Source organism: Pseudarcicella hirudinis (assembly GCF_900115665.1).
In the GTDB taxonomy this organism is placed as follows: Bacteria; Bacteroidota; Bacteroidia; order Cytophagales; family Spirosomataceae; genus Pseudarcicella; species Pseudarcicella hirudinis.
The window spans coordinates 115,343-173,013 of the sequence record NZ_FOXH01000012.1; the positions used below are offsets into that span (position 1 = coordinate 115,343).

Below are 57,671 nucleotides of genomic sequence, written 5' to 3' on the forward strand. Positions count from 1 at the left end.
GAAGGTGAAAAAACAGTACGTTTCCATCATATCCATTTAGAGGAAGATGCAGGAAAAATGCTTCATTTAGATGGAGAAAGTGATTCCCTTGTTGATTATAACCGTGCAGGAACTCCTCTTGTGGAAATGGTTACAGAACCCGAAATTAAATCGGCAGAAGAAGCATTTCAATTCATGACTGAAGTCAGAAAACTGGTTCGATATTTAGGAATCTGTGATGGAAATATGGAGGAAGGCTCACTTCGTTGTGATGTTAACGTTTCCGTTATGCCGGTTGGCAGTAAAGTTTTCGGCACAAAAGTTGAGATAAAAAATATGAACTCTATCCGGAATGTTTATCGCGCCATAGAGTTTGAAATTCCGCGTCAGATTGAAATGGTAGAACGTGGAGAAGCAATTATTCAGGAAACTCGTTCTTTCGATGCCAATACCGGAAAAACCCATGGCATGAGAGAAAAGGAATCTATGAATGATTACCGGTATTTTCCGGAACCGGACCTTACACCATTGATTATTTCAGAAGATTGGCTTTCCGCTGTAAAAACTCAGATGCCAGCATTGCCATGGGAGCTTTTTGAGAAATTCACCAGGGAATATCATCTGCCTGAATATGATGCCGGTGTATTGACAGACAGTCGTGAAATTGCTGAATATTTTGAAGCAACCTGTTCTTTTACAAATAATTACAAAGCCGTTTCCAACTGGATTATGGGGACAGTAAAGTCATATCTTAATGAGAATAATCTTGAGATTTCAGACTTTAGCGTTTCGCCGGAAAGACTGGCTCAGCTGATTATTCTGGTAGATGAAGATAAGGTAAGCAATTCGACGGCAGCTCAGAAAATATTTCCGGAACTACTGAAAGACTCAGTCAAAACACCTCTGCAAATTGCCGAGACTAACAATTTGATTCAGCAAAGCAATACAGATTCTCTTCAATCGTTAATTGATGAGGTTCTTGCAGCAAATCAACCAAAAGTCAAGGAATATAAGCAAGGCAAAAAAGGGCTTTTAGGAATGTTCATGGGTGAAATCATGAAAAAATCTAAGGGTTCTGCCGATCCTAAAGTTACCACGGCGTTATTGCAAAAAACATTGGATTCTCTTTAGTATATCTGGCTTAAAAACCAAACATTCGTTCCCAAAAAGAAAAACATATCCATGAATAAAATTATTTTGAGCATCTCGCTTGCTGTTGTAAGTCTTTGCTCATGCGCGCAAACCAATGAGGGACAAGAAGCGGTTATTACTGGTAAAGTTTCGAATATTGTACCTGACCGAAAAGTTTATCTTCAGCTTATCAATGGAAGAGGAACGCCAATTACAATAGATTCATCGGATGTGAAAGAGGATCATTCTTTTACTTTCAAAGAAAAAGTGGTCAAAGGTGGTGGCTTTTACATTCTGAACTTCTTCAACATGGAATTATCTCAAAAATTGCTTGTGATTCTTGAAGGCGGAGAGAAAGTAAATATCATTGCTGACGGGATGGATACTCCGGCCAAAAAAGGAGCATATCAAATCACCAGTCCTAATTCCAAAAACGTAGAATACTTCAACAAACTGGTCAGATTAAACCAGGATTTACAAGTTAAGGTGGAAGGCTGGAACAAGCAAATGGCAACTGCTCAGGCCAAAAAGGACCAGACAACTATTCAGAAAATACAGAATGACTTTCAGGTTGCTCAACAGGCAACGGTTGATAAAGTAAAAGCATTATTCCCTGAAATGGGAACAAATCTGGTAGCATTATGGGCTACTAATTTTCTTAACCCTGAAACAGATCTTGAAACCCTGAAAGAGGTTGCTGGAAGGTTTAAGAAGGATAAACCTGATAATCCTAATGCCAAACCGTTCATTGAAAACCTGAAAAGGCTTCAAGGGGTAAATGTAGGTTCGGAAGCACCGGAAATTGCCTTGAAAACACCGGAAGATAAAGTGTTGAATCTGTCTTCATTAAGAGGAAAATATGTCCTGATCGATTTCTGGGCATCATGGTGTGGTCCTTGCAGAAGAGAAAATCCGAACGTTGTCAGAATGTACAACAAATTTAAAGACAAAGGTTTTGAGATATATGGCGTAAGTCTGGATCAGGATAAAGATGCCTGGATAAATGCCATTAAAAAGGATGGTTTAGTCTGGCAGCATGTTTCAGATTTACAATTCTGGAATTCTGCGGCAGCAGTAGCCTACGGGGTTCAGGGTATTCCTGCAACGTTTCTTCTTGACAAAAATGGTAATGTTATTGCCAAATCATTACGGGGAGAAGAACTGGAAAGAAAGCTGGAAGAAGTTCTGAAATAAAAATCATATTGACTTTTTAGTCAGAGGAGAAGCAATAAATGTGCTTTTTCTCTGACTTTTTCATTTTTATAATAGGTTCATATTTCGGGAATTGAGCAAATTTTATCAAAGCATTAATGTTTTTATCGTATTTTTGTTTGGTAAAAAAACAATTTCTTAAAATTATTCATCAGTATGAAAATCGCAATCGTTGGATGTGGGAATATGGGAATGGCTTTTGCCAACTCATTCATTCAGTACAATTTAGTTAAGAAAGAAGACTTATTGCTTATCGAGAAGAATGCAGAACGTGGTGAAGCACTTCAAAATACAAAGTCCGGTGTTGTAGTTGATACTATTTCCCCCAAAATCGGCGAATATGATTTGATAATTTTATCTGTTAAACCCCAGGATTTTACTTCCGTTCATCAGGAACTTCGGGAGGTAATCAGACCAAATCAATTGGTTTTAAGTATTATGGCGGGGATTTCCATTCAAAAAATACAGGAAGTCCTGAATCATCCTTTGGTTATCAGAGCAATGCCAAATACGCCTGCTTTGTTAGGAATGGGGATGACGGCATTTTCTGCCGCTCCGGAAGTTGAAATTCAGAATTTGAGAAAGGTTGAAAACTTAATCAATTCAACAGGAAGAGCCGTTTTTCTGGAAGAAGAAAGCCTTTTGGATGCAGTTACAGCATTAAGCGGAAGCGGTCCTGCCTACTTTTTCTATCTGGTAAAAGCTATGATAGAAGCCGGCAAGCAAATGGGCTTTGAAGATTCAATGGCTGCTTTACTGGTAAAACAAACGATGTTAGGTTCTTTCCATCTGATTAATAATGCAGATAAAAGCCTGGATGAGCTGATCAAGGCAGTTGCTTCAAAAGGAGGAACAACCGAAGCTGCTCTTAAACGATTTGAAGAAGGAAACCTGGCAGAACACCTTCAGGCAGGTATTCATGCCGCACAAAAAAGAGCAACAGAATTGTCAAAATAAGCGTAATTTGACTCTTTTCAAGAAATATTATTATAATACTTTCCCCGAAAAGCTCACAGATTTGTGGGCTTTTTTCATTTTACCAGCTGAAAATCAGCTTTTTTGAATCATTAATTGTATAATAGCGTTGTTAAATTACATCTTCATAAAATGTCAGATGTAATCAGCAAATATTTCACAATTCTAAGAACGACTCAAATTTTTTTGTATCTTTCTGGAAAATAAGCAATTACCACTTTTGAAGCCATTTTTGCTGAATACTATCCAATAAAGCTAAATTGTTCCCCAATACTTTGAGCATCATAATTCAACAATTTGATTATCAATTCTCTGCAACTCTCTAAACTTTCTTGGTGTACCAAATTCAAAAGTGTTTATTAATTTAAATTATAGAATGTCTAAAAAAATCAAATCAACCAAAGAAGAACGTTTTCTCCTCAACCTAAAAGAAGAAATTATTGCCTTTTTTGATATTAACGAAGACCGGGCCTTATCTGTAAATCAGGTTCACAAAGGCTTTGCTGTACGAGATCGTAAAACCAAAGAACTTTTCTCAGAATTAGTAGAAGAACTCCATGCTGAAGGACGTTTAATCCGAAATTCAGATGGTAACTATATTATTGATAATCAAACTTTATTTGTAACAGGAAAGGTAGATCACGTAAATGCACGATTTGCCTTTGTGGTAGTTGGTAATGAGGTTCCGGATATTTGGGTTAATACAAAAGATCTTAACGGCGCAATAGATGGTGATACCGTAAAAGTACTGGCAAGAAGTACTGCCCGTAAAAAGAAATCTGAAAGACCTGAAGGAGAAGTAGTAGAAATTATTGAACGCCGTTCAGACGAAATTGTAGGAACAATTGAAGTACTGCCGAACTTTGCTTTTGTCAATCCTGATTCTAAAAAAATCTTTCAGGATATATTTATTGCCAAAGACTACATTAAGGATGCAAAAAATGGCGATAAAGTCATTGTAAAAGTAACCCAGTGGGCTGAAAACGAAAGAAAAGCAGAAGGAAGAATCATTGAAGTTCTTGGAAAAGCAGGAGAGAATAATACTGAAATGCATGCTATTCTGGCAGAATTCGGCTTACCAATCCATTTCCCGGAAGTAGTAGAAAAAGAAGCGGAACGTATTTCTGAAAAGATTACGAAGGAAGAAATTGATAAAAGAAGAGATTTCCGGAAGGTTACGACTTTCACAATTGACCCAATTGATGCCAAAGATTTCGATGATGCTATCAGCTTTCAATATCTCGAAAACGGGAACTACGAAATCGGTGTTCACATCGCGGATGTTTCACATTACGTAACAGAAAATACCCTGCTTGAACAGGAAGCATACAAACGGGCTACCTCTGTTTATCTTGTTGACAGAGTTGTTCCCATGTTACCGGAAAAGCTTTCCAACGGACTTTGTTCACTTCGTCCTCATGAGGATAAACTTACTTTCTCTGCCGTTTTTGAGGTTTCTCCGGAAGCCAAAGTGGTAAAAGAATGGTTTGGAAGAACCGTCATACATTCCGATAAACGTTTCAGCTACGAAGAAGCTCAGGAGGTAATGGACGGCACGTATCAGCTACCCGTTGAGGAATCTGTTATTGAAGAAGAACCTGTAAAAAAAGGCAAGAAAAAGAAGAAAGATGTTGTTTCCGGCAACATTTTCAAAGGAGAATTGCTTATTCTGAATAGTCTTGCTCATAAATTAAGAGATGAAAGATTCAGAAAAGGAGCCGTAAATTTTGAAACCGTAGAAGTAAGATTTGTTCTTGATGAAAATGGCAAGCCTTTATCAGTTTATCCGAAAATCAGAAAAGATGCCCACAAGCTTATTGAGGAGTTTATGTTGCTTGCCAATAAAAAAGTAGCTGAATTCGTGCATAATCTTCGCAAGAAAGAACCGGTAAATGTGATGGTTTATCGGATCCATGAGGCACCGGATCCTGAGAAACTTAAAACTTTCTCTTCTTTTGCGAAAAAATTCGGGTACAATGTTGACATTGACAAAGAAGGCGTAAGTTCTTCATTAAACCATTTAATGGATGATGTGGAAGGTAAGCCTGAGCAAAATATCCTGCAAAGCCTTGCTGTAAGAACGATGTCCAAGGCTCGATACAGCACAGACCCGATTGGCCACTTCGGACTTTCTTTTCCGTTTTATTCACATTTTACCAGCCCGATCCGTCGGTATCCGGATGTAATGGCGCATCGTCTTTTACAACATTACCTGGATGGCGGAGAACCCGTTGAAAAAGGGCCCTGGGAAATTCGCTGCAAGCATAGCTCAGAAATGGAAAAACTAGCCAGCGAAGCAGAAAGAGCCTCAATCAAATACAAACAGGTAGAATTTATGAGCCTGATGGAAGAAAAAGTCTTCGACGGCATCATTACCGGAGTTACAGAATTTGGCTTCTTTGTAGAAATTACTGAAACTGCCTGTGAAGGTTTAGTAAGAATGGTTGACCTGAAGGATGATTTCTATGACCTTGATAAAGACAATTTTAGAATTGTCGGACAAAGAAACGGGCGTGTTTTCACTTTTGGAGATCCTGTTCAGGTAAAAGTAAAAGAATGTAATCTGGCCAGAAGAAGTATGGATCTGGAATTGATAGGTATGACCGGAAAAAAAGGCAGAGGAAGCAGCGGAGAAAGAAGCCGTTCTAAATCCAAAGTAATTCCAAGAGGAAAAAGACGGGAAAACAGCATGAGAGGTAAAAACAAGAGAAAATAAAAAGAGGCAGTTCTTCAGGAACTGCCTCTTCTCGTTTATTTCAATACCACGTCGCTGGCTTCCAGCAAATTTCGGGTTGTTATTTCTGAAAATGATTCTTCTGGCTTTTCAGTAAGGTGGATTGTTCTTACACCAGCCTTTTTCCCGGCTTTAATATCTCTGTGGGCATCTCCGATCATCCATGACTGCTGTTTATCAATACGGTATTTTGCAATCGCTTTCTCAATCATGAGAGAATCCGGTTTTCGGGTAAGTGATGCTGTAGTGAATTTTTCGTGATGGGGAGAAAAATATATATCATCCAAAAGATTCCCGCATTGTTCCTGGAAATAATTATGGCATTTTATTACATCCTCCCTTGTATAGATTCCTTTTGCAATTCCTGACTGGTTTGTAATAACGATAAGAAGATAACCGGCTGATTTTAACCTTCTTAATGCTTCAACCGTTCCATCAGGAATGATCAGATCTTCAATTCTGTAAACGTAATCAACACGATCTACATTTAACACCCCGTCTCTATCCAAAAAAATGCACTTATTCATATTCCAATTACTATTAAATCGCAGTATCTTTTTAGGTGTGCCTGAAGCTTGACAACAAAGTAAACTGCTTGTGGTTGAAACTTCTGCCCGATTTATAAATATAACTATATCTACATTTATTTGAACAAAATAAATGTATTTTTTAAATAATCAACAACTTTTGGGATTAAATCTTTGCGATATTTTCAGAAAAATTGCGAGGGGCAAAATTATTACTTAAATCTTATACTAAAAAACACAAGATTTCAACATTTCTGCTTTCTCTGTTAAATTTTGTTAACCCCGGAAAGATAAATATACAAAAACGTCCAAATCGCTTTAAAACAGAAAACGTTTTTAAAGAAGTTTATCTTTAAAAACGTTTTTCAGGAATTTTATTATCAATGAGCGATTATTTATTTAGAATAATCTGTCCCAAGGAATACGACTCAATATCAGAACCAAACCTAAGCCATAGAAAATCACCGCATTCTTATGTTTTGAGGCAGATGAAATGCCTTTTTTATTCTTAGAATGGCCGATAGTTACTAAAATTACTGCCAGCACATTCACAAGGATATGCTCAACTGCATAAAAGCGTAAAGATGAGTTTTTCATGGCAGCGCCAAAATCCTGAAAAGCACTTTGGGTAATAGGACTTAAAAACACATATAAAATCAAACCAATCAGTAATTGGGTATGGCATGAAATCATGAAGAATAATCCAACCTTACGATCTCCTTCTACAAATTTTGATTTTGAGGACAGACCTATGAGGCCTTTAACAATAGCAACAAGTGCAAGAATAAGAACCACCCAACGCAGGTATGAATGGACTGTCAAGAAAATATTATACATATGTTTTCAAATTGATTTTTTAAAAATTGCTTTTTCGAAAGTGTTCTGTCAGATTATTTTTTCAAATATACAACACTTCATTTAGTTTAGTGTTTTCTGGTTAAATTTCTATTCTGAAAAACACTATTCAACACTCATCATTATTCAAAAAACGGTATTTTCAGGATAAAATCAAGTTGAAACAACTTTCATACTTTCCGGGAAAAGAAGAGAAAAGACGTTGAAAAAGAGACAAATACAGTTAAATCAAAGACAATATTATTCCATTGCCTCTAAATAACGAGTATTTAGGGCTAAAACGGACTTAGTCATGAAGGGATTTCAAAAGAGGTTTCTCAAATTTCGGCATCAGCCACTTCAAAAGATCAGATATTCAGGAAATCGGGTATTTAAATGCTATACGCTGAGCATGACAGGAAATTTTCAGAGATTTGATCCTGTCACGTCAATGATAACATAACGAATTCCGGGCTGGAATACCCGGATTTTTACTTAAAGCTTTCTTCTTTTTACTTTGTTAATATATCCTACGGCAAAAACTCTGTAATTGTCCAGGATAGTCCGGGTAGCCTGATGCAATGTCTTTTCATCAATGGCATGTTTATTTGCCAGACCAGAGGCATAACCCATCCATATCGGGCGATTGGTTTCATTTTCAATAAATTGAATCAGTAGCGTTCCTCTTTTCAGACGGATTCTGTCCAGTTCTTCATTAAATTCCTCTTTCCCGAACCCTCTGAAAGTTCTTCTTAATACCGACAGATTTACTTCATTGGGGAAAAGTGCATAGAAAACAATAATCTGGGGCTTGTCGGCGAGATTGGCATAACCTCTTAATTTCATCTGGCTGCTGATCTCACTGATTACCGGTTCATAACTCAATATGGAGTCTGATTCTATACAGGTAAAAGAATCATATTTTACCTCGTCTTCATCATTAGCTTTATGGTAGGCCGAACCTACGAGGTAATTTTGACGGGAGCAGGAAATAAACCCGAGAATAGCCGCTAAAAAGAGTAATTGTTGGACACGCTTCATGACTTTACATTTTGAGTGAATTGATTTGCTTAATTGATAATTTCATCAAATTTTAAGGAAGGCTCAATCAAATATGTAATTCTTCAGGTTTAGAGTAATTTTTAAGATTTCAAAGTACTGTTTTCTCAATACATAAGAGCTAACACCCGGGCAGATTCTTATATAACTATCTGAAAGCGTGTTTGTTTTATGAATGTAAACATTTTTAATGAATTTTATTTCAAGAATTTAAGTTATCAGTGTAAGGTTCCAGTAAACGGTATTTTAAACTGTATTTTTTCCTTGAAAACGGTAAACAAACACTGGTTTCAGGTGAATCCGGAACTTATTGAACACTTAATTTTCAAAAAATGAATAATAAACCCACCATTTCAGTAGATGTCATTTCAGATGTGGTTTGTCCCTGGTGCTATATTGGAAAAAGAAGGCTTGAAAGCGCTCTTGAAAGTTTGAAAGAAGAACATCATATTGAAGTAACTTACCACCCCTTTCAGTTAGATCCTTCAGTCCCGATTGAAGGTTATGATTTTCAGGAATATATGGAAAACCGTTTCGGTGCCGGTTTTGCACAAAAGTCCAAACAAGTTGAACAGGTTGCCGAAAGCGTAGGATTGGATTTCAATTTCGAAGACCTGCCAAAATCAATTAATACATTCAACCTTCATCGTTTTATACAAATCTCAGGAGAGGAAGGAATTCAGGCGGAAGTGAAAGAAGCACTGATGGATGCTTATTTTGTGAAAAGAATTGATTTGACCAATCCTGAAAATATTGTCAATCTTTTTGGACAATTCGGTTGGTCATCTGAAAAAACTTTAGAAATTCTTCATTCCGACCGGGGTGCTGATGCGGTAAAAGAAGAAATTAATTACTATAAACAAATGGGCGTTAACAGCGTTCCCTTCTATGTAATTAACAATAAATACGGCATTGCAGGAGCTCAGCCGGCAGAGGCGTTTATTCAAACTATTACAAAAGTTGCCCGGGAAATGAATATTGAAGTCGCCGCAGGAGATAGCTGCGATATTGATGGAGAAAATTGTTAATCTATATTGTGACCCGTTTCCCGCAAAAAATCCCGGAATTGGCTCAAATTGTCAATTCCGGGATTTTTATATTTATCCGGGTTAATTTATTTGAGAACAGCTTTAATCACCACTGGCTGATGATCTGAAGGATAGCGTTGTTCTCTGGAATCAGTTAATACCCCATATTTCAATACTTCAATTTGTTTACTTACAAAAATATAATCTATCCGGTTTTTCATGGCAGCATCAAATTTGAAATCGTTGAATGTGCCAACCGGACCATATGGAGCTGCTTTCGTCACCTTATATGAGTCATTTAAAAGCATTTGCATTTTCAGAATCTGCTCTGTTTCCGGGGTTGAATTAAAATCTCCCGTGCAGATAACCGGAGCATTTTTCACAATTGCTTTAATCTTTTCTACCATCAGTATTCCTGATTGTCTTCTTGCTTCTACACCCTGATGATCAAAATGTACATTGAAAAAGTAAAAATCTTTCTTCGTTTTCAGGTCTTTGAATTTCCCCCACGAGCAAATTCTATTACAGCATTTAGCATCCCAGCCCAAAGATGGTTTTTCAGGCGTTTCACTTAACCAGAAGTTTCCGGATTCAAGTAGTTTAAATCTGTCTTTTTTGTAAAAAATAGCTGAATGTTCTCCTGCTTCTTTTCCATCATCTCTTCCTGCTCCAAAAAATGCAAATTCATTCAACTCGCTAATATCTTTCAGCTGGCCGATCAATCCTTCCTGTGTTCCGAAAATATCAAACTCATGGAAACGAATAAGGTCTTTTACATTTTCTTTTCTGTTTGGCCAGGCATTCAGGCCATCTCCAGGGTTATTATAACGAAGATTGTATGTGGCCACACAAATCGGATTATTTGTCTGAGAAAACGTTTCCTGCGTCATAAATAAGCAAAGAATTACAAAAAGTATATTTTTCATGTGAAGATTGTTTTATTGAAAATCAGGCCCCAAGATAAAATTTTATTTCTATCCGCAAATCCTGTTAAAACCTGAAAAGGTAAAATCAGCAATAAACATAATTTTATCTATATCCTGAGTTAATCTGAAATCCGTTTCCGGAGACCTATTGCACGCTCTTATTAAGTCTTTTATAAATTTATGAGCGCTTTTAACAAATTTTAACCATCAAAAGGCATTCGGTCCTGAGTGTACTTTAATTTATTCGTAGCTTTGTACCTGATTACAGAAAGGCTTTTCTTTTCGAATGACCAATTGTAAGCATTATCATATAAGAAGTATCCAATGAAAATTCTTGATTTATATATTCTTAAAAAGTTTTTAAAAACATATTTCTTCGCCGTAATGATTATCGTTTTAATTGTAGTGGTGATTGATTACACAGAGAAAATTGATGATTTTATCAGCAAAAAAGCCCCTACGCGGGAAATTATTTTCGATTATTATCTCAATTTCATACCCTATTGGGCCAATTATATCAGCCCTCTGATGGTATTCATTGCCACTGTATTCTTTACGGCAAATATGGCCGCCAGAACCGAAATCATTGCTATTCTGAGCACAGGCGTAAGCTTTACAAGATTGATGGTTCCATATTTGATAGGTTCTTCGCTTGTTGCCTTAATGACCTTTTTCATGATCGGATGGATTATCCCCAATGCGAATAAAGTGAGGGTGCCGTTTGAGAATAAATACATTACCAACAATTTCTACTATGACCGCAGGGATGTTCATATCAAAATCGCTCCTAAAATTTATGCCTATATGGAGAGTTACGATAATAACAGCCGGACGGGTTACAGGTTTACAATTGAAAAGTTTGACAAAAACCGATTACTGCAAAAACTGATTTCTGATCGGATCACATGGGATTCTACAGCTAAAAAATGGACAATCCATGATTACAGAATCAGAACATTGGACGGGAGCAGAGAGGCCTTAACCTTCGGAACAAAGATTGACACTACGCTAAATCTAAAACCTAAAGACTTCGAGACCAAACACTTACTGCATGAAACATTTACTTTCACAGAACTGGAAGCCTATATCTCGTTGCTAAAAAGCAGGGGATCCGATGGCATAGAAGTCTATCTGATTGAAAAATACCAGCGATTTGCCAATCCTTTTTCCATCATTATTTTAACAATAATCGGTCTGATTGTTTCAGCCAGAAAATCAAGAGGAGGGGTCGGTTTTCAAATTGCCTTAGGTTTCGTTTTAGCCTTTATCTATATCCTCTTCTTTATGATGAGTAAGGGAATGGCTGAATCCGGAGGCTTAAATCCGCTTCTAGCCGTCTGGTTACCGAATCTTGTCTTCAGTTTTGTAGGACTGATTCTTTACTACACTATTCCAAGGTAATACGAAAAGCAGGGTTCATTTCAGGAATTAAAGCATTCCTCTGGCCTTGATCTCCAGGTATTTATTGACGGTATTTACCGTTAATTTCTGAGGGGGCGTTAACAAGGCCTGAATACCAAATTGTCCTAATTCCTTGACAATCTGCTGTTTCTCATAAAAATACTTTTCAGCAATTGTTTTAAGATAAACCTCTTCTGTTGTAACAGATGGCTTATTTAATAAGGCTCTTAGCTCTGTATTTTCAAAGAAAACAATAATCAGCAAATGATCTTTGGCCAGTTTTCTAAAATATGGTAACTGACGACGCATAGAAGAAACGGTTTCAAAATTGGTAAAAAGAACCAATAAACTTCGCTGACGAATCAGCTTTTTGGTATTGACATAAAGCGCTTCGTAGTCTGTCTCCTGATAGCGGGTTCTTTGCTTATACAGAATTTCAAGAATCTTAGTCAATTGCCCTGGTCTTTTTTCTGCCTGAACAGTTTGCCCCACTTTATCGGAAAAAGTCATCAAACCTGCCTTATCTTGTTTATAAAGGGCGATATTACTTAAAACCAAAGAGGCATTAATAGCATAATCCAGCAAAGAAAGTCCCTCAAAAGGCATCTTCATAACCCGTCCTTTGTCGATGAGACAATAAATAGCCTGAGATTTTTCTTCCTGAAAGGCATTTACCATTAATTCATTATTTCTGGCTGTTGCCTGCCAGTTAATTTTCCTGATATCATCTCCCTGAACATACTGGCGAATCTGTTCAAACTCCTGGCTATTGCCAATTTTACGAATTTTCTTAACTCCTATTTCTGTTAACCGGTTAGAAATTGCCATTAACTCATATTCTCGCATCTGCAGAAAGGAAGGATAAACAGCCACCATTTTATCCTGCGAAAACTGAAACCTCCGTTTAAGAAGCCGGACAGGACTTTTAACATATACGTTCACCGCACCAAAGTTATATTCTCCTCTTTTCGTCGGACGAAGCTGGTATTGAATAATCTGGCTTTCAAAACTATTCAGGCCGGTTTCAAACAATAAGTCTCTTTTTTGAAACTGGAATGGAATTTCATCAATAATTTGTAAGATAATATCGAAGCGATAATGATTTTCAAGATAAATGGAAATCGGATTTTCATCTCCATTTGAAAGTCGGTCAGGAGTGTCCCTCCTCGCAAATATATTTTTAGTTGGTATGAAAAGTATCAGCCCGTCAATCAATAAAAGGAATATAAAGATGAAAAACAGGAGCTGTGCCACTCCCATTAACACAGGAACGACAAACGCCATTATAAATAGCATTACGATACCTATGAGGATATAAAAAACTAAGTTTGAGAGGTATAATGCTTTGAATATTTTCACAAAAGTTATCTATATTATTGATTATCAACACCTTCTCTTTTTTTCCAAAAATGCTCTGTTCAAACGAAAAGTCTGTTCTATCTTTTTAAGGAATGATTAAGAGGTTCACAGTCATTGAAAGTAGTAAATGCGTTATCTTGCAACTTTATAACTATTTTATTGCAAACTAACTACTTTCTGTCAGATATGAAAGCCCTTTATACGATCATTCTTTTAGTTTTATCAAACATTTTCATGACACTTGCCTGGTACGGTCATTTACAATTTAAAAACTTCTCTTCTCTTAAAAGCCTGGGGTTATGGAGCATTATACTTATAAGCTGGGGACTGGCGTTCTTTGAATACATTTTTCAGGTACCTGCTAACAAAATTGGCTTTAAAGAGAATGGCGGTCCGTTTTCAATGTTTGAATTAAAAACAATTCAGGAAGCGGTTTCGCTTATTGTTTTTACACTTATTACCGTTTTTATCTTTAAAACAGAAAGATTAGCCTGGAATCATTTAATAGGTTTTGCATTAATTGTCTTGGCTGTATTCGTGATTTTTAAGAAATGGTAAGCATTTTTAAATATTCCTCAGCACTCGCCGATTGGAATTTTTGAGATAATGACCTATCTTTCGATTGAGTTTTTTCACAATTTGATACCTAAATTATAGCAGGTCACTGCGTCATATTTTTATAATGAAAGCAAAAATAAATCAGGTCTTTGAGGAAATGGGAAAAGTGGTGATCGGTCAGGAAAGGTTAATCAACCGCTTGCTGATCGGGCTTTTTACGGGAGGACATGTTCTTTTGGAGGGGGTTCCGGGATTAGCAAAAACACTGACAATCAATACACTGGCAAAAATCCTTGACCTTAACTTTCACAGAATTCAATTTACGCCGGATCTTCTTCCGGCCGATTTAGTTGGTACCATGATTTATAACCAGAAATCCAACGATTTTGAAGTGAAAAAAGGGCCTATTTTTGCAAATCTGATTCTGGCTGATGAAGTAAACCGTGCTCCTGCTAAAGTACAATCCGCACTATTGGAGGCTATGCAGGAAAAACAGGTGACAATCGGCGATAATACTTTCCCGATAGACAGGCCTTTTTTGGTACTGGCCACTCAGAATCCGGTAGAGCAGGAGGGGACATTTCCACTTCCGGAAGCTCAGGTTGACCGTTTTATGTTAAAAGTTCATGTAGATTATCTCAACAAAGAACAGGAACTTGAAGTAATGAGAAAAATGTCTAACATGGATTTCAATTACAAACCCAAGCCGATTTTAAATAAAGATGATATTTCTGAAATTAAAGGAGAAATCAACAAAATTGCGATAAGTGAAACACTGGAGCGATATATTATCGAATTGATATTTGCTACCAGAAAACCAAGTGATTATGGTTTGAAAGAAGAAGCAAGATATATCCAGTTCGGGGCTTCTCCGAGAGCAAGTATCAATCTCAATCTTTCTGCAAAGGTTCTTGCTTATCTTGATGACAGAGATTATGTATTACCGGAAGACATAAAAGAAATAGCTCCGGATGTACTCAATCACAGAATGATGCTCAATTATGAGGCTGAAGCTGACGGAATTACAACTATGCAGGTGATAGATACCATTCTTCGGAAAGTAGCCATCGGCCGATAAAATGAACAGGCTCCTGAATTGTATTTCAGGAGCCTGTTTTTTACAATTTGTTTTCCTAATAATTTACAGATATCTGCTTTTTTGTATTGAAAATTTCACTTTTCCCGGATGAAACTACCATAATTCCGATCTGATAGTCTGCTGGCTCGAGCATTTTTGTTGGAACAAGTAAAGAAAAACCGACTTTTCCTCCAAAAAACCGCTCTTGTTGTCCGTAAATCAGATAGGTATTTTGTGCAGATTTTAAAATCAAATATGCTCCGTCATTGATTCCTCCGCTGATTTTAAGGTCTGTATTTTCTATTCTTTCTCCATCTGAGGCCTTCACAATATTGGCTTCAATTACTTTATTTTCCGGAAGTGGTGCCAATAACTGGCTCTCCATGTCTGCCACGAAAGATTTAGGGTAAACATATATTCCCTGATCCGTTAGCCTTTTCAATGCAGTGATGGCATATTCTCTGAAAGGGGAATGTCTTTCCGCACCTAATCCGATCAGGTTATTTTTCTGATTATAAGCCCGAACCAGCAAATCCTTTCTTCTTTCAATAACTTCAGGCGTAAATTTCAAATAAGATGCAATATTAAATAACAGACTGAAAACCAGAAAAAGGTAAAAGTATTTTTGGTTCGATGTTTTTCTCAGCCAGCCGGTAAGCAGCATTAAATAGACCAGAATCAATAAGGTTATCGGGTAAATTTTATAATTGCTTACCAGCATAACAAAATATCCGAATCGAGGGCGAAGAATCCCTATTACAAGTGCATTTGCTGCTAAAAACAAAAAGCCTCCTAAAATCAGTAAGTTGATTGGTTTGTCAGCAATACGTTGATGAAGCTCAAACAATTTACCTTTACGGGTTAATTTTAACCAGGAAAAAGGCAATTCTTTGGAATAAAGGGCCAATCCCAGCGACCAATACGTTCCGATTGAAACTAAGACCATTCCTAAAATCGTCGGGGCAATTGATCTGACAAAAATTGCTTTATGATTCCAAAAGTCAACAGAACCTCCCAATGTAGTGAAAAAACCCAGAAAACTTTCATGCGGATGCTTCATGAAGTAGGCAAATCCTAAATCATTTGCTTCAGTATCAAATTTATAAAAGTATATTTTGATAGTAAGAATAGTCAGTATTACCCAAATTCCGGTTAAACGGATTCTACCCTGAAGCAAAAGAATAATTATACCAACAAACCAAAAAAACAATCCGTTACTCATCGTGAATGAGTCGAAGATAATTACCAATACCGCAAAAATGAATGTTGTTATCGTATTTCTGGTAAGCAGAAAAATACCGAGTAATCCAAAAAATATAACCGGTTGATATTGATGTCCGGTAATTGACCAGAGACTAATCAGATAATATTGCGGATGTAACAGAAGCAAAGGGATTGGCAGAAAATATTTCAAAGGAATATTCTGCTCTTTCAAAACACGCCAGAAAAGCCATAATATTCCGAGTAAGGTAATATTCCCGAAAATCATGATTAGCTTCATGTTTAACTCCCCGGTGACAAAATACCACCATAAATTCATGAGTTTGGCATAAACAATCCTGTGCTCATTATTTGGTTTGAACAATAACCACCACTTTTCATCCCAATTATCAGCCTTCAGAAACCTTCCCAGAAAATCCGGGAAAGCATCCATGTCATCCATCCAGGGGACATTTATGGAAAATGTAATCAGAAAGGCAATGAATATTAAAATGGGCAGGAATATCCCCGCCCTGATTAAATACTGTGATTCTTTTTTAGCAGATTCGAACATAATTCCCTTAAAAGAGATTTAGAAGTTTATTTTTTCATGAATGATATACTCGGGTCTATTTTTAATTTCATCAAAAATATTTCCCAAATATTCTCCCATCACTCCAATAGTAAGAAGTTGAACTCCTCCGAAGAAAATGATTGCAATTACCGAAGAAGCCCAGCCGGAAACAATGGTATTAGGTCTGAAAATAATTCCGGTAATAACCCAGGCAGCCAGAAACAAACCGACAACAATACTTAAAAAACCCATCGTCATGGCCAGTTTCAATGGTTTTTTGCTAAAATACAACAAACTTGTTGTGGCAAATTTCATCATTTTTGAAAGCGGATATTTTGTTTCTCCGGCAAATCTTTCCTCTCTCACATAATAAACAGGTACCTGTTTATAACCAATCCAGCTTATCAAACCTCTGATATATTTATTCTTTTCAGGCAGTTTTTTGAATGTGTCAATCACCATACGGTCAATTAACCTGAAATCTCCGGTATCCACAGGTAATTTCACGTCGGAGAGATTGTTTATTAATCTGTAGAAAAGTTTCGCCGTAAATAATTTAAACAGCGATTCCCCTTTTCTTTCTTTCCTCACTGCATAAACGACATTCGCATTTTCTTCAAGATGGATTTTAATCATTTCCGGAAAAAGCTCCGGCGGATCCTGTAAATCTGCATCTATGATAATCGCCACATCCCCTTCACACATTTCTATACCCGCAGAAACAGCAGGCTGGTGTCCAAAATTACGTGAAAAGGCAAGTACCTTAACATTACTATCAAGTGCAGCAAGTCTTTTTAAGGACGACAGGGTATTGTCCTTACTTCCATCATTGATAAAAATCAATTCATAGCCTCTTGCAGGAAAACCTTGCAGGGTTTTGACAATCCGCTGATAAGTATGTTCGATTACCTGTTCCTCGTTATAGCAGGGAACAATAACAGAGATAAATAAGTCTTTCGGGCTTTGCATAAGATTCAACAGAATTTCACAATCGGACAAATCGTTTTTTCTGTAAGGTTTAAATTACTCTTTATCATTCAAAATTATTACTTTCTTCTGAAAGTATTCGGCATAACATTTATTCCAGAGGTGCTTTTCATTATTTTTAATTTCGTCAAAATAAAGCGATTCGGGTTTATTTTGAAGAGGAGTAACAGCAATTGTATCTTTCTTACTTCCCTGAATCAGAGCATATCTTTTCACCATTTCCTGATCGTACCGGAAGGCCGTTCCTTTTAAAATATCACTATACATCATTTCCAGACCAGGACTAAGTATAAGATTTATTATAATCCAACCACCCGATATCAAAGTATTTAAAGTATTAATTTTCACTTTATCGAACAGGGCAGTCTGAACAACCCAAAGTGTCAGGTTGTAAAACCAGCCTATGATAAAAAAACCAAAAATAACGTTCAGAACCCTTGCAGGAATTCCCATATCATTGCCATAATGAATACCAAAGAGCATTAAAGTAATCAGCAATGAAAAGGCTCCGAATGCTGCAATTCGGTTTACCTGATATATTGAACCCTTTAGTTTTTCCTTTAAATTTGTCAGAAATGCGATAAATATTATAGAAAATGGTAAAATCGGCGTAAAAAATATCCAGTGAAAAGATTCTTTAAAGAAAGACTTAACACCTTTCTCAAGGGCTATTTTTATCCCTCCGCCCAAAACATTTCCTCCTGTCATCCTGACCGCATTTCCGGGCGCTGAAATAACCAGATAAGATGAGAATGCTGCAACAATCAATAAAAACGCAATGAAAAAATCGATTTTTCTGTGAAATATTAATTTATACAATCCGGTCAGGCCTAAAAGTCCAACCAGGAAAATCATCATGATTTCATTAGAACCTATAATGAAAAAAACCAGCACCCCGGCAAGAATTGCTACCCAAATCTGTATTTTTTTATATTTCTCCTGATAAAATCTGTTTATTACCACTATAAGATATAGCCAATAAACAATGGCGATCGGGTAGATAAAGACCGAAGTGTACCAGTAATAAATATCGACAACGCTTGGAATACATCCCAGAAAAAGAATCAGAAAGGAGGCTGTAACAACCAATTTCTCAGAAATCCTTTTCAAAAAGAAAAACTCTCCCGCTACTACATAAGTCGCATGAAAAAGGAGTGTTACAATAATAAAAGGCATAACCTTCACAAACCAGAAGCATCCGAAGGCTAAAGGTGTAGCATGAAACAAAAAGTTCGTCCAGTATCTTCCTGACCATCCGTCGTAATAAAACTTTTGTCCCTTCCAAAAACCATAATCCCTTGTTACATAGGCAAAACAATAGTCGTCGGCTACTGATGGATGGTTAAAAATCGCAAGGATAAATACCGGAATTATAATCAAGAGAAGCAAGCCTCCTATTACCAGATTCTGAAATTTAGTTTGTTTTAATAAACTCGTCATTTTTATCGCTGTCCCTTGTATTATTTATCAATTATTAAACTTTTATGGAATGAAACCATAAATTGATTATCTATGATCCTTATGATTCCAACAGAATATTTACCGGGCAGATATGTGTAATCGTCAAACTTCACCTCAAAGCCCTTCCAAAAGTAATTACCATTTTTCACTAAATCCTTACGGCTTTTATTTCGCTCTCTTCTGAATGGTAATAAATAGGTCTTCTTTTCAGACTTCAAAATTAGACACATTCCCTCATCTACAGAGGTTTCTACAGGGAATGTTTCATTTTTAATTAGCCAATGGTTGTCTTTTCTTGAAATTTGGAAAACTGTAGTATCAGAAACAGGTCCCGAAGCACTTAGAATTTCCTTGCTGAACTTTGTATAGATTGTTTCAGGTGATTTATAAACCTGTGTTTTGATGGCTTCTTCTGTAATTTTATCAATAGACTCAGCCCAGTCATTTCCATGAGGATAAAAACTTAAAGCTTTGTTATTCTGAAAATTAAACATCCCTACAAAAAGGTTTTCTCTCATATTAAAGATCGTTTCATGATTCCAGTAATATGAAAAGAAATACATAAAAATGCTAAAAGGAAGAAAAACCCAAAGTGCTGCTTTTTTTATCATTCCTGAAAAATTAATCAGACAGAAGAAATAAGCAAGACATAAAAGCAAGACACTTATGAATTTGTATCTGCTGAAGAACATTTCATAATACCCATCCTGGCTGGCAGAGCGGGAATATGCTACGGCAGCAGCAGAAATAAGCAAACAAATTACGGAGCTGCTCAAAAAGAGATTGGCCCGGTAGTTTTTCTTAAATTTTATCGGAAAATACCTGTTTTTAAAATCGAAATAATTATTTAACAGCGCAAAACATGTATAAATCAGTCCGGTTAATACCAATGCTCCGAATAAAAATGCGGTGGTATTACTCAAAAAAGAGGCTGATTGTATTTCCAGATAACTTCCTAAAAGGATTACAAAACTTGTAAACAGGTGAACGATATCTAATTGATGAGGTACAATAGGAGAGGGTTTATAGGTACTGAAATAAAGTGCGACGCATAGTGCTCCCGTTACTGTCATAATTCCACATTCCTTATATCTTTTCAGGTAAATCAATACCAGCGCTGCCGGGAGAAAGACAAACATTCCATTGCTGAAAGTGAAGGTTACTAAAATCGCAGATAATATTGCCCAAAGAAAATATCTCGGTTTATCAAAGCTCAGTAAGTAGAGCGTAAGCATCTGTAAAAAGCCGATAGGATAATATGTCCAGTTACAGATAGTCCAAAATTGATTTTCAAAGGTCTGCATCTGAAATATCAAAAATGGAATCGGAAGGAAAAAGACGAAGTCGGTTTTAGTTTTCTGAAAAACCTTCCAGAAGAAGAAAAGAAGTCCTCCTAAAAATAAATTCCCTAAATGAGCTAAAATAGTATAATTCAGACTTCCGGTAAATTTATAAATCAGATAAGCAACAAATTTTGAGACAGGGGTGCGATGCTCGGTAATAGTATGCTGCTTCATGAAAATCCAGAAAGCTTCTGCAATAGATTTACTTTTATTTACTGCCAGAATGCAGTCGGTATAGTAGAGGTTATCATCTAAAAATGGAATATTTACAGTATATCTCCCAACATACCAGATAAAAAATCCAGCGGGAAATGCAGCAACTATGTAGGTTATATACTTCAATAAATATGGTTTCATTCGGTATTAGGGTAAGTTTAAAAAAGGTTTAGCTCAGTTGTTGTCTTTTGTTTTTTCTATACATCAGTAAAGGATAGGCTAAAACAGAACCTAAAATTACCAAAGTTCCCAGGTAAAAACCTGTAGTCATTCTTTCTTTTTCTCCGAAAATCACAAAAGCGAATATAATACCATAAACCGGTTCGAGGTTGATTGTGAGGTTCATAGCAAAAATAGTGAATTTTCTCGCAAGGTGAATGGTTTCAGCAAAGGCAAAAACCGTACAGACAAATGCCAGAATACTTAACCAAAGCCAGTCAAATCCCTGTGGCATAATCTTCAGAGCTTCATCGGTAAAGTTACTGTAAACCAATAATATGATCAGGGAAGTAATAGCGGCGCCTATCATTTCATAAAAAGTAATAACCGGTGCATCAAACTTTTTGGTAAACTGTCCGTTGATTACGGAAAACAAAGCCCCCATCACAGCAGAACCTATTCCAAGCATTAATCCTGTAAAATGATTAAATTCAAACAAAAAAATCATATATAAGCCTGCAATAACAACCGCCCCCAGCAAAACCTCCAGAATACTCATCTTTTTCTTTGCTACCAGAGGTTCAAGAAAACTTGTCCATAAAGACTGGGTGGAGAAACCTGCCAGGCAAATAGCTACAGTAGAAACTTTAGCCGAAAGAAAGAACAGAACCCAATGACAGGTCACAATTGATCCTGTTAAAAGGATTTTTATCATAGCACCTTTTTCTATGGAAAAACTTGTCTTTCTTATTTTCAGAAGAATAAAAAGTCCTGTTGACGACAATAATGTTCTGAAAAAAACCAGGCTCAGGGAATGAACAGAAATGAGTACGCCGAGTATGGCGGTAAAGCCGAAAATCAGAACGACAAAATGAAGTTGTAAATAATCTCTAATGGTTGGTTTCAAATCTCAGCAACTGTTAAATTTTAAATTACAAAGGTAGGGCATATTCTCTGATTTTAGGTTTATTGTAAAGGAATGTAACGCTATTCCTCCATAAATTAATGAAAAAGAGAGGGTTACTCAGGAAATCTTCCTGCTGAAATTTATTACCTGCAACAATTCTTCAAAAAGCAAAAGGGGTATAAACAATTTGCTTATACCCCTTTTTACCCAAAACCTGACTAAACCAGTTTTTTGTATTTGATTCTTTTCGGACCAACATCTCCTAATCTCTTACGTCGATTTTCCTCATATTCGGAGAAGTTTCCTTCAAACCAATAAACCTGAGAATCTCCTTCAAATGCTAAAATATGCGTTGCAATTCTATCAAGGAACCAGCGGTCGTGGGAAATAACCACAGCACAACCCGCAAAGTTTTCCAGGGCCTCTTCCAATGCTCTTAAGGTATTAACATCCAGGTCGTTGGTTGGCTCATCAAGCAGCAATAAGTTTGCACCTTCCTTAAGCATCATGGCTAAGTGAACCCTATTTCTCTCTCCACCGGAAAGATTAGCTACTTTCTTTTCCTGATCAGCTCCCCCAAAGTTAAATTTGCTTACATAAGCACGGGCATTGACTTGCTTTCCGCCTAAAATAATATGTTCCGTTCCACCAGAAATGGTCTCAAAAACAGATTTTTCCGGCTTCAACTGATTATGCTCCTGATCTACATAGGCCATTTGCACCGTTTCTCCCACTTCAAAAGTTCCTGCATCAGGCGTTTCCTTGCCTGTAATTAGTTTGAAAAGAGTGGTTTTCCCCGCACCATTTGGTCCGACAATCCCCACAATTCCTGCAGGTGGTAATGCAAATGAAAGGTTTTCGAATAACAATTTGTCCCCGAAAGCTTTAGAAACATTGTTGACTTCAATAACTTTATTTCCCAGACGCGGACCGGCCGGAATAAATAATTCCAGTTTATCCTCTTTCTGTTTCGTCTCTTCTGAAAGCAATTTTTCATAGGCCCCCAAACGTGCTTTTGATTTTGCCTGTCTTGCTTTCGGAGCCATTTTAACCCATTCCAATTCTCTCTGCAAGGTTTTCTGGCGACGAGATTCGGTTTTTTCTTCCTGCGACAAACGATTTTGTTTCTGCTCTAACCATGAAGAATAATTCCCTTTCCATGGAATACCTTCACCTCTATCCAGTTCAAGAATCCATCCTGCTACGTTATCAAGGAAATAGCGGTCGTGGGTTACAGCAATTACGGTTCCTTTATACTGACGTAAATGCTCTTCAAGCCATAATACCGATTCCGCATCAAGGTGGTTGGTAGGCTCATCCAGCAACAATACATCAGGTTCCTGTAAAAGCAGGCGGCAAAGCGCTACACGTCGTTTCTCTCCACCGGAAAGATTGGCAACATTGGCATCTGAAGGAGGGCAGCGGAGCGCATCCATTGCTTTTTCCAGGCGATTATCCAATTCCCAGGCATTAAAATGATCCAGTTTTTCCTGAACTTCCCCCTGACGTGCCAAAAGTTTATCAAAATCTGCATCCGGATCTCCAAAAGCTTCATTTATCTCATCGAATTCCTTCAATAAACCGATAATTTCGGCAACACCTTCTTCCACAACTTCTTTAACGGTTTTATTAGGGTCTAATTCCGGTTCCTGCTCAAGCATTCCGACAGAATAACCCGGCGAAAAAACCACATCTCCGGTATAGTTTTTGTCTTTTCCTGCGATAATTCTCAGAAGTGTAGACTTTCCTGCTCCGTTTAAACCTAATACACCTATTTTCGCTCCATAAAAAAAGGAGAGATAAATGTTCTTTAAAATTGTTTTTTGTGGAGGAACAGTCTTGGAAACCCTCTCCATTGAGAAAATAATTGTTTCGTTACTCATCTGACTTTAAGGACGTATGTCAATTTTTTTATTTGTTTCCCAAATATTTAATAAAACTTTTAATTTTTAAAATCACCAAAATTTTATTTATTTGTACTTGGCAATAATTTTGTGTCAACAAATATCGTAAAACCTCCGGTAGAACGATAAATTATTCCAAAATAATCGTTTCTTAACAAGAGATAATTAAATTTAGGGGTTAAATAAGTAGCCAGGGAAAAATTAGTGTGCCGTTTAATAACTTATTAGATTATTCAAACCTCAAGTTTCCAAAATAAAAACTATTTTCGAGAGCTAAATTTTATATTAAAAAAACAACGTTTAACCACCCGCAAAGATGTTAGAGCAATGTGCTTTGCCAGACTCTCTAACCCTATACCAAAATGGAAAATACAGTACAATCTGCCGCTCAGTACGGCTATTGCAAAGATGGTAAAGTCTATTTACGAGGATATTTAGACTATTCGGACCGTGAAATAGGTGTCGTAAGAAACACTGAAGAAGAAGCTCTTCAATACTTTGTGAACCGCTTCTCTATTGCTGAAAACAAAGTCAATACGCTTTTTGAGCAAGTTGAAGAAGCACAAAACAAAGGTTCTTACCTGACGAAATTATTGCAACTCCGCAAAAGTCTTGTCGAATTTGACGGGCTTGGCAATTTTATTCCTCTTCTTCATAAACTTGATGAACTGGAACTGAATCTTCGTGAATTGATTTTAACCAATCAAATCAAAAATCTTGAAATCAAACGTGCCTTAATTGAAGAATCCAAAGAAGCTGCCAAAATTGAAGACTGGCAGGCTGCCACGGAAGCTCTTATGGAGATTAAGACCAAATGGCTTAAAACCGGGCCGGTTGATAAATCTATTCAGGATACAGTAGAAGGAGAGTTTACAAATATCAACGATGACTTCTTCATGCGTCGTCGTGAGTATTTTGCTGAGAAAAACAGAATTATAGACGAAAAAATCGCATTCCTTCAGGCTTTGGTAGAAGAAGCATTCCAGCTTCGGAGATCTGATGATGTTGATGCGGCTTTCGCACGTATAAAAGAATTACAGAGAGAATGGAAAACGGTCGGACAAGTTCCTCCGAAAAAGCAATCTCAACTTTGGAAACAATTCAAGAAAGCCAACGACTGGTTCTTTGAAAGATATAACCGTGCCAAGGGTATTGTTTCTAAACCTCGGGTAGATCCTAGAGTTCAACAGTTGATAGATATGACAACTGAACTTGAAAAGCTTTTACCGGATCAGCAAAATATCCCTGCTTCAGCAGAAAAAGCAAAAGCTTATCTGGTACAGTGGAAAGAGATTTCGGCACAGGTAAAAACAATCGACAAAGCTCTTGCGGAAAGATTCCGTACGGTTTGTGATAAGATTTTCGAAATGAACTATTTACTTCGTGTAATCAGTTACCGCCATCCGGCATTACATGAAAAGCCAAGAATCGAGCAATTGAAAATCATGATTAATCAGATGGATTACATGACCAAGAAAGAGAAGAATGAGCTGGAAACCTTTATTGAAAATGCTCAATACTCTAATCAGATGCAGGATCGTCAGGTAATTGGCAAGATTAATACCCAAAAACGTAAGATTTCAATGAAAGAGATTTTGCTGGTTGAGTTTAAGAAAGAACTTGAAATTATCCTGGGACAATAATACATACGTTCTGATACTAAAAGCGAGAGCGATGAAAGTTTTTCATCGCTCTCGCTTTTTACAGATAGTCTGCTGTTTACAAAATTTTTGAAGCCAGCGCTTTAAAATCCAATCCGTCAAATGTACCGGAAGTCATCATTAACAAATTGGTATCCTTCCAGTTTTGTCTTAATAAGAACGACTGTAATTCTTCGCTGTTTGTAAAAACCTGAAGATTTTTATTATTAAAATTCTGCTGAATGTCTTCTGCTGAAATAGCGGGTAATTTCTTATGTTCTAAAGTATGAGGGCTGTAAAAAACAACAGGTAAATCCGCAGCATTCAGTTTATTGGCATATTCCGGCAAAAAACTTTTGTTCAGACTGCTGAAAGTATGTAACTCAAGACAGGCAATTAATTTCCGTTTAGGAAACTGCTCCTTCACCGCTTTTGTCGTTGCCTCAACTTTTGAAGGGGCATGAGCAAAATCCTTATAAATTACAGTTTCTTCATTTCCGCCTAAAAATTCAAGCCTTTTGGCCGCCCCTTTAAAACTTGGAATTGCCTCATAGAATTCTTCTTCTTCAATTCCAATCTGCGAAAGCACCAGTTTTGCCCCGTTGATATTTTTCATATTATGCTCTCCGAAGACACTCACTTCCACTTCTTTCTTAGCAGCAGTAATTAAATAGGTCTTTCCATCCCTGATTTTATTAGGATGCGCCTGATAATCATATCCTTGTATTTCTGTAGAAAGGTTCTTTCCGATCTTTGAAACCAGTTTATCCGTACTATCATAAACCAGGCTGCCGGCTTTTGGTAATAAATCTGCCAGCAACTCAAATTGATGTACATATTGATCAAATTCCGGATAAACATTTATATGATCCCAGGCAATACCGGAAATTAAAGCGACATGAGGATGATAATGAATAAATTTAGGTCTTCTATCGATAGGAGATGACAAATATTCATCTCCTTCAATGACAATTAATGGTGCATTTGAAAGGCTCGCCATAGTATCAAATCCTTCAATTCTGGCACCAACCATATAATCGAACTTACGCTTATGGTATTTCAGAACATGCAAAATCATAGAAGTGATGGTTGTTTTCCCATGACTTCCGGCTATAACAACCCGGTGCTTATGCTCACTTTGTGAGTAAATAAATTCAGGATATGAATAAATTTTAATACCTGCTTCCTGTGCTTTAATTAACTCCGGATTGTCAATTCTGGCATGCATTCCCAACACCACATAATCCAGCTTTGAAGTAATTTTCTCAGGAAACCAGCCTATTTCGGCAGGTAACAAACCTTTTTCTGCCAGTAAAGTACGGGAAGGCTCATAAATTTCATCATCCGATCCGGTGACGTTGTGACCCTGATTATGCAAAACTATCGCCAGATTGTGCATGGCGGCTCCACCAATAGCTATAAAATGTATATTTTTAGCTGTCATCTTTAGTAATTTAAATTTATGCCCTGAGGCTTTTTTCAATTGTTTTAGGACAATTTTATAATATTAATTGTTTATAAAAATATTTGAAGGATAAAATAATCTTCCCCAAATATCATTCTGAATATAACATACTGGTTTACAGAATATTAAATTTCAAATCAGTTATCATTATTTTCCCGGATTACTGCCTGGAAATACCCTGTTTTCTTTCATTTTCAGGATTATCCGGCATTCTCAGAATTAAATAATTGTAAAATTGAGGTCTGATACAAGGCTTCTTTGATAAATCCAATTTTTTTGCTTGCAAAGGTCATACTTTTGTTGCACTTTTGCACGTTTTTTATAACGCTGTTTATCAGAAATGGTTATTAAAAATACTACTTCTTGTCACCAGAAGTAGCATAAGATAGCTCAATCGGGCGATCTTAAAGTTAAACAATTAAATTAAAATTTATGCTTTTCGCTGTAGGATGAAAAATTACATTGATCTGATTGACCAAACTATCGAGTTCCCAACTCGTGAGTTCAACATTGACGAAAACAACGAACTTTTGTTCAACAATGTACCGTTGATGGAAATTATAAAACAATATGGTACGCCATTAAAACTTACTTATCTGCCCAAAATTGGTGAGCATATTGAAAACTCCAAGTTACTTTTCCGTAACGCCATCAAAAAGTACAATTATAAGGGCAATTATACTTATTGCTATTGTACAAAGTCCTCTCATTTTAAGTTTATTGTTGAAGATGTTCTGAGTCATAATGTTCACCTTGAGACGTCCTCAGCATTTGACATTGAAATTATTCGTGACCTGCACAAGGAGGGAAAATTAGCTAAATCTAACTTCATTCTTTGTAACGGATACAAGCTTCCTCTTTACACGCAGTATATCAGCGAGTTAATCAATGATGGCTTCAATTGTATCCCTATTCTGGATAACCTGAAGGAAATTGATTTTTATGAAAAATCAGTAACTGCCGAAACCGTTAATCTGGGAATCAGAATTGCTACTGATGAGGAACCTGATTTTGCTTTCTATACTTCAAGATTAGGAATTCGTTATTCAGATGTTTTGGAGCTGTATAAAACAAAGATTGAGAATAGTTCCCGCTATAAATTGAAGATGCTTCATTTCTTCATCAATACCGGAATAAAAGACAGTGCTTATTATTGGTCAGAACTTAGCCGATTCATTTACAAGTACTGTGAAATGAAAAAGGTTTGCCCGGAACTTGATTCTATTGATCTTGGAGGAGGTTTACCAATTCAGACTTCATTGCAATTCAATTACGATTACCAATCGATGATTGACGAAATTGTAGAATCAATTTCATGGATTTGTAACAAGAATAATGTTCCGGTACCAAATATTTTCACAGAATTCGGTTCTTATACCGTAGGTGAAAGCGGGGCTGTTTTATATGAAATTATTGATCAGAAGCTTCAAAACGATAAAGAGCTTTGGTACATGATTGATGGTTCATTTATTACCCAGCTACCTGACTCATGGGGTATGAATCAAAAATATATTATGCTTCCGGTAAATAACTGGGGAAGTCCGTACCAAAAAGTAAACCTGGGAGGTCTGACCTGTGATTCTATGGATTTCTATAATACAGAGGCTCACAGTTCCGATTTATACCTGCCGATTTTCGAGGAAACAGAAAGGCAATATGTTGGTTTCTTCCATACTGGTGCTTATCAGGAATCGTTGGGTGGTTATGGCGGAATTCAACACTGTTTGATTCCTGCGCCTAAGCATGTAATCATTGATCGCCTGGAAGATGGTACCATTACAACCAGGCTTTTTGCTTCAGAGCAGGGAAGTGAAGGAATGTTAACAATACTTGGCTATGGCAACAATCAGACTGATAATTCTTCTCAGGAGATTATTTTACCTCAGGATGCCATAGAATTAGCTGAAAATCTGTCACTTGTTGAACAATAATTGGTATATCTTTTGAGTTTTAGGTTAGACGTTAATTGGCAAATTTTCATAACTTTAAATTAAAATTCTGATTTTGAGATTTTATCAGAAACTTTAAACATTCTGATACCCATATAAACTGAATTATTTCTGATGAAAAAGACATCCATTATTTTAGGTTTATTAGCTGTTCTGGCTTTGGCTTCATGTGCAAGACGTAATAATTGTCCTGCTTATGGTAATACAAGTATCGACAAGCCTGCTTATAAAGGAAGAGCCTGATTTGTGAAATATTTTCTTTTTCTGAAGGGATTGGAAATTTTAATTTCTCCAATGCTTAAGAAATTAATTTCTGTTAACGAAAAAGGGTTGGCAATTGATGTTGCCAACCCTTTTTCGTTTTATATAAAGGACTTCTATTCCTCCCAGCCAAAACTTCTCTGAACAGCCTTTCTCCAGTAATGATAGAGATTTGTTCTCTTATCCTTATCCATTTTCGGATTCCAGGTTTTTGCCACACCCCAGTTTTGTTTTAAATCGTCAGGATCTTTCCAATATCCAACTGCAAGACCTGCCGCATAAGCAGCTCCCAAGGCCGTAGTTTCAATCATCGCCGGACAAACGACCGGAACCTCAACCATATCTGCCTGAAATTGCATCAGGGTTTTATTTACAACCATTCCTCCATCAACTCTCAGAGAAGAAATCTCAATATTGGCATCTTTTTCCATAGCTTCCAATACTTCCAGCGTCTGAAAAGCTGTTGCTTCCAGAGCAGCTCTGGCAATATGTCCTTTATTGACAAATCTTGTTAAACCGGCAATCACACCTCTGGCATCTGCTTTCCAATATGGAGCATATAAGCCGGAAAATGCCGGAACAACATAACATCCGCCATTATCTTCCACTGTTTTTGCCAAAGTTTCGATATCTGAGCTTTTTTTAATGATTCCCAGGTTATCGCGTAACCACTGCACTAATGCCCCTGCAATCGCCACAGAGCCTTCCAAAGCATAATGGACGGGTTCATCTCCGAATTTGTAAGCAACGGTCGTCAGAAGGCCATAATTTGAAGGAAAAACCTTTGTTCCAGTGTTCATCAGCATAAAGCAGCCTGTTCCGTATGTATTTTTAGCTTCTCCGGCCTGAAAACACGTTTGTCCTACAAGAGCCGCCTGCTGATCGCCCAAATCTCCTGCCACAGGAACTCCCGCCAAAACGCCTCTTGCTTCTCCGTAAACCTCACTGCTGGAATGAATGGCTGGAAGCATTTTCAGGGGAATTCCCAATGTTTCTAAAATACCGGCATCCCACGCTAACGTTTTTAAGTCCATCAACTGAGTTCTGCTGGCATTTGTAACATCAGTAATATGTAGCCCTCCGTCTGTCCCTCCTGTTAAATGCCAGATGACGAAAGTATCCATATTTCCGAAAATAGCTTCACCATGTTCTGCATCTTCTCTCAAGCCTTCTACATTCTCTAAAAGCCATTTTATCTTTAATCCACTAAAGTATGTTGCAAGGGGTAATCCTGTTTTTTCCCGAAACCGGTCAATTCCTCCATGTTTTTCGAGTTCAGCAACCATATTTCCTACACGGGTATCCTGCCAGACAATAGCATTGTAATAGGGTATTCCTGTTGTTTTATTCCAGACAACGGTTGTTTCTCGCTGATTGGTGATACCAATCGCTGCCAGATCATGCGTTGACAAGTTTGCTTTTCCGAGTGCTAAACCAATTACTTCCTGGGTATTTTGCCAGATTTCATCCGGATTATGCTCAACCCATCCTGCTTGCGGATATATCTGGGCGTGTTCTTTCTGTCCGACAGAAATCTGATTTCCTTGTTTATCAAAAATAATAAAACGAGTGCTGGTCGTTCCCTGATCTATTGAACCGATGAACATAATTTACAGGTATTAGGATGATTTTAAGTTTATGAGAAAATTTGTCACTAAATTCAGAAAGACTAAAGTAGTTTAAGGATTAAGGCTCCTACTATCGATCCGGCAATAGGAGCAACAAATGGAACCCATGCATATCCCCAGTCTGATGGCCCTTTTCCGGCTATCGGCAAAAAAGTATGTGCAAGTCGTGGTCCCAGATCTCTGGCAGGATTTATTGCGTAACCCGTTGTTCCTCCGAGAGATAACCCAATGGCCCAAACAAGAACTCCTACAATATAAGGGCCTAAACCATTTGAAACAGATGGGAGAGAGCCAAGCCCTATAATGAGTAAGGCTGTTGCCAGAAACTCACTGATAAAATTGCCAAATGAATGTTTAATCGCCGGAGAAGTAGAAAAACAGGCAAGTTTTAAACCGCTGTCAGAAGTTGCAGACCAATGAGGTAAATATTGTAACCATACCAACGTTGCTCCTAAAAATGCTCCTGCAAGCTGAGCCAGGATAAAAGAAGCAGCATTAGACCAATCTCCGGATTTAACAGCTTCTGCAACCGTTACAGCAGGATTAAGATGGGCTGCCGGACTACCGAATTTCGTAGAAACAAAGATTCCAATTGTTACTGCAAAAGCCCATCCGGCAGTTATTACAATCCAACCGGAATTTTCACCTTTTGAAAATTTAAGTAATACATTGGCGACCACTCCGTTTCCTAAATAGATTAAAACAGCTGTACCAATAAATTCTCCAAGAAATGTTGAGGACATGAATTTTAGATATTTGGGCTTTATAAAGATTTTTTTGTACAAATTAAGGCAAAAAGTTCAAATATCTGCAAGATTTTCAACAGTGCGATTAAGGTATTTTTCTGAATCGTTTATTGAGAAAAGAAAATGCTTTATTTTTGAGTTAATACAAAAGGTATTCTTTTCGGAATTTTCCGAAAGAAGTAGCTTTTTACAAATTGAATTATGCGAGAAGATTATTTAAAAGGAGATAATTCATCCCTTTCCTCTGCGGAAAAGGAAATAGAAAAAGCATTAAGGCCTCTTTCATTTGATGATTTTGCGGGTCAGGACAAAGTTTTAGACAATTTAAAGGTTTTTGTAACTGCTGCTAAACAAAGAGAAGAAGCTCTTGATCATGTTTTGCTGCACGGCCCTCCGGGACTTGGGAAAACAACACTTTCCAATATCGTTGCCAATGAACTTAAATCAAACATTAAAATTACATCTGGCCCTGTTCTGGACAAACCCTCTGATTTGGCAGGTCTTCTGACAAATCTTCAACCTTATGATGTACTTTTTATTGATGAAATTCATCGGTTAAATCCAATCGTGGAGGAATATCTTTATTCCGCCATGGAAGACTATAAAATTGATATTCTTTTAGACTCAGGACCAAATGCAAGAAGTGTTCAGATTTCTTTAAATCCTTTCACTTTGATTGGAGCAACCACCAGAGCCGGATTGCTAACCTCTCCGCTCAGAGCAAGATTTGGTATCAATTGCAGACTGGAATATTATGATTCAGCTTTACTGAGCTCTATTGTAAAACGCTCTTCTCATATCTTAGGAACCAATATCAGCGAGGAGGGAGCGTTCGAAATTGCAAGAAGGAGCAGGGGAACACCTCGTATTGCAAACAATTTTTTAAGAAGAACCCGTGATTTTGCTCAGGTAAAAGGAGATGGACACATTACTGTAGAGATTGCCGAAATGGCTTTAGCAGCACTTGATGTCGATCAAAATGGTTTAGATGAAATGGATAACCGCATTTTATCGACAATTATTGAAAAATTCAAAGGGGGACCAGTCGGTCTTTCTACCATTGCCACAGCTTGTGGTGAAGAAGCCGAAACAATCGAAGAAGTTTATGAGCCGTTTCTTATCAAAGAGGGTTTTCTGAAAAGAACCTCAAGAGGACGGGAGGCAACAGAAAGGGCCTATGTACACCTGGGAATTGTACCCAGATACAGAACAGGCGAATTATTTTAGGTACAGCTAAAAAATACCCTGACAAAAAACGGGACATTATGATCTGAACAAATCATAATGTCCCGTTTTTTGCTACATACAGGTTGAAATGTTCTGAGAAAATATCAGAAACTATTCCATTCAACTAAATCTATTCAGCCCTAAAAGCCTGAAAACGTCCCCAAAACCCTCCAAACGCCCCAAAGTCTTGTCATTACTCCCATTGATTTGATTGGATTGAGATCATAGGTCTACATTTGGACAATTAAATATTTCACCCCCAAGGTATCCGATTAATACCGGTTTTCACTTTACATCACTAAATCATCCAAACTCAATGGAAACGTTCTTAAAATTTGTTCTTTATTTTCATATCCTTTGTGGATTTCTAGCCTTGGTTACAGGACTTGTACCTTTAATCGCAAAAAAAGGAGGAAAAACTCACATTGTTGCAGGAAAAATTTACTACTGGGCAATGTTTGGCGTAGCAATAACTGCTATACTCCGGTTTAAATTTGAAGTACGTCTGATTTTTCTGGCCTGCATTGCTGTTTTCAGCTTTTATAACACATTTACCGGAATCAGACTTATAGGGATGAAAAAGGAAATAGTAGCTTCTTCCATTGATTGGTTTGGAGCCTGGTTAGCTTTTGTTTGCTCTTTTGCAATGATCGGTTTTGGCCTCTGGGCATTCTCAAGTAACATCATTTTTTATGGCGTTCTTTTTACACTTTTTGGCGGATTCTGTTTCATTTTGGCATACCAGGACCTGAAATTGTTTTCTCATAAATCAATTCCTGATAAAATGCATTGGTTTTTAAATCATATTTCCAGAATGGTAGGGTCATATATTGCTACAGTAACAGCTTTTTTAGTAGTAAATAATCATGATTTTGTACCAGGTTTAGTTGCCTGGATTGCCCCAGGTGTAATTGGAGGCATTGGGATAGCACGCTGGAGAAGCTATTATAAAAAGAAATTTAAAATAGCCTGATCACTAGACAAATAATAAAAACTAAAAATCTGCTTTCTAAACCCTAATAAAAGCATAAATGGCAAAATCTCTGAACCTTATATTTTGAAAAAGAAAACGGTTTAGTTTCTGCAATTGAAACTAAACCGTTTTCTTAAACATGATAAAAAAATCATTTGCTATTTGAAAATGCCCATTGGGTCTTCTTTTTTGGCAATCAATTGCTGAACGAAATTCAGATCTACAAACGATAAATCAAGCATTCTGCATTTGTGTATATACTCCCATGATTTGTCGAAATGCTCCTGATGATATTCGGCTACTGCAAATTTCAGCCATGCATTCGCATTTGTAGAATCTAATTTTACAGACTTTTCCAATAACCTTACTGCATCATCAATCTCTTCACAATTTCTTTTCTCCACAAAACAATTCATCTGAACCGTAGCAATATCAACCATCAGCATGGCATTATTCGGATCCAGTTTTAGTCCGTGACTTAATAACTTGGCAGATTCTTCAAATTTTCCTTTCTGAAAACTCACCACACCTAGTCCCCAATAAGCCTCCATGTTCTGAGGATTAAGCAGATAGGATAGATTAAAACGATAAACGGCTGTATCTAACTGACCCTCTCCTATATATTCCCATCCTCTTTCTGCAAAAAATTTACTGGCTTCTGTCCGATCTTTAAAGTTTTCATCGCAATTTTTTAAAAAGACGTCATCTTTCTTTTGTTGCTCCTGATTTTTCTTTATTTCACCAAAAAGCGGTAACACCCTGAAATCCAGTATTTCAGTTGTTGAATCTTCTTTCTTAACTATCTCACGATTACTAACCAATGCAGCTTGCTGCTGTGCCAAAACATCAAGACAGAAGAAAGGAATTATAAATAAAGGCAATAAATATCTCATAATCCTATTCATCATGGTATAAGCTCAAGATCAGCCTCAGACTTCCTTTGTTTAACGAGCTTATTGGTACATACTTATTGGTAACGTCATTTAATCCTAATATATTTTATCTCCCCCGTTTTTTAACTACTTTCTTGCCAAAATTATTTCCTCTGGCACTGCGGCCGGACGATGCTGAAGCGGGTTTCGAAATTATGACTTTTTTCTTTGATTCCCCACCCATTCCCTTCGATTTTTTCGAAACAACTTTTACTCCTTTCTTAGACTTCTTTTCATGAAAGGCTCCTTTAAAATCAGGATTTTCTTTTTTCTTCTGATCATCAATTTCCTTAAGCATTTCCTGCTGCTCAAGAAATGGTGTCTCTTCTATCTTTAATCCTTCCGGAAGTTCCGCTCTTGGAATTTCCATTTTGATAATCTTCTCAATTTTCCGGATGTGATACTCTTCAGCAATTGTCATAAAAGTAATCGCTTCCCCTTTAATATTAGCTCGACCGGTTCTTCCTATTCTGTGTACATAATCCTCATAAATGATCGGAACGTCAAAATTAATCACATGACTTACACTCTGAATATCTATCCCTCTGGCAGCCACATCTGTAGAAACAAGTACCTGAATATTTCCTTCTCTGAAGTTTTCAATGGAATTTATTCTGGTATTCTGACCTTTATTTGCATGAATTACACGGATCTGATTTTCCTTAACAATTTTTCGTTCCAGAAATTTAAAAATATTATCCGCTATTTCCTTACTTCTGCAAAAAATAATTACCCGATTAAATGTCTCACTATCAGACATTAACATACCAATCAGATTAATCTTCGTTTTAAAATTGGGCAATTCATACAATTTTTGCTCCACCATGTCAGCTGTTGTAGCCTGTGGTGTTACTTCTACTTTCAGCGGAAATTCCAAAAATTCGTATGAGAGTTTCTCAACCTTTTCCGGAAATGTAGCTGAAAACAACAGATTTTGCCTCTTTTTGGAAGGAATTACTTCTAAAATTTTACGGATCTGAGGCATAAACCCCATGTCCATCATTTTATCCGCTTCATCTAATACCAGCGTTTTTAATTCTTTTACGACAATTTCTCCCTTAAGATAAATATCCATGAACCGACCAGGTGTTGCCACCAGAATATCTAATCCTTTCTGAATATTTTCTATCTGTGTTTTGGGTCCCAGCCCGCCATAAATGGCAGTATGTCTGATATCTGTGTACTTAGCTAATTCTGAAATGGCAGCGTCAATCTGCATAACCAATTCACGGGTCGGAGCTAAAATCAGCGCTCTGATATGTTTTCCCTGTGCATATTTTATTTTCATTAAAAGCGGAAGCACATATGCAGCAGTTTTTCCTGTTCCCGTTTGGGCAATCCCCAACACATCATGTCCGGCATCTACAAGCGGAATCGCTTGTTCCTGAATAGGACTTGCCTCTGTGTATCCGGCCTCTTCAATCGCATTTAAAAGTTGGCGATTAAGATTAAATTCTTCAAATTTCATTTTGCAAAGTTACTCACTTGTTACGGCTTCTGGATACTCTTTCAGCATATAAATTTGTTAATCTGTTGAATTTCAATGAGATTATAAATCAAATTTATGACGACTTTATTTTTTAGAAAACAGAAGTATCAGAAAAAAAGCATTTAAACCCATTGAGCCCAGAAGATTCAAAAGCATAGTATTTTTGAAATTTGCTTTTTTCTCGTTTTTAAGGGTAATAAAAAACCAGTATCCAAAAAAGAGCAGGGTAGGAGAAAGGGTCAGCAGGTATAAAACAAATGCAGGAAAATTGAATATTGTTTTGCCCTGAAAGAAAACAAAGAAACCTCCGGAGGCAAAAAGAAATAGTGTAGCTGTAAATAGAAATGTTCCCCTTATTCCCAGCAATCTGCTGATTGTGAAATCACCACGTTTTTCGTCCTCATCATGTTGATAAATCTGAGTCATCGGATAAAATCCCAACAAATTCAAAGACGTAAGAATAGCCGGAAAAATATTTCTTAATTTTAAAACATCCTGAAGAGCGAGATTATCCAATGCCTGCAATGAAGCCAGATAAATAAACGCTCCCTGAAAAACACCGATCGTCAGCCAGGAAATTATCGGATATTTTTTCAGACGGATTTTATCATTGCTATATGCTTTGGAAACCAAGCCATATAATAAAATAGCTTCAGCAAAAAATTTCCCTACAAATACCATCGCAAGGATTATAGCAATGAGGTCAAAAATCCAGGCTGTATAAAATAAATTTTTATCTACCGGAGGAGGGTTTTCAAGCCCGCCGATTGCTCCTTCGTCTTTGTCAAAATAACTATTATATGCATTTGATGCAGGGTATATCAGCAAATGAAGCAGGAAAAATATCCAGATAGTCTTCGATGTATCAGGATGATGTGCCTGACTCCATGCAAAAACGAAGACAGGTAAGAGAAAGAAAGAAAACGGGAACCTTAAGTGAAGAATTATATTTTTCATGGATGGTAGGCTTAATTCAAATGTTCTGCTGTTAATTTGTCTGTTACACTTATTTTAAACAAATTCCCTTAGGTTTTCGTATATATTAATAATTAATGGAATTCTGAATAGCTTTTTTTCTCGACATTTTTCATATCTCTTACGCTTAAACAAATTTTGAATGCCTGTATTCATCACTGCAATAGGTACAGCAGTACCTCAAAATTGTTTTCCGCAAACTCAGATTGCTGAGTTTATGGCTTCTGCTTTACAGCTGGATGAATATGAAAAACGTAAATTATTTGCGCTTTATCGTTCAACTAAAATATCTCAGCGATATTCGGTTTTAAGTGACTATGGTCAAAAACCTGAAAACTTTACCTTTTTTCCAAAAAATCAAACGCTTGAACCATTTCCGACTATATCGGCCAGGATGGATGCTTATCGTTTGTTCGCCCTGCCTCTTGTATTGGACGCTGTGAATAATCTTGGTTCTTCTGCTGATCTCACTCAAATTACGCATATTATTACGGTAAGCTGTACAGGCATGTATGCTCCGGGCCTGGATATTGAATTAATTCAGGAACTTCATTTAAAAACCAATATCCAAAGAACCGCCATAAATTTTATGGGCTGTTACGGAGCCTTCAACGGACTCAAGGTTGCTGACGCTATTTGTAACGCCCAATCTAATGCAAAAGTTCTGGTTATTTGTGTGGAATTGTGTACTATTCATTTCCAAAAGAAAACAGACGAGGATTTTTTACTTTCAAATGCCTTATTTTCTGATGGAGCTGCGGCTGTAATTATAGAATCTTCTCCCATTAAAAACTACTCAAAAACGCTGGAATTAAAATCCTTTTACTGTGATCTGGTTTTCGAAGGGAAACAGGATATGGCCTGGCAGGTAGCAGATTTTGGATTTGAAATGACCTTGACATCATATATCCCCAGGTTGGTGAAAAAGGGTATAAAAGATCTTATCGATAGCCTGCTGGAAAAAGATCATCTCAGCAAAGAATCTATTTCTCTGTATGCTATGCATCCGGGAGGTAAAGCTATTCTGGAATCTATTGAATCTGCAATAGGTATTTCGAAAGATGATAACCGCTTTGCTTATCATGTTCTTAATCAATATGGGAACATGTCTTCCTGTACCGTTCTGTTTGTCCTCAAACAGCTTCTCGAAGAAACATCTGCCGTTGATCATGGAAAAAATATTCTAAGTTGTGCTTTTGGCCCGGGACTAACGCTGGAATCCATGATTCTGAACTTGCATTGTTCCGCTTAAATTCTCATTCATCCAAAATACTGTAACAGTACTTTTAAAAGGTTCTTAGATCAGAAAACTATGATTTAGGGACCTTTTAATTATTCCGGCAGATTATTTAACTTACTTAAGTCATTAAGGGTTAAACAGCCTTATTAGTATCCATTGTTTCAAAACCTGAATGCTTATGCGTATTTTTGTCTTTATTATCATCCTTTTATCAATTATGTCTAATACTATTGTTGTGGCACAGGATTTTGCAAAAAGCCTTTATGAAAGCCATGAGACTTATAAGGAAAAAACAATTACCAAGAGAAGATTCGGATACCAAACGCTCGTTTCTATTATTGAAAAGCTGAAGTCTGTTCCACTTTTTGAGGTTTCTACAGGAACTAAATCGACCCAGGGCAGAGATATTTTTCTAGTGAAATTCGGAAAAGGTAAAACGAAAGTTTTGCTTTGGTCGCAAATGCATGGTGATGAAGCTACAGCAACCATGGCTCTGGCTGATATTTTTAACTTTTTCCAGAAGAAAGACAAATTTGATCCTTTAAGAAAAGAGTTGCTTGAAAAATGCACTTTTTATGTTGTCCCTATGTTGAACCCTGACGGAGCGGAAGCCTGGACCCGTTATACAGCACTGGGAATTGATATGAACAGGGATGCTCTGGCGTTAGTAACTCCTGAAGGAACCCTGTTAAAACATCTTCAACAAAGCTTAAAGCCGGAATTTGGCTTTAACTTACATGATATGGAGAGAAGGTATTCTGCTGGAGAAACAGGGAACCTTGCCACAATCTCTTTTTTAGCCACTGCGTTTAACAAAGCCCAGGATATCAATCCTGTCAGAAAAAAGTCTATGCAGGTTATAGCAGGAATGAATCGGGCTTTGCAACAATTTATTCCAAATTCTGTTGGAAAGTGGCCTTCAGATTTTGAGCCAAGAGCTTTCGGAGATAATATTCAGAAATGGGGGACTACATTAATTCTGATTGAGTCAGGAGGATACAAAGGAGACCCGGAGAAGCAGCATATCCGCAAATTGAATTTTGTTGCCATTTTAACCGGACTAGAATCTATTGCCAATAAAACTTATCAAAAAGAAGATATCAGAACGTATGATTCTTTACCTGTAAATCATAAATCTATCTTCGATATCATTATCAGAAATGTTACTATAAAAAAATCAGGGGCTGTATTTAAAAGCGATATTGCCATAAACCGATATGAAAATCCAGTTACAGGTAAAGATTACTTTACTACAAGAAGTTCCATAGAAGAGTTAGGAGATCTTTCCATATTCTTCGGAACAGAAGAAATTAATGGTATTGATTTGGAATTGGTAACAGAAAAAGAGGTCTCCCGGGGCATGAAAGCCGATTTGCAATTGGTTAAGAATGGAGTAGTTATTTACACAATAAAAAACGGTACAATAGAAAAGTAAAATGGAAAATCCAGTTATAATTTTTGGTGCAGGTAGCCTGGGCGCAGTTGCCCTAGATATTTTCAAGAGAAATAGTGTTGTTACTTATTGTTTTCTTGACGATGATGAAAAGATGCACAATACTGAAATCGATGATGTAATTGTAATGGGAAGCACCGACGATGAGGGTTTCACTAAACTTATTGGAAAAAAATGCGAAGCTTTTATCGCTATTGATGACATAAAAGTGAGAAAGAATTTAGTAGAAATGCTGAATGACCGCAGAAAAGTTCAACCCGTCAATGCTGTTCATGACTCAACAATTATAGCTTCTACAGCTGGAATTGGTCATGGTAATCTGATTTCTGCAGGAAGTATCATTAATGCCAGAGCTAATATCGGCAACCATTGTCTTATTCATAGCAAAGTATTAATTGATGCTGACACAAAAATTTCAGATTTCGTTCAGATCGGAGCAGGGAGTTCAATCGGTACCTCTGTTGAGATCGGAGAAGGAACTTTTATTGGTTCGGGGGTAACTATTGTTTCTGGAGTAAAAATTGGAAAAGGAGCAAGAATAGGAGCAGGTTCTGTTGTAATTGAAAATATTGCTGCAAAAGAAACAGTTTTCGGGAATCCGGCAAAAAAGATATAATATCTTTCAACTTATTGTAAGGGCGGTGAAACTTAGAAATAGTTTCACCGCCCTTTTTTATAAGCGTTCAATATTTTCTTCTTTCAATAATTCAATGGCATTAAATTTTAGAAATAGCTGAGCTAAAACGATAACATCTTCCCTGCAATATCTTGCTATTTTACCCAGATCATTTTCCAGGTAATACGTTTCATTTACTTTATCACCGCTTATTTCATTCTTACTGCTCGGAATATTAAATATAGCCGCTAATAATTCTAAAGAAGTGAAATTCTTTTTATCGCCAAACTTCCACATTTCAAGTGTATCAAGATGCTTTATTTCCCATGGCTTTTTACCTGAAACCTGTAATGCCGCAGGTATTTCTACACCTTTTATTAACATCCTTCTACATAAATAAGGAAAATCAAACTCTTTTCCATTATGAGCACAAAGGATTAAATCACTTGGTTTGTATTTGTTTTCTATCAGCTTTTTGAATGAAGCTAAAACTTCTAATTCATCGTGTCCTTCTATAGTCTTCACTTTAAAGCTGATTTCATCATTCTCGTTCCAATAGAAAAAACCCAAGCCTATTACTATTATTTTTCCGAACTCTGCATAGATTCCTGCCCGATTGAAATATTGCTCTTCTTCGGATATTTCCTCAGTATTCTGCAAATAACCTGCCTTTTTCAACCATAAAGGTTTCATCCTATCCGGAAGATTGTTCAAAGAAGAATATTCTGAAATAGTTTCAATATCAATAAAGAGCAGATTCTTTGCGATTTTTTTTAAGTCTGTCATAAATTATTTACAATTAATAATAGTGGAACTGTTGTTTTACTCTATGCATGCAGGATTACCTCATCCTCAATATCTTCTATTTTAGTAAGAAATTCCTCTTTAATGGAATCCGGTACAAATAAGAATTTTTTATCGAAAATAAGATTTTCGATGTAATAGCTAACCCAGTATTCATTATTAAGATGAAAAACTTCCGGAGTAATTGGTTCTACCTTTATAATAGCGCCAGGTTCTAACCTTTCATAAAAATGTCGCAGGAGAGACGTTTTTTGTTCCTGACCATCTTTATTCAAACCAAACCCTCTGGATGTAATAAATACTTTTTCAATACAATCTTCAAGTCTGTTAATTAAATAAACATCCCAGTCGGTTTGATTTAGCTCATTCACAGACCTGGCAATTACAATCTTTATTCCTTCTACTATCGGAAACTCTATGTCTTTTCTCATTTGTATCTCACACTATTTTATTTATACGCCTAATTATACCGATTTGTTTAAATAATTTCCATCTCAAATAAATCAGCAAGATGTATTTTTACTTTTAGACTTACTTCTTTAAAATCTGTTTTTTTGCCTAATTCCTTTTCTAAAGACGTCACAGCTTTGTCATCAATTCCACAGGGAACAATATGATTGAAGTAATTCAAATCTGTATTTACGTTCAAAGCAAAGCCGTGCATTGTTACCCATCTGCTCGCCTTTACACCCATCGCACAAATCTTTCTTGGATTCTTTTGTTCAGCATAATCGATCCATACTCCGGTTAGCCCATCAATTCTTCCGGCGTCGACCCCATATTCTGCGCAAGTTCTGATTATTGCTTCTTCCAGAAATCTCATGTATTTATGAATATCCTGAAAAAAATTATCCAGATCAATAACAGGGTAGCCTACTAATTGTCCTATGCCGTGATAGGTAATATCTCCGCCACGGTTTATTTTATAATATTCTGCATTATTATTATTCAAGCCTTCTTCATCCAATAAGAGATTTTCCGGCTTTCCACTTTTGCCTAGTGTATAAACATTGGGATGCTCACAAAACAAAAGGAAATTGGGTGTTTCATTTTTCTGATTTTCCGGCAAATCCCGATTCAGTATTTTCTGAGCAACAATATCAGCAAGGAGCTTCTCCTGGTAATCCCAGGCTCTCTTATATTCAATTACTCCCATATCCTGAAAACTCACTCTTTTATTCTGCATATTTTTCTTATTGATTAAAAGCTGAAATATCTTTTCATCGCTTTTATGTTACTTCTGACTTTCTGATCAGTCTTGAAATCTGATAATTTAAATCAAATTTCAAAATATTTTCTTTCAATATCAACAATCATTTTTTAAAGATAATTCAAATGCCAAAACATCTTGATACCGGTAAACTAGGGGAGGATCTTGCTGAGCGGTTCTTACTTGAAAAAGGTTATCAGATTATAAAAAGAAACTATTTCTATGAAAAGGCTGAAATTGATCTTATTACTTTAAAGGATAAATTTCTTGTATTTGTAGAAGTAAAATCACTGCATAACACTTCATTTGGCATGCCTGAGGATTCTGTAAATAAAAGAAAGATTCAACTGATTCTAAAAGCGGCAGAAAATTACATCTTCGAAAACGATTGGAAAGGAGAGATTCGATTTGATATTATTTCTATTATTTTCAAAAAGGGAGACTTTGAAATCATGCATTTTGAAGATGCATTTTATTAATGAACATTTTCATTTTGTTTCACGTTACACAATAGCCAATCTATTACTTCTATTCCTCATTTCTGTAAATTAACCAGGTCTGGTACAAGTCTGATAATAATTACAATACTAAATACTTATAAAAAGCTTAGGAAGAGCGTTGTTTCAGAAATGTTTAAAACATAACTGAAAAATCTCCCTTATCTTTGTATTAACAAATTTTAATAAATATGATTAATTACTTTTCTGAAGATGTGGATTTTGAAATTTCAGAATCAGAAATCAAATCTTCCTGGCTTACTAAAGTTATTGAAAATGAAGGTTATAATTTATCTGAACTCAATTATATCTTTTGCTCAGATGAGTACCTTCACAAGATCAATTTAGAGTATCTGGAACATGATACTTATACCGATATTATTACCTTCGATAACTCTGAAGAAGAAGGATTAATAGAAGGAGACATTTTCATTAGTGTGGAACGGGTAAAAGAGAATGCCATAGCCTTTAATACCAGCTTTGAAAATGAGTTAAAAAGGGTTCTGGTACATGGTGTTTTGCACCTCTGCGGGTATTTAGATAAGTCTGACGAGGATGAATTATTGATGAGAAGCCTTGAAAACAAGTATATCTCTATATAATTTAAAAAATGCTCCACGTGGAACACTTTACAATAATTATTAATTTTCGACAAAACAGTTATAAAAATCATGTACAAACAATATGATGTGATAGTAGTAGGAGCTGGTCATGCCGGATGCGAAGCCGCACACGCGGCCGCAACTATGGGATCCAGCGTATTACTGATTACCATGAATATGCATACAATAGCCCAGATGTCATGTAACCCAGCAATGGGTGGAGTGGCAAAAGGTCAGATTGTAAGAGAAATTGACGCCCTTGGTGGAATGTCCGGGATAATATCCGACAAGTCTATGATTCAATTCAGAATGTTGAACAGATCCAAGGGTCCTGCTATGTGGTCGCCAAGATGCCAGAGTGACAGAATGAAATTTGCAGAAGAATGGAGATATGCCCTAGAGCAAAATCTTAATGTAGATTTCTGGCAAGAAATGGTATCTGAACTTCTTGTAGAAAATAACAAAGTGATTGGGGTAAAAACACAACTTGGAATTGAAATAAAAGCAAAAGCTGTAGTCCTGACAAATGGCACTTTTCTAAATGGTTTAATACATATTGGCGAGAAAAACTTTGGCGGCGGAAGAACTGCAGAAGGAAAAGCTACAGGAATTACTGAGCAATTGGTCCGCTTAGGTTTTGAAGCAGGCAGAATGAAGACTGGAACACCTCCAAGAGTAGATGGAAGAAGCCTGGATTATTCGAAAATGGAAGAACAGAAAGGAGATGAATCGCCAAATAAGTTTTCCTACCTCGATACTAAACCTTTATCAGAACAAAGAAGTTGCTGGATAACTTATACAAATCAAGCTGTTCATGATGAATTAAAAACAGGATTTGATAAATCACCAATGTTTTCCGGAAGAATAAAAGGTCTGGGTCCGAGATATTGTCCATCAGTAGAAGATAAAATAAACAGATTTGCTGATAAAGACAGACATCAGATTTTCGTGGAACCTGAAGGATGGAATACAGTAGAGGTTTATGTAAATGGATTTTCTACCTCTCTCCCTGAGGATGTTCAATACAATGCCCTGAGAAAAATTCCGGGTTTTGAAAATGTAAAAATGTTCAGACCAGGTTATGCAATTGAATATGATTATTTTCCACCAACACAATTAAAATCTACACTGGAGACTAAATTAGTAGAGAATCTATTCTTTGCAGGACAAATAAACGGAACAACAGGGTATGAGGAGGCCGCTTGTCAGGGATTAATGGCTGGGATTAATGCTCATCAAAAATCTGAAAATAAAGCAGATTTTACATTAAACCGATCAGAAGCATATATTGGCGTATTAATAGATGATCTCATAAATAAAGGTACGGAAGAACCATACAGAATGTTCACCTCAAGAGCAGAATACAGAACACTTTTAAGACAGGATAACGCTGATATTCGTCTTACTCAAAAAGGTTTTGAAATTGGTTTAGCTTCTGAAGAGCGAGTGAAAAATGTTAATACCAAAATAGAACAGTCGAAATTCTTAACAGAAGAGCTTAAAATTAAAAAAGTAAAGCCCGATGAGGTTAACAACATTCTTGAAAGCCTCGGAACTTCAACATTAAGAGAAGGAACAAGTCTTTTAAATCTCTTAAAAAGACCTAATATTGGTATTGAAGAATTAAAAACACTTACTCCTGAAGTAGAAGAACTCATCCGGAACTATAGTACTGAAATTCTTGAACAGGTAGAAATAAACGTTAAATATGAAAGCTATATTGAGAAAGAGCAATTAATGGTAGAGAAAGTAAGTCGTCTTGAGAACCTTTTGATTCCGGAATCATTTGATTATTCAAAGCTAACTACTATCTCAATTGAAGGTCGTCAAAAATTAGCCAAAATCAAACCTGCAACAATCGGACAGGCATCAAGAATAAGCGGTGTCTCAGCTTCTGATGTTTCAGTTCTGATGGTTTACATGGGTAGATAAATTAAATAAAAAGAGCTTGTCAATTCAAAAAATGGAGAAACTAAGTAATTGTCCCGTTTGTAAAAATAATAAAACAAATCATTATCTTACCTGTAAAGATTACACTGTAAGTCATGAGAATTTTGAAATAGTAAGTTGTGAGAATTGTGGTTTCAAATTTACCAATCCAAGACCATCTCAAAACGAAATTGGTAAATATTATAAATCTGAATCTTATATTTCTCACAGTAATACTTCCAAAGGTCTTATTTCAAAGTTATATCACTCCGTAAGGAAATACACACTGAAAGGCAAGCTCAATTTAATTAATGGTTTATTAGCAAAACGAGGTTCCTTACTGGATGTAGGTTGCGGGACCGGAATGTTCTTAAAGACCTGCCAGGAAGATGGTTGGAAGATATCAGGGATTGAGGTGGATGAATCTGCAGGAAAATATGCATCAGAATTAACAAGTATTGAAATAAAAAATGAAATATTAGGTTCCTTCTCCGCAGAGCAATTTGACATTATTTCGATGTGGCATGTATTAGAGCATGTGCATCTTTTAGAGGAGACTGTTCAATGGCTTTACGAAAGGTTATCAGACAAAGGGTATCTTATTATCGCTGTACCAAATCATGAATCAAAAGACGCCCAGATATATCAGGAGAACTGGGCCGCCTATGATGTTCCAAGACACCTTTATCATTTTTCTCAGGCAAGTATTTCACAGTTATTTGAACAAAAAGGCTTCTCTCTGCATAAAACTCTCCCTATGTATTTCGATTCATTTTATGTGAGTATGCTTAGCACAAAATACAAAAGTGGTAAGATAAATTACACTGAAGCTTTTTTCAAAGGATTAAAATCAAATAACTGGGCAAAAGATCATAACAACAATTATTCAAGTCTGATTTATATATTTAAGAAGATTTAACTTTTAAACAGAAATATTATTCCACCCTCAATGTTTAGAGAATGTTGAGGGTTTTATTTTAAATTCAGATAAATAAACCTCAAACAGACCAAACAAATTTTTTAAGTTGTCAAAAACACAATTCGCTAAATGAAAACCAAAAAGTTATTATTTCTTGCATTTTCAAGTTTTATTATCTCTTTAATGACTATAAGCTGTGCTCAGGTTGTAGCCCCGACCGGAGGTAAAAAAGACACACTTGCTCCTAAAGTAGTTAAGACTATTCCTGTCAACCAATCGATCAATTTTAATGGGAAAATTATAGAATTGACTTTTGACGAGTATGTATCTGTTGAGAATATACAGCAACAATTACTGATTACACCCGGCATCGAAGAAATGTATATTCCTAAAATTAATCCAAAAGGAGCAAGACTTACTTTCAACAAACCATTAAAACCAAATACCACATACAGTTTCAATTTCAGGAACTCTTTCAAAGACATTACAGAAAGAAATGCAGCTAAAAATGTAAAAATTGTTTTTAGTACAGGAAGTAGTATTGATTCGTTGAAAATCTCAGGAACCATCAAGAATCCAGCAAAAAATCAACCTGTTTTAGATGCCTTAGTAGGTTTGTATTATGTATCAGATACCCTCAAACCATCAAAGGCAAAACCCTACTACTTTACAAAAACGGATAGTGCCGGCAAATTCTCCATAGAAAATATAGCACCGGCCAGGTACAGAATTTTTGCCCTTTCAGATATAAATAATAACCTGCTTTATGAAGATGGAAAAGAATCCATTGGCTTTATCAAAGATGAAATAGATCTGAAATCAAACATCAGCGATCTAAAGATAGATATGTCTAAAATAGAAAGGCAGTCCAATAAGGTAATTAAAACAAGAGCTACTTCTAATTACTATTTTATAGAATATGCAAGGGGTATAAAGAGTGCCAAGTTTGAATATCAAAATGCTAAAGATTCTCTGGTTTTTCAACAAATGGAACCAAGACAAATTCGTCTTTTCAATATAAATAATAATTCCACAGATACTATTAAAGTTAAAATAACATTGACTGACTCTCTCGAAAAAACTTTTACACATGAGCAAAAAGTAAAATTCAGAACCAAAAATAAGAAAGAAGATGGTGTAAGAGACAAATACGAAATAAAGGTAGAACCAGCTAATCTATCAGATGTAGAACTGGCAGAAATTGGTATAAAGATAAAATTCACAAAGCCCACTGTAAAAACAGATTTTACAAAAATCCAACTATTAGCAGACACAATAACTCCTGTGAACCTCAGTAAAGAAAATTATACCTGGAATACGGATAAAACAGAATTGACCATTAAATCAAATAAAAAAGTAAAACAAGGCTTCAAATTAAGTATCCCCAAACAAACCTTCTTCTCTGTTGAAAATGATACAGCTGCTGCCATAAAGAATTACTATACAATCAGGGATCCTGAAAAATATGGAATCATTTCAGGTACTATAACCAACGCAGCAAAAAAGGATTTCATCGTTCAACTTCTTGATCCCAATTTCGAAGTTAAATACGAATTAAAGAATAAGGAGAATTACCAATTCGAATTTGTAAAGGCCGGTACCTATCTCATAAGAGTTATAGTAGATGAAAATAAGAATGGTAAATGGGATTTCGGAGATCTGGATACATATACCCTTCCTGAACCTATACTATACATTCAGGATAAAGTAAAACTTAAGCAGAACTTCGAACTGACGGGATTCAATTTCAAAATTGAATAGATTTTCGGTCAACGAAACCTTTACACAAAACCCTGAAAATATCTGAAAATCAAAAAACTTTGTAAAAACTGTGGATAACTATGTGGAAAGACCTCCATTTTTCGTGGAAATGGTACGATTTTAGACACGGATTTTTGTGGAGAAAAAAAATCAAAATGTGAATAAGAGTTATCCACATTTCCAGAAGTGGATAACCCCTGAAGTTTTCCCCGTTCTCAATACACATTTACAACATATCCACAAAGGTTGATAAAGGATCTATTTATAAACAGGGTTAAATTGTGGAAAATGTGGAATAAAATAGAGAAGTCTAAGAATCAAACACTTATATGTTGATAAATAAATAAAAACTGTGGAGAAAATAAACGTAATTAACAATACCTTAAAATAGGTAACGTTCAGTAAATATAATCCACATATCCACAGCATAAATAGAAGTAATAAGTTTCTCTTTTTAAAAAATAAAATATCTATTAAATAAATGATAAAGGTTATGTTGAAAACTCTGACGTTGATTTTTGTCCTTTCCATTTCAGTATTTTTTTCTTTCTCTTCTATGGCACAGGATGCTGAATTAGGAATGGAATATTTGAAAGCAGGAGAGTATGCTAAAGCCAAAACCATTTTCCAGAAGCTTGCCAGAAATAAGGAGAACGTTCAGAGCATTTATAAACCTTATCTGCAGACATTAATTAAACTGAAGGAATGGGATGACGCTGAAAAATTTATCAAGAAACAAATCAAAAATTCAGATGGGGCTCCACGGTATGAGGTGGATCTTGGAAAACTTTACGAACAAAATGATAAAAAGGAAGAAGCTGCCAGGCAATACGGCAAAGCCATTGAAAAAGTGAAAAGTAATGAAGAGGAGGTGATGGGTATGATGAATTATTTTGCTGAACAAATGCAGTATAATTTAGCAGTGGAAACATTAAAAGCCTCGCGTACGTTTCTTAAATCGGAAAATAAGTATTCTATGCAGCTGGCCAAATTATATCGTGCGCAGGGAAAGACAGCTGAAATGATAGAAGAGTATCTGAAATTTGGACTAAGTAATGATAACAGAGAAATTGTTCAGAACCTGATACAGGACGACTTGAAAGAAGAAAAGGATATAGAGCTGTTTGAAAAGACCTTGTATGAGAAAGTTCAGAAGTATCCGAATGAGGCATATTATTCTGAATTTCTCATCTGGCATCTGATTCAGAAAAAAGAATTTTATAAGGCTTTTGTACAGGCAAGAGCTTTAGACAGAAGATACAAGAGAGAAGGAAGTCAGGTAAATGATCTTGGGTTTCTTGCTTTCCAGAATAAAGATTATACTAACTCAGGAAAGATTTTTGAATACCTGGTTAAGGAATATCCTAAAAACCAGAATTATCCGCTTTGGAGAAGAATGTTGATAACCTCAAAAGAAGAAGTTATCAAGACAACCTACCCGATTAATCAGCAGGACATACGTTTACTTATTGCTGAATATAGCAAACTTTTAGACGAAGTTGGTATTAACGCCAGGACTCTCGATGCTTTGAGAAATAAGGCATTATTATATGCTTTTTACCTTAATGAAAAAGATACAGCTGTTGCGGTGTTAACAAATGCCATAAAATTAGGAACAGCTGATCAGATATTTGTGGATAAGTGCAAGCTTGACCTCGGAGATATTTACCTGCTTAAATCTGAACCCTGGGAAGCCACATTGATTTACTCACAGGTGGAAAAGTCTGAAAAGGATAGTCCTTTAGGTTATGACGCTAAACTCAGAAATGCTAAACTCAATTATTTTCGCGGAGATTTTGAACTGTCTAAAGAAGTTTTGGACATTCTGAAACAGGCTACAACAAGGGAAATTGCTAATGATGCCATGCAACTTAGTCTGTTGATTCAGGATAACACTGGAATGGATAGCACAGAAATGGCGATGAAAGCTTATGCTTCTGTTGAGTTATTACTTTTTCAAAACAGAACTTCTGAAGCTATTGATGAATTAACCAGAATGTTGGCAAAGTATGAAGGACATAGTCTTACTGATGAAGTTTTGTTTCTCAGAGCAAAAACTTACTTGAAGTTGGGGGATGTTCAGAATGCGATGAAAGACCTGGAAACGATAAGACAAAAGTTTTCCACAGATATTCTTGGAGATGATGCTGAATTCAATCTGGCGAAGATTTATGAAGAAAAACTCAAGCAACCGGATAAAGCCATGGAACTATACAGGGAGCTGCTTCAAAAATATCCGGGAAGTATATACGGGTCGGAAGCCAGAAAAAAAATCAGAAATTTAAGAGGGGACGCAATAAATTAGCGTCCTTTTCATTTTATATTGTAGCAGAAAAATTGCCAGTCACACTATTTACTTTTTTCCTGGTATTTCAGGTTAGTTTTCATTTGACAATGAGTTAATATTAAAAGCTTATCCACTTAGTCAATCTATAAATCCTGATGAAAAGGTTATTTCTAATACCTGCCATTTTACTTGTTTTCGTATCTCTCGTTTGTTTTGGACAAAAACAAAAAGAAATCTTCGTTTGTAGCTATTACGGTCAGCCGATTAGTCCCGAAAGTCTTTGTCTTAATTTTCAGGGATTTATGTCTAATCATCGTGCAGAGAGGGTGGTAGATAGTTTGACAAAAGCGATGGGCGTACCTACTAATCCGTTCAAAGTAATGGAATGCCCGAATATAGATAACTGTTTTGCAACCTTCCTTAATAGTGAACCTTATATCATTTACGACAGAGACTTTCTGGCAAGGGTTTCTAGAATAGCTCAGAAAGACTGGGCAGCAATTTCTATTTTGGCTCATGAAATCGGGCACCACACTAATTTTCATACTACAGACGGAGCAGGAAGCAGGCCGGAGAAAGAACTTCAGGCGGATTATTCTTCGGGATTCTATCTTCATAACCTGGGAGCAAGTCTGGAGGAATCACAACTGGCAATGAAACATTTTCAGTCAGAACAAGCTACTAAGACTCACCCTGCCAGATCGCAAAGAATGGCGGCTATCAGAACAGGCTGGCTGGCTGCTGAAAGTATGTATCCGAAATTTAAGGAAATAGTAAAAGAAGAGTCTGCTCCGAAAGTACTTTCAATTTCTTCCAATCCGAATGATGATCTGCCGGAAGAATTAATAGATACAAATGATGAATCAGAAAGTCTGTTAAGCAGAACAGGATGTATCTCCGGAAATTGTGTTGATGGAACAGGCTATTTTATCCACAAGTCACAGGGAAGTTATAAAGGAGCCTGGAAGAATGGAAAAAGACATGGTTGGGGTATTCTTTATTATCCTAACGGAAGCAAGAAATATGAAGGACAATTCGTAATGGGTGAGAAACAGGGAAGAGGAACATATTATTTTGAAAACGGAGATTGGTATGTAGGATTGTTTTCCAAAAATGAAATAGTCGGAACAGGAGTCTATCACTACATCAACGGAGATATATTTGAAGGCCCTTACAGCGAATTAACAGAGAATTGAGTATCTGCAACTTCTAATACAGATTATCGGACATAAATTTTGCAATCGGAGGAAAGAACCTGAATCATTTGATTCAGGTTCTTTCCTTTTTATCAAATATTTTAAATAAATTATCAGAAAGATTATGCTTGCATACTAATTTGAATTAAGCAAAACCTATTATATTTGACTAATTAGTATAGTATAATTTATTTCTTTTATTGTATTTTTTCATTGATCATTTCAGACTAAAAATAATATAATGAGTACAGAACCACAATTTTCGAGAGTATTTGACTTGTTACCTTCTTATGTTGCTCTATACAATAAGCCGGATGTTCTGGCTAGTAAAGTCAATGGAGAATGGAAAAAATACAGTGGAGCAGAAGTTATTGAAATTGTCAATAAAGTTAGTCTCGGGCTATTGAGAAAGGGTGTTAGAAAAGATGATAAAATTGCGATAATTTCTAATAACAGACCAGAATGGAATTTCATAGAAATGGGTATTCAACAGTTAGGAGCAGTCTCCGTGCCAATGTACCCGACTATTACTGTGGAAGATTACCGGTATATTTTCACAGATGCCAGCGTTAAACTGATATTTGTTTCCAGCGTTGAATTATTGAATAAAGCAAAAGAAGCAACGTCCTCTCTGCAAGGTATAGAAGGTATTTATACATTTGATAAAGTACCTGATGCATTACATTGGTCAGAAATAGTAAAATCAGGCGAGCATGAAGATATTGCTCAGCTTGATTCTTTTAAAGCCGCAGTAAGCCCGGATGACCTGCTGACGTTAATTTATACTTCCGGTACTACAGGCCAGCCTAAAGGGGTTATGCTTACACATGACAATATTGTGAGTAATGTCAAGGGAATTGTGGAGGCAAGATATTTTGACTTAAGTTCAGATGACAGGGCCCTGAGTTTTCTTCCCTTGTGTCATATTTACGAGCGTACAGATATTTATGTATATATGCGTTATGGCGCATCAATTTACTATGCTGAAAGTATGGACACCATTGCAGACAATTTAAAGGAAGTAAAGCCTAGTATGTTTGCTACAGTGCCACGTTTACTTGAAAAGGTATATGATAAGATTGTTGCAAAAGGATTTGAGCTGACAGGTGTTAAAAAACAGCTCTTCTTCTGGGCTTTAAATCTTGGTCTGAAATATGATCCGACCGGAGATATGGGTTGGTGGTATAATACCCAGCTTAAAATAGCCCGAAAACTGATTTTTAGTAAATGGCAGGAAGCGTTAGGAGGAAAAATTAAATTGATTGCTTCCGGATCTGCTGCTTTACAACCACGTTTGTCAAGAGTTTTCTGGGCAGCTGGCATTCCTATATCTGAAGGATATGGTTTAACGGAAACATCACCGGTTATTTCTGCCTGTAAAGTAATACCTCCTGATTTTAAAGTTGGCTGTGTAGGTACAATTTTGCCGGGAGTTGAGGTGAAAATTTGTGAAGATGGCGAGATCTGCGTAAAAGGACCGAATGTAATGAAGGGATATTATAACAAACCCGAAGCTACTGCTGAAGCAATCGACGAGGGAGGATGGTTCCATACCGGAGATATAGGAGAATTTGTTGAAGGAAAATTTTTGAAGATTACAGACCGGAAGAAAGAAATATTTAAAACTTCCGGAGGAAAATATGTAGCGCCGCAATTAGTGGAGAATAAATTGAAGGAATCAATTTTAATTGAACAGGCAATTGTGGTAGGAGAAGGACAGAAATTTCCCTCTGCATTATTAATCCCGGAATTTAATGCTTTGAAAGAGTGGTGTTCAAAAAATGGAATAGAATATAGCAGCCCTTCCGAAATTATTAAAAATGAGCAGGTGAAAGCAAAAATAGACGAAGAAGTAAAGAAATTAATGACTCATATCGCGCATTATGAACAAGTCAAAAAATTTGAGTTATTACCAAAACCATTTACAATTGATGGAGGAGAGCTAACACCAACCCTGAAGCTTAAGAGAAAAATTATTCATGCCAGATACAAAGATCTTATAGAGAAAATGTATGTGTAAACAGAAAAAGGATTCCAATCGGAATCCTTTTTCTGTTTTATGGAAAGAGTTCTATATTCAGGAAAGAAGATATGCTTTGAAAGAACTGAAATCTTTAGGCATCGCAATAGCCACTTTCTCTTTTGATAAAAGAGCCTCCAAACGTTCAGGAACAGGAACTTTTGTATGAAGAGTTTCCTCCACAACATCAAGAAATTTAGCAAAATGGGCAGTCGATAAGAAAACGCCAGCTACTTTTTCACCAAGGCTTTCAGTATAAGCTTTCAAACCAAGATAGGCTACAGCTGTATGAGGACACATGATATAGCCCGTTTGGTCATAAACCTTTTTCATGGCTTTTTTGGTTTCCTCATCATTTCTGAAATCACCTGTAATTTTTTGGATTACCTGATCAAAATCAGATCCGGCCAGAATTTTCATGCGGATAAAGTTTGACGGATTCCCAACATCCATTGCATTTGAAATAGTCTCCTGTGATGTTTTTGGAGCATAAACACCTGATTTCAAATAGTCAGGAACAATGTTGTTAATGTTTGTTGCTGCGACGAACATTTTAACTGGTAAGCCCATCTTTGCGGCAATCAGACCAGCACTGAGATTTCCAAAATTTCCGCTTGGCACACAGAAAACAACCGGGGCTGTATTTCCGGCTTTCTTTAATTGTGCATAAGCATTGAAATAATAAAAAGACTGTGGTATTAACCTCGAAATATTAATAGAATTAGCTGAAGCAAGATTGAACTTTTGGCGTAAATCCTGATCGAGGAAAGCAGCTTTAACCAAAGCCTGACAATCATCAAATGTTCCGTCCACTTCTAAAGCTGTTACGTTTTTACCCAGCGTTGTTAATTGTTTCTCCTGAATATCGGAAACCTTGCCTTTTGGATATAAGATAGTAACCTTGATTCCCGGAGTTTCATAAAAACCCTGGGCTACGGCGCCACCGGTATCTCCGGAAGTAGCGACTAAAATATGGATATCTTTATTGGATTTTTGAAGGAAATAAGACATTAATGCGGCCATAAATCTTGCACCAAAGTCTTTAAATGCCATTGAAGGACCATGAAAAAGCTCCAGTACATAAGTATCTGGTTCAATTTCAACAATAGGGGCTTCAAAGTTTATAGCAGTGTTTACTATCTTTCGAAGATCGTTTTCGGGAATATCATTCCCGATTAATGCTTTACTTACTTCAAAAGCGATTTCTGTCAATGATAAATTCTGGATGTTGTCAAAGAATGATTGAGGAAGTTCCGAAATTTCATAAGGCATGTATAAACCATTATCCTGAGGTAAACCTCTGAAAACAGCCTCTTCTAATAAAACATCCGGACTTTGATGGTTGGTACTATAAAGTATCATAATATTATAAAATTTTACTCATCAGAATGATGCCTGAAATACTTTGGGATAATCGAAGCACAAAATTAGGTCAAAAGGATTATAAATTTATTAAAAATGGGAATTTGTAAAATCATATTTAATTACCTTGTAGCGAAGAAAGAAAAAATACCGGCTTTTTAAGTCCTTAAAGAACACTCAGATTCATATTAAAATCCAGGGAATCCACCCTCTCCGAATAAAAAATTATGATACATTATAGTATAGAAGCAGATAATTCACAAAACCATTTCTTAAAGATAGAAATGGAAATAGCCAAAATCGATAAGGATATTTTAGAAATACAGTTACCAGCCTGGAGACCCGGGAGATATGAGTTACAGCATTTTGCCAGGAATATTCAGAAATTTGAAATTTTTGATGAAAAAGGAAAACCTGTAATTTTTAAAAAGATTTTGAAAGACCGATGGACTGTAGAAACCCGGGGACTTGATAAAATCAAACTTTTTTTAACCTACTATGCCAATGTTCAGAATGCAGGTTCTTCCTATGTGGATGAAAAAACACTTTATGTAAATTTTGTAAACTGTTTACCATATGCAGAAGGAAGAATGGACGAACCGTGTCTGGTCAACTTAAAAATTCCTGGAAATTTTCAGATTGCCTGTGGTTTGGAGCAAATTAAAGAAAAGCAACTTTTTGCCAAAGACTATTACGAATTAGTAGATTCTCCCTTATTGGCCAGCCCTTTGTTGGTACATGAGAAATATCAGGTTGGGGAAGTAAATTTCTTTATCTGGTTTTTGGGTGATTATGCAGTTAACTGGGAAAAAGTTAAAAGTGATTTCCTGAAATTTACAGAAGTTCAGATTGCAATGATGGGAGATTTTCCTGAAAAAGACTATCATTTCATTAACTGGATTCTTCCAACACCATATTATCATGGGGTTGAACATAAAAATTCAACAATGATAGTATTAGGACCGGATTCAGAAGGAGAGGGACTCTATTCAGATTTACTTGGGGTGAGTTCTCATGAACTTTTTCATACCTGGAACATTTGTAAAATCCGCCCTGTAGAAATGCTTCCTTATAATTTTACCAGAGAAAACTATTTTCCAACAGGTTTTGTAGCTGAGGGTGTAACGACTTACTACGGGGATTTATTTCTAAAACGTTCAGGTGTTTTTAGCCTTGAAGATTATATAAAAGAACTTGGAACAATCTTAAAAAGGCATTTTGAGCAGGATGGAAGGGCTTTTCAGTCATTGATTGAATCCTCATTTGACCTCTGGCTCGATGGATATGCCCCCGCTATACCAGATAGAAGGGTCTCTATTTACCAGAAAGGTGCTGTTGTGGCATTGATTCTGGATTTAACAATACGCTTTAAAACAAACCATGAAAAATCGCTTGATGATGTCATGCAGATGATGTGGGAGAGATTCGGGAAAAAGACAAAAGGGTACTCATTACAGGATTATCAGATTATTTCTGAAGAAGTTTACGGAGAAAGTCTGGATTATTACTTTGATAATTGTATAGCTGGAAATAAACCGCTAGAAGAGGAGCTAAATAGTCTTTTAAAGAAAACAGGCTTATGGATAAATATAAATGAAGAAGGAAAAATATCACTGGAAGTAACAGATCCGGAAAATGAAAACCTGAAAAAGTGGTTAAATTAAAAACGGAGGCATTCTAAAATGCCTCCGTTTTTAATTAATATACAAATGTGCCAAACTCAGAATTAATCGTTACTTTTTTCTCTTCTGAAGCTTCAACCCGGCCAATGATTTGGGCATTGATACCGAATGATTTTGAAATGTCTATAACAGTTTGAGCATACTGTTCATTTAAATAGATTTCAAGACGATGCCCCATATTAAATACTTTATACATTTCTTTGAAATCTGTTCCGCTTTGTTCCTGTATTAACCTGAAAAGAGGAGGCAAGGAGAACATATTATCTTTGATGATATGAACATTATCTACAAAATGTAAAACCTTTGTCTGGGCTCCGCCGGAACAATGAACCATTCCATGAATTACCGGACGCAGTTGTTCAAGAATTGTTTTTACTACCGGAGCATAAGTTCTGGTAGGAGAAAGGATTAATTGTCCAACGTTTAATGGCGTTCCTTCTACTAAATCAGTTAATTTTTTTTGCCCGCTGTAAATTAAAGATTCCGGAACGGCAGGATCAAAACTTTCTGCATATTTACCGGCAAGGTAATGTCCCAAAACATCATGTCTGGCTGAAGTTAGTCCATTTGAACCCATACCTCCATTGTAGATGCTTTCATAGTTCGACTGGCCATCTGAGGCCAGACCGACAATTACATCTCCTGCCTGAATAGTATGGTTCGAAATGACATCTGCTCTTTTCATTCTGGAAATAACAGTTGAGTCAACAATAATGGTTCTTACCAAATCGCCGACATCTGCCGTTTCACCGCCGGTACTCCAGATGCCAATGCCGTTATCACGAAGCATTTGAAGAACCTCTTCTGTACCATTGATAATTTCCGCAATAACTTCTCCGGGAATAAGATTTTTATTACGACCGATTGTACTTGATAAAAGCATGTGATCTGTTGCTCCAACGCAAATCAGGTCGTCAGTATTCATTACCACAGCATCCTGAGCAATACCTCTCCATACAGAAATATCTCCTGTTTCTTTCCAGTAAAGATAAGCCAATGATGATTTCGTCCCGGCTCCGTCAGCATGCATGATATTGCAATAAGCTTCATCTCCACCCAGCATATCAGGTGAAATTTTACAAAATGCCTTAGGGAAAAGACCTTTATCAAGCTTTTCAATGGCTTTATGTACATCTTCTTTTGAGGCCGATACACCTCTTTTCATATAGCGATCTGTAGTCATTCAGATTTTGATTAACAATCAGAAAACCGATTGTGAATTCGATAAACTTCTTTATTTTTCTTGTTTTAATAAA

At 36.4% G+C, this 57,671-nt stretch carries 48 protein-coding genes (2 of these 48 running past the window's edge); 25 read left to right on the top strand and 23 right to left on the bottom strand.

What is annotated here, in order from left to right; all coding sequences use genetic code 11:
• From gatB to rnr, 4 genes are all read left to right on the top strand, one after another.
• Positions 1-1,110, top strand: partial view of an Asp-tRNA(Asn)/Glu-tRNA(Gln) amidotransferase subunit GatB gene (gene gatB / locus BM179_RS18495; RefSeq protein ID WP_092018650.1) — the 3' portion only. It extends 348 nt beyond the left edge of the window; the window shows 1,110 of its 1,458 coding nt (coding positions 349-1,458); its start codon lies off the left edge, out of view; it ends in the stop codon at positions 1,108-1,110.
• 51 nt (positions 1,111-1,161) lie between these two features.
• Positions 1,162-2,304, top strand: coding sequence for a TlpA disulfide reductase family protein (locus tag BM179_RS18500; RefSeq protein WP_092018651.1), 1,143 nt, complete (start codon positions 1,162-1,164; stop codon positions 2,302-2,304).
• 174 nt (positions 2,305-2,478) lie between these two features.
• Positions 2,479-3,279 (top strand): pyrroline-5-carboxylate reductase, encoded by an 801-nt coding sequence (proC, locus tag BM179_RS18505; protein ID WP_092018652.1) that lies wholly within the window; start codon positions 2,479-2,481, stop codon positions 3,277-3,279.
• Between the two features lie 394 nt (positions 3,280-3,673).
• On the top strand, positions 3,674-6,013 hold the full coding sequence (rnr, locus tag BM179_RS18510; RefSeq protein WP_092018653.1) for a ribonuclease R: 2,340 nt from the start codon (positions 3,674-3,676) through the stop codon (positions 6,011-6,013).
• 35 nt (positions 6,014-6,048) lie between these two features.
• Here the strand turns inward: rnr and BM179_RS18515 are convergent, their stop codons facing one another.
• The 3 genes from BM179_RS18515 to BM179_RS18525 form a co-directional block, all read right to left on the bottom strand.
• Positions 6,049-6,558 (bottom strand): D-glycero-alpha-D-manno-heptose-1,7-bisphosphate 7-phosphatase, encoded by a 510-nt coding sequence (locus BM179_RS18515; protein WP_092018654.1) that lies wholly within the window; start codon positions 6,556-6,558, stop codon positions 6,049-6,051.
• 399 nt (positions 6,559-6,957) lie between these two features.
• Positions 6,958-7,395 (bottom strand): hypothetical protein, encoded by a 438-nt coding sequence (locus tag BM179_RS18520; protein WP_092018655.1) that lies wholly within the window; start codon positions 7,393-7,395, stop codon positions 6,958-6,960.
• A gap of 492 nt (positions 7,396-7,887) precedes the next feature.
• Positions 7,888-8,433, bottom strand: coding sequence for a DUF4136 domain-containing protein (locus BM179_RS18525; RefSeq protein ID WP_092018656.1), 546 nt, complete (start codon positions 8,431-8,433; stop codon positions 7,888-7,890).
• 350 nt (positions 8,434-8,783) lie between these two features.
• Here BM179_RS18525 and BM179_RS18530 point away from each other — a divergent pair, with 350 nt between their 5' ends.
• The gene (locus BM179_RS18530; protein ID WP_092018657.1) at positions 8,784-9,479 is read left to right on the top strand and encodes a DsbA family oxidoreductase; all 696 of its coding nucleotides are present in this window, start codon (positions 8,784-8,786) and stop codon (positions 9,477-9,479) included.
• 86 nt (positions 9,480-9,565) lie between these two features.
• On the opposite strand, the gene BM179_RS18535 is transcribed toward BM179_RS18530, so the two are convergent.
• The gene (locus BM179_RS18535; RefSeq protein WP_092018658.1) at positions 9,566-10,405 is read right to left on the bottom strand and encodes an endonuclease/exonuclease/phosphatase family protein; all 840 of its coding nucleotides are present in this window, start codon (positions 10,403-10,405) and stop codon (positions 9,566-9,568) included.
• 324 nt (positions 10,406-10,729) lie between these two features.
• Here BM179_RS18535 and BM179_RS18540 point away from each other — a divergent pair, with 324 nt between their 5' ends.
• Positions 10,730-11,806, top strand: a complete 1,077-nt coding sequence (locus BM179_RS18540) for an LptF/LptG family permease (protein ID WP_092018659.1) — start codon at positions 10,730-10,732, stop codon at positions 11,804-11,806.
• A 27-nt stretch (positions 11,807-11,833) separates the two neighbouring features.
• Here the strand turns inward: BM179_RS18540 and BM179_RS18545 are convergent, their stop codons facing one another.
• Positions 11,834-13,165, bottom strand: coding sequence for a DUF58 domain-containing protein (locus tag BM179_RS18545; RefSeq protein ID WP_092018660.1), 1,332 nt, complete (start codon positions 13,163-13,165; stop codon positions 11,834-11,836).
• 186 nt (positions 13,166-13,351) lie between these two features.
• On the opposite strand from BM179_RS18545, the gene BM179_RS18550 reads away from it, so the two are divergent.
• The gene (locus tag BM179_RS18550) at positions 13,352-13,723 is read left to right on the top strand and encodes a DMT family protein (protein WP_092018661.1); all 372 of its coding nucleotides are present in this window, start codon (positions 13,352-13,354) and stop codon (positions 13,721-13,723) included.
• A 124-nt stretch (positions 13,724-13,847) separates the two neighbouring features.
• Positions 13,848-14,801, top strand: coding sequence for an AAA family ATPase (locus BM179_RS18555; RefSeq protein WP_092018662.1), 954 nt, complete (start codon positions 13,848-13,850; stop codon positions 14,799-14,801).
• A gap of 55 nt (positions 14,802-14,856) precedes the next feature.
• On the opposite strand, the gene BM179_RS18560 is transcribed toward BM179_RS18555, so the two are convergent.
• The 6 genes from BM179_RS18560 to ettA form a co-directional block, all read right to left on the bottom strand.
• Positions 14,857-16,575, bottom strand: a complete 1,719-nt coding sequence (locus tag BM179_RS18560; RefSeq protein WP_092018663.1) for a hypothetical protein — start codon at positions 16,573-16,575, stop codon at positions 14,857-14,859.
• Positions 16,576-16,593: 18 nt separating this feature from the next.
• Positions 16,594-17,544: a glycosyltransferase family 2 protein gene (locus tag BM179_RS18565; RefSeq protein WP_092018664.1), complete on the bottom strand. Its 951-nt coding sequence runs from the start codon at positions 17,542-17,544 to the stop codon at positions 16,594-16,596.
• Positions 17,545-17,598: 54 nt separating this feature from the next.
• Positions 17,599-19,002, bottom strand: coding sequence for a DUF6056 family protein (locus BM179_RS18570; protein WP_092018665.1), 1,404 nt, complete (start codon positions 19,000-19,002; stop codon positions 17,599-17,601).
• A gap of 20 nt (positions 19,003-19,022) precedes the next feature.
• Complete coding sequence (locus BM179_RS18575) at positions 19,023-20,723, bottom strand: hypothetical protein (protein ID WP_092018666.1); 1,701 nt, start codon at positions 20,721-20,723, stop codon at positions 19,023-19,025.
• Between the two features lie 28 nt (positions 20,724-20,751).
• Positions 20,752-21,648, bottom strand: coding sequence for a DMT family transporter (locus BM179_RS18580; RefSeq protein ID WP_092018667.1), 897 nt, complete (start codon positions 21,646-21,648; stop codon positions 20,752-20,754).
• Positions 21,649-21,866: 218 nt separating this feature from the next.
• Positions 21,867-23,531, bottom strand: coding sequence for an energy-dependent translational throttle protein EttA (gene ettA / locus BM179_RS18585; RefSeq protein ID WP_092018668.1), 1,665 nt, complete (start codon positions 23,529-23,531; stop codon positions 21,867-21,869).
• A 383-nt stretch (positions 23,532-23,914) separates the two neighbouring features.
• Between ettA and BM179_RS18590 the strand changes: the two genes are divergently transcribed.
• Positions 23,915-25,195: a DUF349 domain-containing protein gene (locus tag BM179_RS18590; RefSeq protein WP_092018669.1), complete on the top strand. Its 1,281-nt coding sequence runs from the start codon at positions 23,915-23,917 to the stop codon at positions 25,193-25,195.
• Between the two features lie 76 nt (positions 25,196-25,271).
• On the opposite strand, the gene BM179_RS18595 is transcribed toward BM179_RS18590, so the two are convergent.
• Positions 25,272-26,636, bottom strand: a complete 1,365-nt coding sequence (locus BM179_RS18595) for a UDP-N-acetylmuramate--L-alanine ligase (RefSeq protein WP_092018670.1) — start codon at positions 26,634-26,636, stop codon at positions 25,272-25,274.
• 470 nt (positions 26,637-27,106) lie between these two features.
• On the opposite strand from BM179_RS18595, the gene BM179_RS18600 reads away from it, so the two are divergent.
• On the top strand, positions 27,107-28,588 hold the full coding sequence (locus BM179_RS18600) for a type III PLP-dependent enzyme domain-containing protein (protein WP_092018671.1): 1,482 nt from the start codon (positions 27,107-27,109) through the stop codon (positions 28,586-28,588).
• A 132-nt stretch (positions 28,589-28,720) separates the two neighbouring features.
• Positions 28,721-28,849 (top strand): hypothetical protein, encoded by a 129-nt coding sequence (locus BM179_RS25740; protein WP_262503433.1) that lies wholly within the window; start codon positions 28,721-28,723, stop codon positions 28,847-28,849.
• A 134-nt stretch (positions 28,850-28,983) separates the two neighbouring features.
• Here BM179_RS25740 and glpK read toward each other — a convergent pair whose 3' ends face one another.
• Both glpK and BM179_RS18610 read right to left on the bottom strand, forming a co-directional pair.
• Positions 28,984-30,474 carry a glycerol kinase GlpK gene (gene glpK, locus BM179_RS18605; RefSeq protein ID WP_092018672.1) on the bottom strand — a complete coding sequence of 497 codons (1,491 nt, stop codon included), beginning with the start codon at positions 30,472-30,474 and terminating at the stop codon, positions 28,984-28,986.
• Positions 30,475-30,536: 62 nt separating this feature from the next.
• Positions 30,537-31,238 (bottom strand): MIP/aquaporin family protein, encoded by a 702-nt coding sequence (locus BM179_RS18610; RefSeq protein WP_092018673.1) that lies wholly within the window; start codon positions 31,236-31,238, stop codon positions 30,537-30,539.
• Positions 31,239-31,442: 204 nt separating this feature from the next.
• Here BM179_RS18610 and ruvB point away from each other — a divergent pair, with 204 nt between their 5' ends.
• Together ruvB and BM179_RS18620 are read left to right on the top strand one after the other, a co-directional pair.
• Positions 31,443-32,468, top strand: a complete 1,026-nt coding sequence (gene ruvB / locus BM179_RS18615; protein ID WP_092018674.1) for a Holliday junction branch migration DNA helicase RuvB — start codon at positions 31,443-31,445, stop codon at positions 32,466-32,468.
• A 316-nt stretch (positions 32,469-32,784) separates the two neighbouring features.
• On the top strand, positions 32,785-33,441 hold the full coding sequence (locus BM179_RS18620) for a DUF2306 domain-containing protein (protein ID WP_092018675.1): 657 nt from the start codon (positions 32,785-32,787) through the stop codon (positions 33,439-33,441).
• 158 nt (positions 33,442-33,599) lie between these two features.
• Here BM179_RS18620 and BM179_RS18625 read toward each other — a convergent pair whose 3' ends face one another.
• The 3 genes from BM179_RS18625 to BM179_RS18635 form a co-directional block, all read right to left on the bottom strand.
• Positions 33,600-34,334, bottom strand: coding sequence for a tetratricopeptide repeat protein (locus BM179_RS18625; RefSeq protein ID WP_092018676.1), 735 nt, complete (start codon positions 34,332-34,334; stop codon positions 33,600-33,602).
• A gap of 106 nt (positions 34,335-34,440) precedes the next feature.
• The gene (locus BM179_RS18630) at positions 34,441-35,841 is read right to left on the bottom strand and encodes a DEAD/DEAH box helicase (RefSeq protein WP_092018677.1); all 1,401 of its coding nucleotides are present in this window, start codon (positions 35,839-35,841) and stop codon (positions 34,441-34,443) included.
• 105 nt (positions 35,842-35,946) lie between these two features.
• On the bottom strand, positions 35,947-36,819 hold the full coding sequence (locus BM179_RS18635) for a UbiA family prenyltransferase (RefSeq protein WP_092018678.1): 873 nt from the start codon (positions 36,817-36,819) through the stop codon (positions 35,947-35,949).
• A 160-nt stretch (positions 36,820-36,979) separates the two neighbouring features.
• Here BM179_RS18635 and BM179_RS18640 point away from each other — a divergent pair, with 160 nt between their 5' ends.
• The 3 genes from BM179_RS18640 (at position 36,980) to BM179_RS18650 (ending at position 40,146) form a co-directional block, all read left to right on the top strand.
• A complete protein-coding gene (locus BM179_RS18640) occupies positions 36,980-38,089 on the top strand; it encodes a type III polyketide synthase (protein ID WP_092018679.1) in 1,110 nt (369 codons plus the stop codon).
• A gap of 205 nt (positions 38,090-38,294) precedes the next feature.
• Complete coding sequence (locus tag BM179_RS18645) at positions 38,295-39,512, top strand: M14 family zinc carboxypeptidase (RefSeq protein ID WP_218159250.1); 1,218 nt, start codon at positions 38,295-38,297, stop codon at positions 39,510-39,512.
• A gap of 1 nt (position 39,513) precedes the next feature.
• Positions 39,514-40,146 (top strand): NeuD/PglB/VioB family sugar acetyltransferase, encoded by a 633-nt coding sequence (locus BM179_RS18650; RefSeq protein WP_092018681.1) that lies wholly within the window; start codon positions 39,514-39,516, stop codon positions 40,144-40,146.
• Between the two features lie 57 nt (positions 40,147-40,203).
• Here BM179_RS18650 and BM179_RS18655 read toward each other — a convergent pair whose 3' ends face one another.
• The 3 genes from BM179_RS18655 to lipB are packed head-to-tail and all read right to left on the bottom strand — an operon-like array spanning position 40,204 to position 42,136.
• Positions 40,204-40,932, bottom strand: coding sequence for a 3'-5' exonuclease (locus BM179_RS18655; protein ID WP_092018682.1), 729 nt, complete (start codon positions 40,930-40,932; stop codon positions 40,204-40,206).
• A gap of 41 nt (positions 40,933-40,973) precedes the next feature.
• Positions 40,974-41,381, bottom strand: a complete 408-nt coding sequence (locus BM179_RS18660; RefSeq protein ID WP_092018683.1) for a hypothetical protein — start codon at positions 41,379-41,381, stop codon at positions 40,974-40,976.
• 47 nt (positions 41,382-41,428) lie between these two features.
• Positions 41,429-42,136: a lipoyl(octanoyl) transferase LipB gene (gene lipB, locus BM179_RS18665; RefSeq protein WP_092018684.1), complete on the bottom strand. Its 708-nt coding sequence runs from the start codon at positions 42,134-42,136 to the stop codon at positions 41,429-41,431.
• Positions 42,137-42,285: 149 nt separating this feature from the next.
• Between lipB and BM179_RS18670 the strand changes: the two genes are divergently transcribed.
• The 8 genes from BM179_RS18670 (at position 42,286) to BM179_RS18705 (ending at position 53,371) form a co-directional block, all read left to right on the top strand.
• Positions 42,286-42,639, top strand: a complete 354-nt coding sequence (locus BM179_RS18670) for a YraN family protein (protein WP_092018685.1) — start codon at positions 42,286-42,288, stop codon at positions 42,637-42,639.
• Between the two features lie 209 nt (positions 42,640-42,848).
• Positions 42,849-43,259 (top strand): rRNA maturation RNase YbeY, encoded by a 411-nt coding sequence (gene ybeY / locus BM179_RS18675; protein ID WP_092018686.1) that lies wholly within the window; start codon positions 42,849-42,851, stop codon positions 43,257-43,259.
• Positions 43,260-43,328: 69 nt separating this feature from the next.
• Entirely contained in the window at positions 43,329-45,191 is a 1,863-nt protein-coding gene (mnmG, locus tag BM179_RS18680; RefSeq protein ID WP_092018687.1) for a tRNA uridine-5-carboxymethylaminomethyl(34) synthesis enzyme MnmG, read from the top strand.
• 31 nt (positions 45,192-45,222) lie between these two features.
• Positions 45,223-46,107 (top strand): class I SAM-dependent methyltransferase, encoded by an 885-nt coding sequence (locus BM179_RS18685; RefSeq protein ID WP_092018688.1) that lies wholly within the window; start codon positions 45,223-45,225, stop codon positions 46,105-46,107.
• Positions 46,108-46,236: 129 nt separating this feature from the next.
• A complete protein-coding gene (locus BM179_RS18690; protein WP_092018689.1) occupies positions 46,237-47,868 on the top strand; it encodes an Ig-like domain-containing domain in 1,632 nt (543 codons plus the stop codon).
• 493 nt (positions 47,869-48,361) lie between these two features.
• Positions 48,362-50,173, top strand: coding sequence for a tetratricopeptide repeat protein (locus BM179_RS18695; protein WP_229632982.1), 1,812 nt, complete (start codon positions 48,362-48,364; stop codon positions 50,171-50,173).
• A gap of 137 nt (positions 50,174-50,310) precedes the next feature.
• A complete protein-coding gene (locus tag BM179_RS18700) occupies positions 50,311-51,351 on the top strand; it encodes a M48 family metalloprotease (protein ID WP_092018690.1) in 1,041 nt (346 codons plus the stop codon).
• Positions 51,352-51,592: 241 nt separating this feature from the next.
• Positions 51,593-53,371 (top strand): AMP-dependent synthetase/ligase, encoded by a 1,779-nt coding sequence (locus BM179_RS18705; RefSeq protein WP_092018691.1) that lies wholly within the window; start codon positions 51,593-51,595, stop codon positions 53,369-53,371.
• A gap of 57 nt (positions 53,372-53,428) precedes the next feature.
• On the opposite strand, the gene thrC is transcribed toward BM179_RS18705, so the two are convergent.
• A complete protein-coding gene (thrC, locus tag BM179_RS18710) occupies positions 53,429-54,733 on the bottom strand; it encodes a threonine synthase (protein ID WP_092018692.1) in 1,305 nt (434 codons plus the stop codon).
• 227 nt (positions 54,734-54,960) lie between these two features.
• Here thrC and BM179_RS18715 point away from each other — a divergent pair, with 227 nt between their 5' ends.
• Entirely contained in the window at positions 54,961-56,397 is a 1,437-nt protein-coding gene (locus BM179_RS18715; RefSeq protein ID WP_229632983.1) for a M61 family metallopeptidase, read from the top strand.
• A gap of 34 nt (positions 56,398-56,431) precedes the next feature.
• Here BM179_RS18715 and BM179_RS18720 read toward each other — a convergent pair whose 3' ends face one another.
• Positions 56,432-57,598, bottom strand: a complete 1,167-nt coding sequence (locus BM179_RS18720) for an AIR synthase related protein (protein WP_092018693.1) — start codon at positions 57,596-57,598, stop codon at positions 56,432-56,434.
• Between the two features lie 51 nt (positions 57,599-57,649).
• Positions 57,650-57,671 carry the 3' portion of a porphobilinogen synthase gene (hemB, locus tag BM179_RS18725; protein WP_092018694.1) on the bottom strand. The gene runs 953 nt beyond the window's last position, so 22 of the gene's 975 nt are visible here — the last part of the coding sequence; its start codon lies beyond the right edge, outside the window — the gene reads right to left on this strand; its stop codon occupies positions 57,650-57,652.

Coding starts and splice junctions, on each gene's coding strand:
- ettA (WP_092018668.1), bottom strand. CDS start 23,531: ATGAGTAACGAAACAATTATTTTCTCAATGGAGAGGGTTTCCAAGACT.
- BM179_RS18620 (WP_092018675.1), top strand. CDS start 32,785: ATGGAAACGTTCTTAAAATTTGTTCTTTATTTTCATATCCTTTGTGGA.
- BM179_RS18520 (WP_092018655.1), bottom strand. CDS start 7,395: ATGTATAATATTTTCTTGACAGTCCATTCATACCTGCGTTGGGTGGTT.
- BM179_RS18530 (WP_092018657.1), top strand. CDS start 8,784: ATGAATAATAAACCCACCATTTCAGTAGATGTCATTTCAGATGTGGTT.
- mnmG (WP_092018687.1), top strand. CDS start 43,329: ATGTACAAACAATATGATGTGATAGTAGTAGGAGCTGGTCATGCCGGA.
- BM179_RS18590 (WP_092018669.1), top strand. CDS start 23,915: ATGGAAAATACAGTACAATCTGCCGCTCAGTACGGCTATTGCAAAGAT.
- BM179_RS18570 (WP_092018665.1), bottom strand. CDS start 19,002: ATGACGAGTTTATTAAAACAAACTAAATTTCAGAATCTGGTAATAGGA.
- BM179_RS18540 (WP_092018659.1), top strand. CDS start 10,730: ATGAAAATTCTTGATTTATATATTCTTAAAAAGTTTTTAAAAACATAT.
- proC (WP_092018652.1), top strand. CDS start 2,479: ATGAAAATCGCAATCGTTGGATGTGGGAATATGGGAATGGCTTTTGCC.
- BM179_RS18550 (WP_092018661.1), top strand. CDS start 13,352: ATGAAAGCCCTTTATACGATCATTCTTTTAGTTTTATCAAACATTTTC.
- glpK (WP_092018672.1), bottom strand. CDS start 30,474: ATGTTCATCGGTTCAATAGATCAGGGAACGACCAGCACTCGTTTTATT.
- lipB (WP_092018684.1), bottom strand. CDS start 42,136: ATGCAGAATAAAAGAGTGAGTTTTCAGGATATGGGAGTAATTGAATAT.
- ruvB (WP_092018674.1), top strand. CDS start 31,443: ATGCGAGAAGATTATTTAAAAGGAGATAATTCATCCCTTTCCTCTGCG.
- BM179_RS18555 (WP_092018662.1), top strand. CDS start 13,848: ATGAAAGCAAAAATAAATCAGGTCTTTGAGGAAATGGGAAAAGTGGTG.
- BM179_RS18630 (WP_092018677.1), bottom strand. CDS start 35,841: ATGAAATTTGAAGAATTTAATCTTAATCGCCAACTTTTAAATGCGATT.
- BM179_RS18535 (WP_092018658.1), bottom strand. CDS start 10,405: ATGAAAAATATACTTTTTGTAATTCTTTGCTTATTTATGACGCAGGAA.
- BM179_RS18625 (WP_092018676.1), bottom strand. CDS start 34,334: ATGAGATATTTATTGCCTTTATTTATAATTCCTTTCTTCTGTCTTGAT.
- BM179_RS18660 (WP_092018683.1), bottom strand. CDS start 41,381: ATGAGAAAAGACATAGAGTTTCCGATAGTAGAAGGAATAAAGATTGTA.
- BM179_RS18700 (WP_092018690.1), top strand. CDS start 50,311: ATGAAAAGGTTATTTCTAATACCTGCCATTTTACTTGTTTTCGTATCT.
- BM179_RS18525 (WP_092018656.1), bottom strand. CDS start 8,433: ATGAAGCGTGTCCAACAATTACTCTTTTTAGCGGCTATTCTCGGGTTT.
- thrC (WP_092018692.1), bottom strand. CDS start 54,733: ATGATACTTTATAGTACCAACCATCAAAGTCCGGATGTTTTATTAGAA.
- BM179_RS18515 (WP_092018654.1), bottom strand. CDS start 6,558: ATGAATAAGTGCATTTTTTTGGATAGAGACGGGGTGTTAAATGTAGAT.
- BM179_RS18565 (WP_092018664.1), bottom strand. CDS start 17,544: ATGCAAAGCCCGAAAGACTTATTTATCTCTGTTATTGTTCCCTGCTAT.
- BM179_RS18695 (WP_229632982.1), top strand. CDS start 48,362: ATGTTGAAAACTCTGACGTTGATTTTTGTCCTTTCCATTTCAGTATTT.
- BM179_RS18715 (WP_229632983.1), top strand. CDS start 54,961: ATGATACATTATAGTATAGAAGCAGATAATTCACAAAACCATTTCTTA.
- BM179_RS18560 (WP_092018663.1), bottom strand. CDS start 16,575: ATGTTCGAATCTGCTAAAAAAGAATCACAGTATTTAATCAGGGCGGGG.
- BM179_RS18635 (WP_092018678.1), bottom strand. CDS start 36,819: ATGAAAAATATAATTCTTCACTTAAGGTTCCCGTTTTCTTTCTTTCTC.
- BM179_RS18640 (WP_092018679.1), top strand. CDS start 36,980: ATGCCTGTATTCATCACTGCAATAGGTACAGCAGTACCTCAAAATTGT.
- BM179_RS25740 (WP_262503433.1), top strand. CDS start 28,721: ATGAAAAAGACATCCATTATTTTAGGTTTATTAGCTGTTCTGGCTTTG.
- BM179_RS18690 (WP_092018689.1), top strand. CDS start 46,237: ATGAAAACCAAAAAGTTATTATTTCTTGCATTTTCAAGTTTTATTATC.
- BM179_RS18650 (WP_092018681.1), top strand. CDS start 39,514: ATGGAAAATCCAGTTATAATTTTTGGTGCAGGTAGCCTGGGCGCAGTT.
- BM179_RS18705 (WP_092018691.1), top strand. CDS start 51,593: ATGAGTACAGAACCACAATTTTCGAGAGTATTTGACTTGTTACCTTCT.
- BM179_RS18600 (WP_092018671.1), top strand. CDS start 27,107: ATGAAAAATTACATTGATCTGATTGACCAAACTATCGAGTTCCCAACT.
- rnr (WP_092018653.1), top strand. CDS start 3,674: ATGTCTAAAAAAATCAAATCAACCAAAGAAGAACGTTTTCTCCTCAAC.
- BM179_RS18670 (WP_092018685.1), top strand. CDS start 42,286: ATGCCAAAACATCTTGATACCGGTAAACTAGGGGAGGATCTTGCTGAG.
- BM179_RS18610 (WP_092018673.1), bottom strand. CDS start 31,238: ATGTCCTCAACATTTCTTGGAGAATTTATTGGTACAGCTGTTTTAATC.
- BM179_RS18645 (WP_218159250.1), top strand. CDS start 38,295: ATGTCTAATACTATTGTTGTGGCACAGGATTTTGCAAAAAGCCTTTAT.
- BM179_RS18575 (WP_092018666.1), bottom strand. CDS start 20,723: ATGAAACCATATTTATTGAAGTATATAACCTACATAGTTGCTGCATTT.
- BM179_RS18685 (WP_092018688.1), top strand. CDS start 45,223: ATGGAGAAACTAAGTAATTGTCCCGTTTGTAAAAATAATAAAACAAAT.
- BM179_RS18720 (WP_092018693.1), bottom strand. CDS start 57,598: ATGACTACAGATCGCTATATGAAAAGAGGTGTATCGGCCTCAAAAGAA.
- BM179_RS18500 (WP_092018651.1), top strand. CDS start 1,162: ATGAATAAAATTATTTTGAGCATCTCGCTTGCTGTTGTAAGTCTTTGC.
- BM179_RS18655 (WP_092018682.1), bottom strand. CDS start 40,932: ATGACAGACTTAAAAAAAATCGCAAAGAATCTGCTCTTTATTGATATT.
- BM179_RS18595 (WP_092018670.1), bottom strand. CDS start 26,636: ATGACAGCTAAAAATATACATTTTATAGCTATTGGTGGAGCCGCCATG.
- ybeY (WP_092018686.1), top strand. CDS start 42,849: ATGATTAATTACTTTTCTGAAGATGTGGATTTTGAAATTTCAGAATCA.